At 44.1% G+C, this 48229-nt stretch carries 43 protein-coding genes and 1 tRNA gene; 23 read left to right on the top strand and 21 right to left on the bottom strand.

What is annotated here, in order from left to right; genetic code table 11:
- Positions 1–275: 275 nt before the first annotated feature.
- The 4 genes from BCU12_RS14465 to BCU12_RS14480 all read right to left on the bottom strand — a co-directional run bounded on the left by BCU12_RS14465 (position 276) and on the right by BCU12_RS14480 (position 3516).
- Complete coding sequence (locus BCU12_RS14465) at positions 276–1529, bottom strand: HD-GYP domain-containing protein (RefSeq protein WP_102404964.1); 1254 nt, start codon at positions 1527–1529, stop codon at positions 276–278.
- 104 nt (positions 1530–1633) lie between these two features.
- The gene (locus tag BCU12_RS14470; RefSeq protein ID WP_102404965.1) at positions 1634–2041 is read right to left on the bottom strand and encodes a VOC family protein; all 408 of its coding nucleotides are present in this window, start codon (positions 2039–2041) and stop codon (positions 1634–1636) included.
- 313 nt (positions 2042–2354) lie between these two features.
- Positions 2355–3050, bottom strand: coding sequence for a VC0807 family protein (locus BCU12_RS14475; RefSeq protein WP_102404966.1), 696 nt, complete (start codon positions 3048–3050; stop codon positions 2355–2357).
- Between the two features lie 381 nt (positions 3051–3431).
- Positions 3432–3516, bottom strand: a tRNA-Leu gene (locus tag BCU12_RS14480).
- 195 nt (positions 3517–3711) lie between these two features.
- Here BCU12_RS14480 and BCU12_RS14485 point away from each other — a divergent pair.
- Positions 3712–4188, top strand: a complete 477-nt coding sequence (locus BCU12_RS14485; protein WP_102404967.1) for an RDD family protein — start codon at positions 3712–3714, stop codon at positions 4186–4188.
- Positions 4189–4258: 70 nt separating this feature from the next.
- Here BCU12_RS14485 and BCU12_RS14490 read toward each other — a convergent pair whose 3' ends face one another.
- From BCU12_RS14490 to lptF, 5 genes are all read right to left on the bottom strand, one after another.
- Positions 4259–4819, bottom strand: coding sequence for a cytochrome P460 family protein (locus tag BCU12_RS14490; RefSeq protein ID WP_102404968.1), 561 nt, complete (start codon positions 4817–4819; stop codon positions 4259–4261).
- A gap of 136 nt (positions 4820–4955) precedes the next feature.
- On the bottom strand, positions 4956–6089 hold the full coding sequence (locus BCU12_RS14495; RefSeq protein WP_102404969.1) for a BamA/TamA family outer membrane protein: 1134 nt from the start codon (positions 6087–6089) through the stop codon (positions 4956–4958).
- A gap of 307 nt (positions 6090–6396) precedes the next feature.
- Positions 6397–7140, bottom strand: coding sequence for a hypothetical protein (locus tag BCU12_RS14500; RefSeq protein ID WP_102404970.1), 744 nt, complete (start codon positions 7138–7140; stop codon positions 6397–6399).
- A 187-nt stretch (positions 7141–7327) separates the two neighbouring features.
- Complete coding sequence (lptG, locus tag BCU12_RS14505) at positions 7328–8398, bottom strand: LPS export ABC transporter permease LptG (protein ID WP_102404971.1); 1071 nt, start codon at positions 8396–8398, stop codon at positions 7328–7330.
- Positions 8391–9503, bottom strand: a complete 1113-nt coding sequence (gene lptF / locus BCU12_RS14510) for an LPS export ABC transporter permease LptF (protein ID WP_102404972.1) — start codon at positions 9501–9503, stop codon at positions 8391–8393. Before lptF ends, lptG begins: the two co-directional genes overlap by 8 nt.
- Before the next feature lie 191 nt (positions 9504–9694).
- Between lptF and pepA the strand changes: the two genes are divergently transcribed.
- The 4 genes from pepA to BCU12_RS14530 all read left to right on the top strand — a co-directional run bounded on the left by pepA (position 9695) and on the right by BCU12_RS14530 (position 15588).
- On the top strand, positions 9695–11203 hold the full coding sequence (pepA, locus tag BCU12_RS14515) for a leucyl aminopeptidase (RefSeq protein WP_102404973.1): 1509 nt from the start codon (positions 9695–9697) through the stop codon (positions 11201–11203).
- Between the two features lie 81 nt (positions 11204–11284).
- Entirely contained in the window at positions 11285–11734 is a 450-nt protein-coding gene (locus BCU12_RS14520; protein WP_102404974.1) for a DNA polymerase III subunit chi, read from the top strand.
- A 102-nt stretch (positions 11735–11836) separates the two neighbouring features.
- On the top strand, positions 11837–14710 hold the full coding sequence (locus BCU12_RS14525; protein ID WP_102404975.1) for a valine--tRNA ligase: 2874 nt from the start codon (positions 11837–11839) through the stop codon (positions 14708–14710).
- Positions 14711–14862: 152 nt separating this feature from the next.
- Positions 14863–15588 carry a transporter substrate-binding domain-containing protein gene (locus tag BCU12_RS14530; protein WP_102404976.1) on the top strand — a complete coding sequence of 242 codons (726 nt, stop codon included), beginning with the start codon at positions 14863–14865 and terminating at the stop codon, positions 15586–15588.
- Between the two features lie 67 nt (positions 15589–15655).
- On the opposite strand, the gene BCU12_RS14535 is transcribed toward BCU12_RS14530, so the two are convergent.
- The gene (locus BCU12_RS14535; RefSeq protein WP_102404977.1) at positions 15656–16633 is read right to left on the bottom strand and encodes a D-2-hydroxyacid dehydrogenase; all 978 of its coding nucleotides are present in this window, start codon (positions 16631–16633) and stop codon (positions 15656–15658) included.
- A 75-nt stretch (positions 16634–16708) separates the two neighbouring features.
- Positions 16709–17446: a bifunctional tRNA pseudouridine(32) synthase/23S rRNA pseudouridine(746) synthase RluA gene (rluA, locus tag BCU12_RS14540; protein WP_102404978.1), complete on the bottom strand. Its 738-nt coding sequence runs from the start codon at positions 17444–17446 to the stop codon at positions 16709–16711.
- A gap of 188 nt (positions 17447–17634) precedes the next feature.
- Between rluA and BCU12_RS14545 the strand changes: the two genes are divergently transcribed.
- Positions 17635–18912: a divalent metal cation transporter gene (locus BCU12_RS14545; RefSeq protein ID WP_102404979.1), complete on the top strand. Its 1278-nt coding sequence runs from the start codon at positions 17635–17637 to the stop codon at positions 18910–18912.
- Positions 18913–19054: 142 nt separating this feature from the next.
- Here BCU12_RS14545 and rapA read toward each other — a convergent pair whose 3' ends face one another.
- A complete protein-coding gene (gene rapA / locus BCU12_RS14550) occupies positions 19055–21961 on the bottom strand; it encodes an RNA polymerase-associated protein RapA (protein ID WP_102404980.1) in 2907 nt (968 codons plus the stop codon).
- Between the two features lie 447 nt (positions 21962–22408).
- Here rapA and BCU12_RS14555 point away from each other — a divergent pair, with 447 nt between their 5' ends.
- From BCU12_RS14555 to BCU12_RS14575, 5 genes are all read left to right on the top strand, one after another.
- On the top strand, positions 22409–23785 hold the full coding sequence (locus tag BCU12_RS14555; RefSeq protein ID WP_102404981.1) for a PhoH family protein: 1377 nt from the start codon (positions 22409–22411) through the stop codon (positions 23783–23785).
- A gap of 144 nt (positions 23786–23929) precedes the next feature.
- Complete coding sequence (gene argF, locus BCU12_RS14560; protein WP_102404982.1) at positions 23930–24934, top strand: ornithine carbamoyltransferase; 1005 nt, start codon at positions 23930–23932, stop codon at positions 24932–24934.
- Between the two features lie 257 nt (positions 24935–25191).
- The gene (pyrB, locus tag BCU12_RS14565; protein WP_102404983.1) at positions 25192–26121 is read left to right on the top strand and encodes an aspartate carbamoyltransferase; all 930 of its coding nucleotides are present in this window, start codon (positions 25192–25194) and stop codon (positions 26119–26121) included.
- A gap of 12 nt (positions 26122–26133) precedes the next feature.
- Positions 26134–26595: an aspartate carbamoyltransferase regulatory subunit gene (pyrI, locus tag BCU12_RS14570; RefSeq protein ID WP_102404984.1), complete on the top strand. Its 462-nt coding sequence runs from the start codon at positions 26134–26136 to the stop codon at positions 26593–26595.
- A 165-nt stretch (positions 26596–26760) separates the two neighbouring features.
- On the top strand, positions 26761–27150 hold the full coding sequence (locus BCU12_RS14575) for a Rid family detoxifying hydrolase (protein WP_102404985.1): 390 nt from the start codon (positions 26761–26763) through the stop codon (positions 27148–27150).
- Positions 27151–27256: 106 nt separating this feature from the next.
- Here the strand turns inward: BCU12_RS14575 and djlA are convergent, their stop codons facing one another.
- Entirely contained in the window at positions 27257–28102 is an 846-nt protein-coding gene (gene djlA, locus BCU12_RS14580; RefSeq protein WP_102404986.1) for a co-chaperone DjlA, read from the bottom strand.
- Positions 28103–28246: 144 nt separating this feature from the next.
- Between djlA and lptD the strand changes: the two genes are divergently transcribed.
- The 6 genes from lptD to BCU12_RS14610 all read left to right on the top strand — a co-directional run bounded on the left by lptD (position 28247) and on the right by BCU12_RS14610 (position 35071).
- On the top strand, positions 28247–30610 hold the full coding sequence (gene lptD / locus BCU12_RS14585; RefSeq protein WP_102404987.1) for an LPS assembly protein LptD: 2364 nt from the start codon (positions 28247–28249) through the stop codon (positions 30608–30610).
- 62 nt (positions 30611–30672) lie between these two features.
- A complete protein-coding gene (gene surA / locus BCU12_RS14590) occupies positions 30673–31968 on the top strand; it encodes a peptidylprolyl isomerase SurA (RefSeq protein WP_102404988.1) in 1296 nt (431 codons plus the stop codon).
- On the top strand, positions 31958–32950 hold the full coding sequence (gene pdxA, locus BCU12_RS14595; protein ID WP_102404989.1) for a 4-hydroxythreonine-4-phosphate dehydrogenase PdxA: 993 nt from the start codon (positions 31958–31960) through the stop codon (positions 32948–32950). Before surA ends, pdxA begins: the two co-directional genes overlap by 11 nt.
- A gap of 28 nt (positions 32951–32978) precedes the next feature.
- A complete protein-coding gene (rsmA, locus tag BCU12_RS14600; protein ID WP_102404990.1) occupies positions 32979–33782 on the top strand; it encodes a 16S rRNA (adenine(1518)-N(6)/adenine(1519)-N(6))-dimethyltransferase RsmA in 804 nt (267 codons plus the stop codon).
- Positions 33783–33862: 80 nt separating this feature from the next.
- Positions 33863–34243, top strand: coding sequence for a Co2+/Mg2+ efflux protein ApaG (gene apaG, locus BCU12_RS14605; protein ID WP_102404991.1), 381 nt, complete (start codon positions 33863–33865; stop codon positions 34241–34243).
- A 9-nt stretch (positions 34244–34252) separates the two neighbouring features.
- Positions 34253–35071, top strand: coding sequence for a symmetrical bis(5'-nucleosyl)-tetraphosphatase (locus BCU12_RS14610; RefSeq protein ID WP_102404992.1), 819 nt, complete (start codon positions 34253–34255; stop codon positions 35069–35071).
- Positions 35072–35124: 53 nt separating this feature from the next.
- Here the strand turns inward: BCU12_RS14610 and folA are convergent, their stop codons facing one another.
- From folA to rplU, 6 genes are all read right to left on the bottom strand, one after another.
- The gene (gene folA / locus BCU12_RS14615; RefSeq protein ID WP_102404993.1) at positions 35125–35604 is read right to left on the bottom strand and encodes a type 3 dihydrofolate reductase; all 480 of its coding nucleotides are present in this window, start codon (positions 35602–35604) and stop codon (positions 35125–35127) included.
- A 20-nt stretch (positions 35605–35624) separates the two neighbouring features.
- Entirely contained in the window at positions 35625–36092 is a 468-nt protein-coding gene (locus BCU12_RS14620) for a threonine/serine exporter family protein (RefSeq protein ID WP_198599339.1), read from the bottom strand.
- Positions 36089–36856 (bottom strand): threonine/serine exporter family protein, encoded by a 768-nt coding sequence (locus BCU12_RS14625; protein WP_102404995.1) that lies wholly within the window; start codon positions 36854–36856, stop codon positions 36089–36091. The genes BCU12_RS14620 and BCU12_RS14625 overlap by 4 nt, the downstream gene beginning before the upstream one ends.
- A gap of 144 nt (positions 36857–37000) precedes the next feature.
- Positions 37001–38176, bottom strand: a complete 1176-nt coding sequence (gene cgtA / locus BCU12_RS14630) for an Obg family GTPase CgtA (protein WP_102404996.1) — start codon at positions 38174–38176, stop codon at positions 37001–37003.
- A 171-nt stretch (positions 38177–38347) separates the two neighbouring features.
- Positions 38348–38605, bottom strand: coding sequence for a 50S ribosomal protein L27 (gene rpmA / locus BCU12_RS14635; RefSeq protein ID WP_102404997.1), 258 nt, complete (start codon positions 38603–38605; stop codon positions 38348–38350).
- Positions 38606–38624: 19 nt separating this feature from the next.
- Positions 38625–38936 (bottom strand): 50S ribosomal protein L21, encoded by a 312-nt coding sequence (gene rplU, locus BCU12_RS14640; protein ID WP_102404998.1) that lies wholly within the window; start codon positions 38934–38936, stop codon positions 38625–38627.
- A gap of 268 nt (positions 38937–39204) precedes the next feature.
- Here rplU and ispB point away from each other — a divergent pair, with 268 nt between their 5' ends.
- Positions 39205–40176, top strand: coding sequence for an octaprenyl diphosphate synthase (gene ispB / locus BCU12_RS14645; protein WP_102404999.1), 972 nt, complete (start codon positions 39205–39207; stop codon positions 40174–40176).
- A 142-nt stretch (positions 40177–40318) separates the two neighbouring features.
- On the opposite strand, the gene mdh is transcribed toward ispB, so the two are convergent.
- Positions 40319–41254, bottom strand: a complete 936-nt coding sequence (gene mdh, locus BCU12_RS14650) for a malate dehydrogenase (RefSeq protein ID WP_102405000.1) — start codon at positions 41252–41254, stop codon at positions 40319–40321.
- A gap of 324 nt (positions 41255–41578) precedes the next feature.
- On the opposite strand from mdh, the gene argR reads away from it, so the two are divergent.
- The 5 genes from argR to BCU12_RS14680 all read left to right on the top strand — a co-directional run bounded on the left by argR (position 41579) and on the right by BCU12_RS14680 (position 47276).
- Positions 41579–42049 (top strand): transcriptional regulator ArgR, encoded by a 471-nt coding sequence (argR, locus tag BCU12_RS14655; protein WP_102405001.1) that lies wholly within the window; start codon positions 41579–41581, stop codon positions 42047–42049.
- A 329-nt stretch (positions 42050–42378) separates the two neighbouring features.
- Positions 42379–43347 carry a TAXI family TRAP transporter solute-binding subunit gene (locus BCU12_RS14665; RefSeq protein WP_102405002.1) on the top strand — a complete coding sequence of 323 codons (969 nt, stop codon included), beginning with the start codon at positions 42379–42381 and terminating at the stop codon, positions 43345–43347.
- Positions 43348–43559: 212 nt separating this feature from the next.
- Positions 43560–46136 carry a TRAP transporter permease gene (locus BCU12_RS14670; protein ID WP_102405003.1) on the top strand — a complete coding sequence of 859 codons (2577 nt, stop codon included), beginning with the start codon at positions 43560–43562 and terminating at the stop codon, positions 46134–46136.
- Positions 46137–46227: 91 nt separating this feature from the next.
- Positions 46228–46665: a universal stress protein gene (locus tag BCU12_RS14675; RefSeq protein WP_102405004.1), complete on the top strand. Its 438-nt coding sequence runs from the start codon at positions 46228–46230 to the stop codon at positions 46663–46665.
- Between the two features lie 227 nt (positions 46666–46892).
- The gene (locus BCU12_RS14680; protein ID WP_102405005.1) at positions 46893–47276 is read left to right on the top strand and encodes a DUF2061 domain-containing protein; all 384 of its coding nucleotides are present in this window, start codon (positions 46893–46895) and stop codon (positions 47274–47276) included.
- A 12-nt stretch (positions 47277–47288) separates the two neighbouring features.
- On the opposite strand, the gene BCU12_RS14685 is transcribed toward BCU12_RS14680, so the two are convergent.
- Positions 47289–48134, bottom strand: a complete 846-nt coding sequence (locus BCU12_RS14685; protein ID WP_102405006.1) for a hypothetical protein — start codon at positions 48132–48134, stop codon at positions 47289–47291.
- Positions 48135–48229 lie beyond the last annotated feature (95 nt).

Consider the following 48229-nt stretch of genomic DNA (forward strand, 5'->3'; position numbering starts at 1 on the left):
AGTGTCAAACACTTTTTAAAATTACTTTCGAAAGACATTCCGTCTTACTGAACATTGCTGAAGCCCTGTGGCGTCTGCCGTGTCAGTGGATGCGCATTATAGATAGTTCGTTGTTGTTGGCAAGCGTTAAATCACGTTTTATTCAAGAAAAAAGCCTAAGTGAACAGTTATCACTCACCCTCTGGTTTACGCACCAGTTAATCAACCCCAAAACACAGCTTTCACACACAACCCTGTGGATAACTATCATTTCTAATGCAGCATTCTACGAGAGGCTAATCATCACTATCAAAAAAATAGGAGACTCTGGAGCGAGGATTCAAATACTCTTTTACTTTGTCTGGCAGTTTATTTGGAAGAATGGCATTCACTATCTTTATCTCTTTTTCAGCGAGATCAATAATTGGCGCCTGAGTTCTTGGAACAGAAGGATCATAGATAAGGACATTTGGAAAAAGAATATGCTTAGCGTTTACTGAAATCACCAACCCAACCATCTCATTAGACAATTGAACCACCGTTCCCGGCGGGTAAACCCCCATAAACTTTATCAGTATGTTTAGGTTGTCATTGCAGTATAGGTGCTTACATTTCTTATATAGATGTGAAAGCGCGACATAAGGGATTTTCTGATCGGCAGGATTCATCGGATGGCATAGGTTGTCATAGGCATTAGCAACAGACACCACCTTAGTCAGTTCATCGATATCTTTCTCTTTTAACTTGTCAGGGTAACCAGACCCATCATTCAACTCATGATGCTGCGCTATGACTGTTTTTGCGGCCTCAGGAAATGCTTCCATATTAGCGGCTAAATCCAATCCATATTTAGTATGCAACTTAAGGTAGTTGATTTCAGGCGTAGTGAGCGGCGTTTGCTTTCTAATTATAGCGGCAGGTACTTTTATCTTTCCCATGTCGTGGAAAAGTGACGCAAAGGCGATATCTTTTATCTGTTGAACATCCATCCCTTTCGCTTTGGCTATCATCATTGCAATGACAGACACATTCAATGAATGAAAATAGATATCTTCTACTTCACTTTTACTGTTCATTAAATGCAAAGTGACGCCTTCGTTACTTAAAAGCTTATCAACAATACCATCAACTAACGAAAGTGCTTCATCGACGGCCTTTTCAGGACGATTGCGAATTTTGTTCATCACTGCTCTCATTTGAGCAAGAGAACGTTCAAATTCCTTCTCACACTTGATCACCTTACGACGATAGGCGCCCAGTTCTTCAATTCGGTTTTGCTTCTCTTCCCAAAGTTTCTTTGCTTCTAAATCAACTTGGCCGTCTTCAGGAGTCGGATCTTTCGCAGGTTGATTTGCAGGTAAAGGCTGTGTGTCACTTTGGGCTGGATTGATAAATACGTGTTGAATACCCAGATGTTTGATCATTCGTATCTGGTCTTCGCTTTTTATTTTAAAGCTATTGAATAAGAAGGGATGATCATTCCACTTTACAGGAAGTCGGACATGCAACCCTGGTTGAAGTCTATCAACCGAAATTTTAATACTTGCCACAAATATACATTTTAGTTATTAATCTCCGCTCGGATATTAACGAAATTAATTTTAAAACGCACCTATTACATTGTTGAAAAATAAGGCACTACTATAAATATAACTTAACGCACGAGTTCACAATATAGCTGCCAGCGAACACCAAACATATCTTCTATCTTGCCAAATTTGGCACCTGAATAGATGTCCGATAGAGGCATCATTATATGCCCTCCCTCTGTCAGCTTTCCGAAGATTCTCTCTTGCTGATCTATGTCATCCAATACTAGAGACAGTGCAATGTTATTCCCTGTCATCTCTCTGGCAACAACACCATCGGACATCATTAACTTCATTCCAAGTGCTTCAAACTCGGCGTGCATCACCCAGTCAGGTTGCGCTCCTGGAATTTGCATGGGTGCATCTCGAAAGTACTGCTTTGACGTTGTTTCACCACCAAAGCATTGGCTATAGAACTCTAGTGCTTCTTCACAACGACCAGAAAAAAACAGATACGGGGTAAGTTGAAACATAGCTATCTCCTTATAAGCATTAATAAAAGATAGTTGAAACAGCACGCCTTTCACACCCTAAAAATGCATTTCTTTTGTTTTCTTTGGCATGTGTTAATTGAGTCACCTTGTCGTTATACAATAGCCCACTATTCCGTGACCTTTTAACAGAACACTATTTAGTATGGCACAGCGACTCAACGATAACTTCTTTTCACATCTTTAGAGAGCAAGGTTCCTACTGGGTACCCTAATATTTAAATACAAAAAAGCCCCAACAAGAATTGAGGCTTCCGTATACGAATATATGAGCTAGAGGGGTACACCCTTTAATTTAGTTCGCATGGAAAATCTGTTCTGTATCAAGAGAAGTCATTGAACGAATTTGACGCCACAGGTAATAGAAAATACCAAACATCATTATCATGCTTGGTATGGCGATAACCGGGTAGCTATACAGTGTTAATTTTCCCAGCTCTTCGTTAAATGCGGTCGTACCAGCTGGGCTCGTCACAATCCAAGTAGTGAGGAAGTAGTTCATGATAGAAGAGAACGCAAAGGTACTCGCAAACAGGTAGTTCGAAGTAATAAGGCAACGTTCAAACGCCTCTTCTTTTCCCGCCTGCGCCAGTTTCTCTTTAATCAACGGCAGATTCAGCACGGTATCATTAAAAATGACTTTTTTGACGATTGGATAACGAGTGAAGGTGGAACCTAATACAACCAGGCCAATAATGCCTGGAATCAAGGCTTCTTTGAGCGCTAGCCAACGAGTATCAAGCTCTAACAAGCCAATGCCCCCCGTCAATAACACACTGACAAAACCTAGAGCAGCAATGAAGTTAAACTTTTTATTGCGTATTAGATCCATACCGCCATAAGCAACAGGAAACGCCAAAGCAACAACCAAAGCCATCACCGTACCAAGGTGTTCTTCCCCGCTAAACTTCATCAAAATAAAAGAAGGAAGAAAAACATTGAAGATGACTTCGAACAAAGGGTTCGATTTTTTGTTTTCACTATTACTCATAATTGTCCATTGGTTAATATCGTGTTCGATCTAAGTGCTTGGTGATTGTTCATTGTCCTGCGCCATATGTAAAGCCCCTTTAAAAATGTCAGTGTAACGACTTATGATTTAGCGATTTTTTAAGATCTCTTTCAACTATACAGTTATTGATTCAATACAAAGGGTTCAGAACAGAAAGCAAGGAGGAATATAAGTAAGCGGACGAAATAAAAAGCAGGCTCTAAAACGACGAAAGGCCGCTATAAAAGCGACCTTTCTATATATGGTACCGGTAGGCGGACTGATTGGACAGGCATTCCTGCCGCCACCGCGAAGGCAACGCTTCCCACGCCCTAGATACAACAAAGCCCCGACTTTCATCGAGGCTTTATCATTTAAATATGGTACCGGTAGGCGGACTTGAACCGCCACGCCCGAAGGCAACGGATTTTGAATCCGTCGTGTATACCAATTTCACCATACCGGCAGTATCTTGGGGCATTGCCCTTTCGATGATTGGCATTATACGTAAGAAGCTTTAGCGTGCAAGAGCAAAAGATTGAAAACTCTTTTGTTTGCCGATAATTTAGCCAGTAATTAAAAAGCTGTGCGTTGGGTCTCTTTCAACACGCGTGGTAAGCTATATCCTGACGCGCAAATTGATTAGGTAAGTTTTCTATTTATGAGCAATTCAAACTCTCTTCCTCCAGCAGGTTTACTGCGCCGACTTGGTGCCCTGCTTTATGATTCATTAATCATCATGGCCATTGAAATGATGGCAGCGGGTGTGGTCATTGCCGTTATCTTTGCCCTTAATGCAGCGGGGATTCTAAGTTATGGCGAATACAGCGATGCAGCGGACTTAGTCGGCAAACACCCGATAATAAGCCCTCTCTTCACATTCTACCTGGCTGCAGTATGGATTTACTTCTTTGTTTTCTTTTGGACACGAGCTGGTCAAACGTTGGGAATGCGAGCGTGGAAGCTTCAGATCCGCAATAGCGATCGTTCGCCAATTTCGGTCACACAAGCCTTGATTCGAGTCGCGACATCAGGATTTGGACTTGCCAATTTCTGTGTGCCGTTTGACCCTAAAAAACGTGGCTTCCACGATATTTGGGCAAAAACTGAAGTAGTGGTACTGAAAAACGCTCAATAAGTGACGATATAACTAACGATAAAATAGGCAACCTTCCTAGGTTGTCTATTTTATTCACCGGATCTCATCCTTAAAAAAATTCTTTTACAATGCTTGGGTATTGCTCGGTATACAGCCAGTCATTACTTTGTCTCGGAGCATGGCACCCCTGACAAAATTCTTTGTTTGGGCTCACATTCTGTTTTGGCTCTGCATCAAACATTGCCCAACCCCAGCCGTCTCCCCAGTTTACGTTATCAGTAAAACGACCTTCCGTATCTTTAATCATGACAAAGAAAACATCGTTGCCACGTTGATGAAACACCGCGCCAGTGGTCAAACGTTCACCTTTCGTCAATTTCACGTCTTTGACAAACAGAGTGCCATCTGGCCATTGACCCGTTTTATTGTAAGCGTCGATGGCCTCTTTTTGCGTGTAAATACCATTGATATTTTGTGGGGTTACCTTTTCTTCGGATAACACAACCGTCGTGCCCACATGGACGAGCTGAGTCTGAAAATCTGCTGGAAACGTAATGGCTCCCGTTTTATCCACTAACTCTTTATATGTGTCAGTAGGTTTTGAAATATCTGCTAATACAAAAGAAGAAGTCAGTAAAGTAATAGTAAGAAATGTATATTTAGATAACATGTTAAGATCCTATAAGGTTTTAATAGAGCTCATTCTCTATCACCTTCTATTCAGGGGACAGTTAGCGCCTTACAGTTGAACTAACAGGTAGGCTTACAAGGGAAATGGTACTTTCCCTCATTCTGTTGCGCTGCCATTAAAATGCTTCACCGAATCGGATGTAGTAACTAGTATGGCCATCTTTAGATACAGCTACGTCGGCTCCAACACTGAATCTTTCTGTTGGATCGAGCATGTAGCGAATACCGACACCGGTTGATGGAATGATTTCAGATGCCCCCTTTGGTTGCACTGAGGATTTCTTACTCTGGACATAAGCAGCTCCTGCGAACGCAACGCCACTCCATTTCTCAGTAATTTGATGGCGGTATTCAACCTCGGCTTGATACACCGATTGACCACGTGCCTTATTCCAATCAACACCTCGAAGCTCTGGAGCCACCATTTCGTAATCAGGTACATTCCCAATTAGATGCTCTGTTATTAAACGGTAAGCAAATACGTTATTGTCAGCGACAGGGAAGAACTGGCTAAAATCAGCATCTATACGATGGTAAGGTTTACCCGAATTTCGATCTTCGTAATGCATTGTGCTAACGTCCAGCTTCACACCTTCGGTTGCCCCCATCATTTTATCCCGAGTATCGTAAGTCATTAGAAAGCCAGCAGCCGTACTGCTACCGCTCATTCTTTGTTCAAATTCATTTTTCATCTCTGGGCTCAAAGGTGGATCGTTGGCTACTTTCGCAGAGCCACCACTCCAAACACCATGAAGACCTACATATAGGTCTTCCACGATTTGCTTTTTCACTGTTCCATAAGTAAACGAAGACCCGTTTGTATATTTGATCGGCTTAGGCAATACAAAACCGATGGATCCGTAATGATTTAAATTTAGCTCGAAGTGGCCTCCATAAATGCCCGCGCGCCATTCGTCGTGGGAAAAAATGTGCTCATGCCCCAGCACTAACATGCCACTCTGGGTATCCGTATATTGGCCATAGGCGAATGAAATCGATGGATTTTCAGTTCCTGCTGCTCGGTCATGAATGTACATGGCCGTTAAACTCAAGCCATTGCCGAGTGCATCGTCTGTTACAGGTGCAGGTAAAATCGCAAATTTACGCCCCCAAAGACTGCTATCTTCCGTATTTGTATCTATGTTTTGTTGTTCTGATACAGAAGCAGCATCAGTTTCGGGCTCACTTTCATTAGCGAACGTGAAAGGTGTAGCAAGCAAGAACGCGAGCGATAAATAATTTGGTTTCATGATGAGGCACCTATCTAGACAAGAGAAAATTGTTGAGCATCAAACGAATTCAAGTAATCGCGCTCATCCCTTGAAAATCTGCAGGTGCTTCCCTTATCGCACTCAGTAAACAATATGTAGAAACACTGTTTCGAATGTATTCTATCTATAGACTAATTGCCCCTCAAAATAGGAACCATTCACATTTTGAATAGATACAATAAAGCCCTGTATTAGACAGCGCTTTATTGCTCAAACATTGCGATGCTGACAATCAACTCAATCAACTCAATCAACTCAATCAACTGATTTAGGGTGAGTCATCTGATTAGAATATGTAGGCGTAGCGCAGTTTCACTGTGGATTCAGTACCGGAAACATAGCCACCTATTGGCGAGTTTTCACCGATGTAGCGAGTTTTCATTCCCGTACCTCGATTATTAGCAGCAAAACGTTCATGCACTAGCATCAACTTATGACGCTTATCTTCAGTCAAATTAGCGGTCACATTAAATTCTGCTTTCAATGTTGAACCCAATGCGTCCGAGTTCCAGTATGCGTATTGCGGATGGAAAGTCGCGGAGATGCGATCATTAAATTGATAGTCCATTTTCACATTAAGCTGAACACCATTATCAGTAATACGCCCGCTTGTTGTTTTATTATCAATTGTCGCAAGTGTTGGGTTTACTCTTAAGCTAAAGCCATCCCATGTATTTTTGTAGGCGATACCCAACGCACCAACTTGAGGGCCTTGCCCTGACCAATCACCCTTAATTAAGTCCACAGATAGGCCGTAGTTGTCGTCCCAATAGCCATACCCCCAGTTACGTGCGACTGATATTTTTCCTTCACGATTCCACTTTGCAGCAAGCGTGTTGTCCCAATTAAGACCTAGAAAATCAAAACCTACGGCTCTAAAAAGCGTCTCGACTTGTTGTCGTTCTTTTTTAGTCGCTTGCTTATCTACTGTTTGAGCTGACTCATACCCTACGACACCTATCAACGTCGTCGCCTGAGCGCTGCCTATAAAAAGAGACAAGCCTAATGCTGTCAATATAAATTTGTTCATCGTCTTTCTCATGTTTTAGCGGTCAAGACGATTCCATGTCTTCGATTAAATTAAGGGAGAGAATAGAACGAACGGCTAAAGGATAGTAATTAGATACTATTCAATTTACTAATATTAGGCAGGATATAAAAAGCCCCCGAACGGTGTCGAGGGCTTAAAGTATGCACACTTTTTAGGATCGTTTGCTTTAGAGTTTTCTTCTCATTAACGCTATAGCAACCGTTAAGAACACAATGCTCGGAGCAATGGCACCGAATGCAGGAGGGAAACCATACACCAAGCTTAATGGTCCAAAGAACTCACTCGATATATAGAAGGTGAAACCCGCTACAACGCCAGAAAGTATTCTTGCGCCCATGGTAACGGTTCGTAGTGGGCCAAAAATAAACGATAACGCCATCAACATCATTACGGCAATGGAAAATGGCTGAATCACCTTACGCCATAAGGCCAATTCATACCGCGAAGAATCCAACTCAGACGCATTTAAGTAACCAACATAGTCAAATAACCCAGAAAGAGAGAGTTCTTCAGGTTTTACCGTGACTACCGCCAATTTATCTGGTTCTAGTGAGGTCGTCCAACGATACTCAGGTAGCTTATCTTTAGACAACTCAATCCCATCGCGCATATCGGTTACTTCAACGTTTTTCAGCAACCACTCATTATCTTGAAGGTAATCGGCAGATTTTGCGTATACCACCGTTTCAAGCTCTTTATTGGCATCAAAACGCCACATATTAAGCGACAGTAATTCGTCATCATCGACTTTTCCAATAAAGATAAAATCATTGGCATCACGAGCCCAAACCCCAGTTCTCACAGATAGAAGCTGACCACCCGATGTCGCAAAAGCTCTTAAGTCTCGCGCCATCTTCTGTGCTTGAGGTGCACCCCATTGACCAAGCAAGGTCACAACGATCATCAGAGGAACAGCGGTTTTTAATACCGACATACCAATATCAAGTTTTGAAAACCCTGACGCCTGCATGACCACTAGCTCAGAGCTTGACGCCAACATGCCTAAGCCGATCAACGCACCGAGTAGCGCAGCCATAGGGAAAAACATCTCGATATCCCGAGGAATACTCAAGACAACAAATAACAACGCTTGAATCAAATCGTAGGTACCGTCTCCGACTTTTCTCAGTTGCTCTACGTACTTAATGATCGCAGATAACCCAACAAACGTCGTTAACACCAAAGAGGTCGTCGCAATGATCGTTTTACCGATATATAAATCTAGAATCTTAAACACTGGCTTTGGCTACCTTTTTTTGTCTAATACGATCTTTGAATTGTCTTACTGGGATACTGTCCATCATGTTCGCACCAATCGCAGCAAGCAACAGAGCCGTATTAATCGGCCACATACCCACCATAATAGGGATTGACCCATCTTCTATCGCAGATTTAGTCGCACTGATTGATAAAAAGTAGGCAAGATAAATCAATATAGCCGGGCCCATTTTGGCAAATCGCCCCTGACGAGGGTTAACCGCAGACAGTGGCACCACCAACATGGTAAGCAATGGAATACAAAGCACGAGGGATATTCGCCACTGCAGTTCTGCGTGCGCACTTTTATCGCCACTTCGGATCAAATCAATCGTTGATTTTGCTTCCCAGTCACGCCATTTGGGTTTGACATCTCGCTGTCCAATCAGGCCATCATACTCATCGAAGTTGGTATTTCGATAATCAAGTCGAGTCGGAATCCCTTCATAACGAATACCGTCATACATGGTGATGACTTGTCGACCGTCGCTCGTCTCTTTTACATCACCAGTATCAGAAAACATCACACTTGGCAGAATCGTACCGCTTGGACGCAGTTGCGCGACAAACACGTTGTACATCTTCTTATCTTGAATATCATCGATAAATACAACAGAAGAGCCATCTGGCGTACGTTGAAAGGTACCTTTTTGCAGTAAATCGACCGTATTCTCAGATTCGAGCTGCTCCATTAACTGCGTCTCTTTTTCTTGACTCCAAGGGGCAAGCCAAAAAGAGTTAAACGCTGCAATTGCACCTGTGATCAACGCCAAATACAAGGCGGCCTGAATCAAAAATTTATTCCCGATCCCTGTCGCGTTCATCACCGTTATCTCACTTTCTGCGTATAAGCGGCCAAAAGTGAGCAAAATACCGATGAAAAGACTTAACGGAAGCATCAACAAACCCATCGTCGGCATGTTCAAACTTACAATCGATAAAATCATACGTGCAGGTATTTCACCGTCAGATGCCTCTGCCAGTACACGGATAAACTTTTGGCTCAGAAACACAAGAAAAAGCACGAAAAATATCGCTAATTGGCTTTTGAGTGTCTCGCGGATCAAATATCTAACAATAATCACGCTGAAAGTACCTATAGAAAACTTGTTTTTTTGGTTGAATCACTATAATTTCCCGATGAACCTTTTATTTTTAAAATTTTCACTAACTGTTAGTTCGCTTAATTAAAACGTAGTTCCAAGTATGGATTCAACAAGTAAGCTCGCATTATCTAACATTTAGTTCTATTTGTCTTCAGGATGTAGGAGTACGCATGGAGTTCAACGTAAAAAGTGGCAGTCCAGAGAAGCAACGCAGCGCTTGTATCGTTGTTGGAGTGTTCGAACCAAGACGCCTTTCTCCGGTCGCAGAACAGCTGGATAAAATCAGTGATGGCTACATAAGCTCATTACTTCGCCGTGGTGATCTTGAAGGAAAGCCTGGTCAGATGCTACTTCTGCATCAAGTACCCGGTGTTCTATCTGAACGTGTTTTGTTAGTCGGTTGTGGTAAAGAGCGTGAGCTTGGTGAGCGCCAATACAAAGAAATCATTCAAAAAACCATCAGCACTCTAAACGAAACAGGTTCTATGGAAGCAGTGTGCTTCTTAACTGAATTACACGTTAAAGGCCGCGATACTTACTGGAAAGTGCGTCAAGCAGTAGAAGCCACCAAAGATGGCCTTTACACGTTTGATCAATTCAAGAGCAACAAGCCTGAAACACGTCGTCCACTGCGTAAATTGGTCTTTAACGTACCAACACGTCGTGAACTTAGCCAAGGCGAAAAAGCGATTGCTCATGGCCTTGCTATCTCATCGGGTGTTAAAGCGTCTAAAGATCTTGGCAACATGCCGCCAAACATTGCTAACCCTGCCTACCTTGCCTCTCAAGCTCGCCGTTTAGCGGATGATTACGAAACCGTCTCTACAAAGATCATCGGTGAAGAAGAGATGGCGAAGTTAGGCATGACGTCTTACCTAGCTGTTGGCCGTGGTTCTAAGAATGAATCTATGATGTCTATCATGGAGTACAAAGGTCATGCCGATCCTGATGCGAAACCGATTGTACTTGTGGGTAAAGGCCTAACATTCGATTCAGGTGGTATTTCTCTTAAACCAGGCGAAGCCATGGATGAGATGAAGTACGACATGTGTGGTGCCGCATCTGTATTTGGCACGATGAAAGCACTAGCAAAACTGAACCTGCCTATTAACGTAACTGCTGTTCTTGCGGGTTGTGAAAACATGCCTGGCAGCAATGCTTACCGTCCAGGTGACATTCTAACCACCATGTCAGGTCAAACCGTTGAAGTATTGAATACCGATGCGGAAGGCCGTCTCGTTCTTTGTGATGCTTTAACGTACGTTGAGCGTTTTGAACCAGAGTGTGTCATTGACGTGGCTACATTGACCGGTGCTTGTGTTATGGCGCTAGGTCACCACATCAGTGCGGTTCTATCAAATCACAACCCACTGTCACATGAACTCGTTAACGCTTCAGAGCAAGCAAGTGACCGCGCATGGCGCATGCCAATGGCTGACGAGTATCACGAACAGCTAAAGAGCCCGTTTGCTGATATGGCAAACATTGGTGGCCGCCCAGCCGGTACCATTACCGCTGGCTGTTTCTTATCTAAATTTGCTAAGAAATACCACTGGGCGCACCTAGATATCGCAGGAACAGCTTGGAAATCAGGTGCAGCGAAAGGCTCTACTGGTCGTCCAGTCTCAATGCTTGTCCAGTTCTTGCTCAACAGAAGTGGCCAAGAAGGCGAAGAGTAATCTTCCAAAGGGCCGAAAGGCCCTTTTTTATTATCCGTAATAAACACGACAGCAACTTCCAACACAAATCACTGAGAGAACATGGCCAACGCAACCTTCTACATTGTGAGCGAACAAAGCCCTCAAGCTAAAGAAGCGGGCTTTGATACTTATGTACTTTTCCTCAGCCAACACTTTGCGAATCAAGGCGCTAAAGTATATTTAAACTGCCACGATCAAACGCATGCAGAGCGACTGGCGGAGCTATTTTGGCAAACAGATTCGGACGATTACATCGCTCATAATTTGGTTGGGGAAGGTCCCAAGTATGGGACGAATATAGAGGTAGGTCATCAGAATGCCAAGCCAAATTGGAATCGCCAAATCGTAATTAATTTGGCGGATAATAATACAACCTTTGCGCAGCAGTTCTCCGAGGTGGTAGACTTCGTCCCTTGCGAAGAAAATGCTAAGCAACAGGCTCGAAATCGGTATAAAATCTACCGACAAGCAGGCTTTAATCTGCAAACAATCGAGATCCAACATCCGTAGTTAAACCTCATAGTTAAAGCTATCTTTGAATTTATCGTCAAGAAGCTTCACTTATGAAGTTTGACCAAGATTAACCATTCACAGTATCCGTTTAAGAGCACTATGGAAAAGACATACAACCCAACATCAATCGAACAAGCTCTGTATCAGACTTGGGAAGAGAAAGGCTACTTTAAGCCACACGGTGACACATCAAAAGAAGCGTACAGCATCATGATACCGCCACCGAACGTCACTGGTAGCCTGCACATGGGTCACGCGTTCCAAGATACCATCATGGATACGCTTATCCGTGCCCAGCGTATGAAAGGCAAGAATACACTTTGGCAGGTGGGTACTGACCACGCGGGCATCGCCACTCAAATGGTTGTTGAGCGTAAGATTGCTGCTGAAGAAGGCAAAACAAAACACGACTACGGCCGTGACGCTTTCATCGACAAGATCTGGGAATGGAAAGGCGAATCAGGTGGCACGATCACTCAGCAACTTCGTCGTCTTGGTGCCTCTGTAGATTGGGATCGTGAGCGATTCACTATGGATGACGGCCTATCGGCTGCGACGCAAGAAGTGTTTGTTCGTCTATACGAAGAAGACCTCATCTACCGTGGTAAGCGTCTAGTAAACTGGGATCCGAAACTGCACACTGCGATTTCTGATCTTGAAGTTGAAAACAAAGACAAAAAAGGGTTCATGTGGCACTTCCGCTACCCGCTAGCGAACGGTGTAAAAACAGCTGATGGCAAAGACTACATTGTTGTAGCAACGACGCGTCCAGAAACTATGCTTGGTGATACTGGCGTAGCCGTAAACCCAGAAGATCCACGTTACAAAGATCTTATCGGTAAAGAAATCCTACTTCCTGTTGTTAACCGTCTCATCCCTATCGTAGGCGATGAGCACGCTGACATGGAAAAAGGCACAGGTTGTGTAAAAATCACCCCTGCTCATGACTTTAACGATTACGAAGTGGGTAAGCGCCACAGCCTACCAATGATCAACATCCTAACGTTCAACGCTGATATCCGTGATGCTGCTGAAGTATTCACAACCAACGGCGAAGAAAGTGATGTTTACTCTACAGACATCCCTGCTAAGTACCAAGGCATGGAGCGCTTTGCTGCTCGTAAAGCTATCGTTGCTGAATTCGAAGAACTTGGTCTACTAGACGAGATAAAAGATCACGACCTAACCGTACCTTACGGCGACCGTGGTGGTGTGGTTATCGAACCGATGCTGACTGACCAATGGTATGTGCGCACTGCACCTCTTGCAGAACCTGCAGTGAAAGCCGTTGAAGATGGTCAAATCCAGTTCGTACCTAAGCAGTACGAAAACATGTATTTCGCGTGGATGCGTGACGTGCAAGACTGGTGTATCTCTCGTCAACTTTGGTGGGGCCACCGTATCCCAGCATGGTACGACAACGATGGTAAAGTTTACGTAGGTCGCACTGAAGAAGAAGTTCGTGAAAAGAACAACCTAGCACCAGTTGTTGTGCTTAAGCAAGACGACGACGTACTGGATACTTGGTTCTCTTCTGCACTTTGGACGTTCGGCACGCAAGGCTGGCCTGAAGATACTGAAGCACTAAAAACATTCCACCCATCTGAAGTCCTAGTATCTGGTTTTGATATTATCTTCTTCTGGGTTGCTCGTATGATCATGATGACCATGCACTTCGTGAAAGACGAAGATGGCAAGGCTCAAGTCCCTTTCAAGACGGTTTACATGACGGGTCTTATCCGTGATGAAAACGGCGACAAGATGTCTAAGTCAAAAGGTAACGTACTTGACCCAATCGACATGATTGACGGCATCGGCCTTGAAGAGCTAGTAGAGAAGCGTTGTGGCAACATGATGCAACCTAAACTGGCTGCTAAGATCGAAAAAGCAACACGTAAAACTTTCGAAAACGGTATCGAACCATACGGTACTGACGCACTGCGTTTCACTCTTGCTGCTATGGCTTCAACTGGCCGTGACATCAACTGGGACATGAAGCGTCTTGAAGGTTACCGTAACTTCTGTAACAAGCTATGGAACGCAAGCCGTTACGTACTGATGAACACAGAAGAGCACGATTGTGGCATGTCACTGTCTGTTGAAGACCGTGCAAACATGGAATTCTCTCTAGCAGACAAGTGGATTGAATCTCAGTTTGAAGTGGCAGCGAAAGAATTTAACGCTCACCTAGACAACTACCGTCTAGACATGGCAGCCAACACGCTTTACGAATTCATCTGGAACCAATTCTGTGACTGGTACCTAGAACTAACGAAACCTGTTCTTTGGAAAGGCACTGAAGCTCAACAGCAAGCAACTCGTTACACGCTGATCACGGTTCTAGAGAAGACACTGCGTCTGGCTCACTCTGTTCTTCCTTACATCACTGAATCTATCTGGCAAAGCGTTAAGCCGCTAGTAGACGGCGTTGAAGGTGAGACAATCATGACGCAAGCGCTTCCTCAGTTTAACGAAGATAACTTCAATGCTGAGATCGTAGAAGACATCGAATGGGTTAAGACTTTCATCACTGCTATCCGTAACCTACGTGCGGAATACGACATTGCCCCAAGCAAAGGCTTAGAGGTAATGATTAAAGTAGCGGATGAAAAAGATGCGGCTCGTATCGAAGCAAACAAGATCGTTCTTACTTCTCTAGCGAAACTAGATGACATCAAAGTACTGGCTGATGGCGAAGTGACGCCAGCTTGTGCAACGAAGCTTGTTGGTAAATCTGAATTGATGATCCCAATGGCGGGTCTTATCGACAAAGATGCAGAACTTGCTCGTCTAGATAAAGAAGTGGCTAAGACTCAAGGCGAAATCAAGCGTATCGAAGGTAAGCTAGGTAACGAAGGTTTCGTTGCGAAAGCCCCAGAAGCGGTTATCGCGAAAGAGCGTGAAAAGCTTGAAAGCTACCAAGAAACGCTTGTGAAGCTTGAAGAGCAAAAAGCGACCATTGCAGCTTTGTAAATCACATAACTGATTGATCAAAGGCCGGCTTTTTAGTCGGCCTTTTTTTATTTTCAACGATATGAGCTAACTTTTCTCACCATAATTGATTGGATAACTTGAGGTTTATATTCTAATTTTATAAGAGAACATAAAATTAGTAGGGTTTATAAATGCGACCACTTTTTTCCATCATGGGAACAATAATTCTGTTGCTTAACTCCTCATTTCTTCTAGCTCAGGAAGATAACAAGGTGATTAAAATCGCGGCAGGAGAATGGCCTCCGTTCATTGGGCAAGAGTTGGAAAACTTTGGACAAGTAGGGAAAACGATTCAGGAAGTGTTCGCCCAGCAAGGCTATCAAGTTGAGTTCCATTTCTTGCCTTGGAAACGCGCCTTTAGTAAGACAAATGATGGGGAGTTTGTCGCCACGGCGGTATGGATGTATACAGAAGAAAGGGCCGAATTATTTCACTACAGTGATCCGGTGGCGCAAGAGCAGTTTGTCTTTTTTCACCTAAAAGATAGCCCTTTCGAGTGGCAAACTCTCTCTGATATTCAAGGCTCTCATTTAGGCGGTGGACTGGGGTATAGTTATGGAGGGCAACTAGACAGCATGATAGAAAAAGAACAAGTCACAATCCATAGAGTCGAAGGCGTTCAAAAGGCGTTCCAACTGCTTGAATACCAAAGAGTTGACCTCTTTCCGGAAGAGAAGCACATAGGGCTATTCTATCTAGATAAAATGCCCGTTGAAACTCAAGAAAAAATCACCTATCACCCAACACCTTTCCTCGCCAACGACAGCTATCTCATGTTTTCGAAGAATCATCCGGAAGCTGACAAACTCCTCAACATATTCAATCAAGGACTCGCGGCACTTAAAGAGGCACATTAGTGAAAGTGCACTGTATCTCCCCTTTTCTCCAGTTCCTGTTTAAATGGCTTTATTTAAAGGAACTGGCTTAAACGACCCTGTTCTGCGCCCTTCCTTGTTGAAAGGCAACAATGTTGTCTATCAAAATATCGGACAGCTTCTGAATCGAAGAGTCGCTTCCCCATGCGACATGAGGTGTTAACAACAAATTCGGTAGGTGCATATTCTGAATGAGTGGATTGCTGTCATCCGCAGGCTCTTGAGTAAATACATCAACGCCGGCTGCGCCTATTTCTCCTGATTTTAAAGCATCAACCAGCGCTTGTTCATCAACAAGGCCGCCTCGACCCGTGTTAATTAAAATTGCGTTCGACTTCATTTTCTTAAGTTCCGGGCCCGCAATTAAATTCGTTGTTTGATCACTCAAAGGACAATGAAGAGTGATGGCATCCGACAACTGCAACACCAACTCGAAAGGCAAATAGCCCTCGCGACAAGTGGACATATCGTTTGCATCACCACCTTTTCTCTCTGCAAACAGCACGTTCATACCTAGCGCTTTCGCTAAAGTAGCCGTTGCCTGCCCCAAAGCACCGCTGCCAATCACGCCCAATGTTGATCCCGCAATATCGCCAATTGGATGAGTAAAGAAGCAAAACTGTTTATCTCGCTGCCACTCTCCGGCCGCAATATCTTGATGGTACCCAACAAGGTTGCGTCTTAATGCGAATAGCATTGCCATCACGTGTTCGGGTACCGATTGAGTCGCGTATCCCTGAACGTTGGTCACCGCAATGTTCGCTTGCTGACAATAGGCAACATCAACATTGTTGTATCCCGTTGCCGATACGGCAATGAGTTTGAGTTTTGGAAGCTGAGACAATACAGACGCGGTGAGCACAACCTTGTTGGTGATCACGATGTCAGCATTGTTCAATCGCTCGATAATCTGGCTGTCAGAAGTGAAGTCATACTCAATCCACTCGTGTTCAAACGGCAATGTCGTCAATGAGATATGGCGTGGAATTGTCGCTCGATCTAAAAAAACCACTACAGGGCTGTTCATATGTATTCCTTTATTGGCTAATACCTAATTCTTCACTTCCCACATTACCAATGTCGACGATTTATCCGTTTGTTATTAGCAGCGCGGAAGCGTTTTATAGTCTGGCAGTGTTTCAGGGCAATCATAATGCTGTAAAACTTCAGCTTTCGCTTCTGGATAGAAATCACATGGCACAAATATGGTTTGTCTTTCATTGGTCGATGGATGGTAAAAACTCAGCTCTGCTGCATGCAGATCCAATCGCGAACTGAAAGCAAGCGCTTCTGGCGTCGCATAGAACTCATCACCAACAATAGGGTGACCCAGTGCCTGCATATGAACCCTCAGTTGATGAGACCGACCAGTAATAGGCAAAAGGCGAACAACCGATGTTTGCTCTTCTAGTTTGACGGATTGGTAGCCCGTTTGAGAGGGTTTTCCATCATCAAAACAGACTTTCTGTCTTGGCCTATTTGGCCAATCGCATATGAGTGGCAGATCGACTTCACCTTGTTCAGGATTGAGATGCCCCCATACGCGAGCGTAATATATTTTGTGGGTTAGTCGATATTGAAACTGCTTTTTCAATGACCGTTCTGCGTCTTTATTTTTAGCAAGCAGCATCAACCCTGACGTCGACATATCCAACCGGTGTACTACTTGAATCTCAGGGTACTCCTCAACCAAACGACTCCACATACTGTCGTAATGCTCTGGCAACCGTCCAGGAACGGAAAGAAGCCCCGGTGGTTTGTTTACCGCAAGAATATCATCATCTTCATAGACGGTTTCAATCCAAGGGTCGGTTGGCGGTATGTATTCAAGCATGGCCATAAAAACGAGATCTCTGATGAAAAAAACGAATGAAATTATAGCAGCTATCCCCACTCCCTCGAACGATTAGATTTGGATGCACTAATTCGTAAATTTTTATTGACGAGACTGTGAGTTATGATATCAATGTAAGATATTGACAAGTGATTTTATTATAAAAACAAATAGATATAGGAATAACAATTAACATGGATGATACGCTAAACACTCCCGAAAAAGCTAAGGCTCCCCTTTCAGCCTTACTGCAGTCACTCGGCCCAGGAATCATGATGGCCGCAGCTGCAGTTGGTGGTTCACACTTAGTTGCATCAACAAAAGCGGGGGCGATTTATGGCTGGCAACTCGCGGGTCTCATCCTCCTAGTCAATCTATTAAAATACCCCTTTTTCCGCTCTGGTGTTCAGTACACTATGGGAACAGGCGAAAGCTTAGTCGAAGGCTACTCAAAGCTTGGTCGACCTTATCTGTGGGCATTTGTGACCCTTAGCGCCGTGTCGGCTGTCGTCAATACGGCTGCTTTATTATTATTTAGTGCAAGTTTATTGGGCTACTTTATCCCTGTCGATCTCCCTATCAACGTGCTCTGCGGCATTGTACTGCTTACCTGCTTAATGATTTTACTGGCGGGACACTATAAAGCGCTTGATGCACTATCCAAATTGATCATGGCGACATTAACCATAGCCACATTGATTGCAGTGAGTATCGCTTTTACCAACGCCGAACCGACCGTTGCTACAACGGCTGCTGAGTCGCCTTCCCCTTGGACACTTGCAGCGATCGGCTTTATTGTCGTCACGATGGGCTGGATGCCGGCCCCAATTGAAATATCCAGCATCACGTCGATGTGGTTGAAGAGCCAAAAGAAGCACCAAGACGTGACGCCTCAGTCTGCACTGTTTGATTTCAATGTGGGCTATATCGGCACAGCCGTGCTTGCCATGGTCTTTCTCGCGCTAGGGGCATTGGTTCTCAATGGTAGCGGTGTTGAATTGGCGCAATCGGGCGTGGGGTTCTCTCACCAACTGGTTGGTATGTATGCATCGACAATCGGTGAGTGGTCTCGCTACCTTATCGCAGTGATCGCTTTCTTCTGTATCTTTGGTAGTACGATTACTGTTATTGACGGCTACGCGCGCGTTATTTCTGAGTCACAGCGTTTATTCAAGAATCAAGCAGATATAAACCCGAAAGCAACCCAAGGGTGGATTCTTACTGTGTCCATTTGTGCGTTTGCCATCATTGTTTTTTGGACATCAGCACTTATGCCAATGCTGAACTTTGCTATGATCATGGCGTTTGTCACCACACCGTTCTTTGCGCTGCTTAACTTTATTCTCGTGACAAAAACACCACTACCAAAAGCACTCGCCGTCGGTAAGAAACTGAAAGCCCTTTCAATCGTTGGGCTAATTTACCTCTTTGGTTTCCTTGCTCTATTCATATGGTGGAAATGGCTAGCGTAATCCGCGCAACAAAGCGTCCCCGACAAAAAGAAAAAGGCCTTCACTGTCATAGTGAAGGCCTTTAAAATGGTCATTCTGCTTTATTGACTAATCAGCGAGCACACCCTTCGCTGCTTGTTAGCCGATCTTTTTCAAAACAAGGTTAGTTGTGAGAAACCACGATCAAGCGTAAAGAATCCAACTGCACCTGCGCCTTGCTAATGTATTGCGTTAATTCTTTAATTTGCGCATCAATCGCTTCTATCTCTTCTTCGCGAATGTTGGGGTTCACCGCTTTAAGCGCTTGTAAACGTTCTAATTCACCATTCAGACTCACTTGCATCTCTTGTTGTGCCTGCACTTTCACCGAGACGACCTTCTCATCAACCATGTTCTCACCGGCTTCAATCAGCTTATGAATCTCACTCTGTACAGAAGAGACAAGCTTACTGGCTAGATGACGGTTCACAGGGCTAAGTTGACGGTTAAAGCTATCAAACTCAACCTGAGCAGAAAGATCATTCCCACGGCCATCCATCATCAGACGAATTGGGGTTTGTGGTAGGAATCGAGTAATACCACTGCGTTTAGGCGCTTGAGCATCAACTACATAAATCAGCTCTAACAACAAGGTACCCACTGGCAATGCCTTGTTTTTCAAAAGAGACACAGCTGACGCACCCACACCTTCACTCATCAGCAGATCGATACCACCTTGGATCATTGGGTGCTCCCAACTGATGAAGTTCATGTCTTCGCGAGACAGCGCCGTTTCACGATCAAAGGTGATCGTCGCCCCTTCATAAGGCAGACCAGGGTAACTTGGTACCATCATGTGTTCCGATGGCGTAACCACCAGCGCATTCTCGCCTTTATCATCTTGGTTTAAACCAATGGTGTCGAACAGGCTAAGAGCAAAAGTCACTAGGTTCGTATCGCCATCGGTCGAAGAAATCGTATCCACGATCGCTTGTGCTTTGTCGCCACCATTGGAGTGCATTTCTAACAGTCGATCTCGGCCATGCTCTAACTGAGATTTCAGCTCTTTATTTAGCTGAGCCGACTCTGAAATCACCTCATCAAGTTGCTCGATGTCACCCGATGCCAGCATACCAACCAATGTATCAGAGTATTTGTCATACACTGCACGTCCTGTAGGGCAAGTTTCTCTAAAGGCGTTTAAGCCCTCATCAAACCAACGCGCTAAGATCGCTTGCGAAGTGCCTTTGAGGTATGGAACGTGAATATCAATATCACGCTGCTGGCCAATTCGGTCCAAGCGCCCAATACGCTGCTCTAGCAGGTCTGGGTTAAACGGTAAATCAAACATCACCAATTGGTTAGCGAATTGGAAGTTTCGGCCTTCTGAGCCGATTTCACTACACAATAGAACCTGCGCACCGCCCTCTTCTTGAGCAAAGTAAGCGGCGGCTTTATCACGCTCTATGATAGACATGCCTTCATGGAAAACCGTTGCGCGAATGCCTTCACGCTCACGCAGTGCTTGCTCTAGTTGCAAGGCAGTACTTGCGCGCGAAGCGATAACTAGGATCTTCTCACTGCGCTTCTCTTGAACCTTCTCAATCAACCAGTTAACACGTGAATCGAACTGCCACCAGCTGGCTTCATCGCCTTCAAACTCTTGGAAGATCTCTTCTGGATAGAGGTTTTTCAACGCACGTGCTTCAGGGCTGATCTTACCGCCAATTAAACCAGAGACACGCATTGAGGTGGCGTACTGCGATGGAATCTCCATTGGCAATAGGTGCACATTTCGTTGCGGGAATCCTTTAATGGCGGCACGGGTATTTCGAAACAAGACGCGACCTGTTCCGTGACGATCCATCAAGTTATCAATCAACTCTTGTCGAGCCGCTGCTTTTGCTTCTTCGTGCTCGTCATTTTCAATAATGCGGAACAGAGGCTCTACGTCTTGCTCTGACAATAATTCAGTGATTTGATTCTTCGCGTCATTTTCTAATTTTTGACCAGAGAAAAGCGCCGCAACGGAATCAGCAACGGGGGCATATTGCTCTTCTTCCTGCACAAATGCTTCGTAATCATAGAAACGATCAGGATCAAGAAGACGCAGACGTGCAAAATGGCTTTCACGCCCTAGCTGCTCTGGTGTCGCGGTTAGCAGCAGCACACCTGGTGTTTTCTCAGCAAGCCCTTCAATCACTTGATATTCACGGCTTGGCTTTTCTTGGCTCCACTCTAAGTGATGCGCTTCATCAACCACCAGAAGATCCCAGTCCGCTTCTAATGCTTGCTCAAAACGGCGGCGACTCTTACGAATAAAGTCTAATGAACACAGTACATATTGCTGGGTATCAAAGGGGTTTTCCGCTTCAGCAAACGCTTCAATACAACGCTCTTCATCAAAGATAGAGAAATGCAGATTGAATCGGCGCATCATCTCAACTAGCCATTGATGTTGCAGTGTTTCTGGAACCACGATAAGAATGCGTTCAGCACTGCCTGAGAGAACTTGCTGATGAATGATCATGCCCGCTTCGATGGTTTTCCCTAGGCCAACTTCGTCTGCCAGCAAAACACGTGGTGCATGACGACGACCCACTTCGTGCGCGATGTACAACTGATGAGGAATCAAGCCTGCACGCATGCCACATAAACCGCGCATTGGGCTCTTGTGCTGTTCAAACTGGTTGGTCAGCGCTTTATAACGAAGAACAAAGTTATCCATACGGTCGACTTGACCCGCGAACAACTTGTCTTGCGGTTTGTTAAAACGAATATTATTGCTAAGCATTATTTCACGAAGAATCACCTCTTCGCCATTGTCGCTTCGGGCACCGAGATAAAACAAAACGCCTTTTTTTTCTTCTACTTGCTCAACCTTGATTGACCACCCTTCTTGACTTTCAACGACATCACCGACGTTAAACGTCACTCGGGTTACGGGAGCATCACTGCGTGCATAAACACGATTTTCTTCTGCAGCAGCAAACATTAGTGTGACTGTACGAGCATCCATTGCTACGACGGTACCTAAACCTAAATCGCTTTCCGTATCGCTGATCCAGCGCTGGCCCAAAGCAAATGTCATGAAACGACTACCTCATTAATTCAAAGTGTAAATTGTTCTTTGTTATTTTAGTTTGTATTTCAGTGCAAATATGAAAAGGATCATCAAATGACAATAATAGTGAAAATTTTGCACCAAAAAAGGTCGCTAATCTTACTCGAAGCTGTGATGTAGGTCACGAGGTATCCTTCGATTTTTTAATAGAAATTGGTTCGCCATCAAACTGTAAGAAAAGCATGGCAATTGTGTATTTGAGTGTTGCTATACTCGTAAAGGAAGACGCATAATTTTGAGTCCGAATCGGAACTTCTGGCACAAAACATGCTGTTCTCAGGTATAGAAATTGATCAACACGGGTTTGCAGTTGTTAGTGTACAGAGCGACACATCTTCTAAGCGCGTAATCACTCTGTCCCCTTCTGCAAGCAATGATTGCTAAGCAATGCCGACTCTCGGCAAGGAGACGCTTATGACTGATACCGATCGGAAACTGTTTGTCCTCGATACCAATATCCTTCTTCACGAACCTTTCGCCATTTACTCCTTTCAAGAACACGATGTTCTCATTCCCATGACCGTCCTCGAAGAGCTCGACCGCATCAAAGACAGCAAGCGTGATGTCGCACGAGATGCGAGGGTGGCGATTCGTGCTCTAGAAGACCTTTTTCGCGATGCGACCCCCGATGAGATTTCAGAAGGTATTCACTTTTCTAACGATATCTCGGCCACGGGTACGATCTCTATCGTTGCAGACTTTGAACTGCAAGAAACCGTTAAAGCGTTCGCCGATAAAGCGGGTGATAACCGAATTCTCAATGCGGTTTTAGATTTGCAAATCAAGCATGCTCCTAGAGAAGTGGTGTTAATCACCAAAGACATCAACATGCGTCTTCGAGCAAAGGGCGCAGGCGTACAGTTTGTTGAAGACTACAGAACCGATCAATTGATTGACGATGTTCAATACTTAACGAAAGGCTTCCAATTACGAGAAGGCGCTTTCTGGGACGAAGTCGATGAGGTTGAAAGCAAATCTTTAGGGGGTAAAACTTTCCACACGCTAAGCAGAAAACCGTTTGAACCCACCTTTATCAATCAGTATGTCATTGACGAAGAGAGCGACTTTGCCGCCAGAGTCACTGAGATTTGCGATGAGAGTATTACGCTACAAGATCTCAGCCGTGAGCGCATGATGCACAAACGCGCTTGGGACATCACGCCTAAGAACATCTACCAAGGCATGGCAATGGATGCCCTACTCGATCCTGATATTGATCTTGTCATTTTGACCGGCGCGGCTGGTAGTGGTAAAACCCTGCTCGCCATGGCTGCTGCGCTTGAGCAAACCATCGAAAAGAACATGTTCGACAAGATCATCGTAACCCGAAACACACCAGACATTGGTGAGTCGATTGGGTTCTTGCCTGGCAGTGAGGAAGAAAAGATGATGCCTTGGCTAGCGGCGGTCACCGATACGTTAGAAGCCTTGCATAAAAATGATCATTGCACGGAAGGCTCGATGAAGTACATCTGTGACAAAGCAAACATTCAATTCAAGTCGATTAACTTTATGCGTGGTCGCTCGATTCAAAATGCGTTTGTTCTTCTCGACGAATGTCAGAACCTAACGGCCTCTCAGATAAAGACCATCATTACTCGATGCGGCGAGGGAACTAAAATTGTCTGCTCTGGAAACCTTGCACAAATTGATTCCCATTACTTAACCCCTGTTACATCAGGTCTCACCTATATGGTCGAGCGCTTTAAAAACTTTGAGGGCAGCGCCAATATCCACTTAAATGGCGTGGTACGTAGCCGACTGGCTGAATTTGCCGAGGAGAATATGTAGAGCTAGGCAAAGACCTGTCATTCTATCCACCAATAAAGCGAGCTATCTAAGATATCTCGCTTTATTTTTAAAATAATTATTCACAAATGATGCATTTTTATGTTTTACTAATCGATAATAAATCGATACCCCAAGGACTCCATCATGGCTTTTAATCTCCGCAATCGTAATTTTCTAAAACTGCTCGACTTTACGCCGAAAGAGATCCAGTTTTTGATCGATCTTTCCGCTGATCTAAAAAAAGCAAAATATTCAGGCACTGAGCAAAAGAAGCTGGTTGGGAAAAACATTGCGTTGATCTTTGAAAAAGCCTCAACTCGAACTCGCTGTGCCTTTGAAGTGGCTGCGTTTGATCAAGGTGCTCAAGTCTCTTACCTAGGCCCATCGGGATCTCAAATTGGGCAAAAAGAATCCATGAAAGACACGGCACGCGTCTTAGGCCGTATGTACGACGGCATTGAATATCGCGGATTTGGTCAAGAGATTGTTGAAGAGCTTGGTGCTCATGCTGGCGTTCCTGTCTGGAATGGCCTGACAGATGAGTTTCATCCAACTCAAATCCTGGCGGATTTCCTGACTATGCTTGAACATGGCAAAGGTAAGCTACTGCATCAAATCAGTTTTGCGTATCTTGGCGATGCACGCAACAACATGGGCAATTCACTGATGGTGGGTGCGGCGAAAATGGGCATGGACATTCGACTGGTAGCGCCAAAAGAGTTTTGGCCAGAAGAGCCACTTGTCGCGACTTGCCAAGAGATTGCGACTCAAACAGGTGCAAAGATCACTTTGACTGAGAACGTTGAAGAAGGCGTAAAGGGGTGTGATTTCCTCTATACCGACGTTTGGGTTTCTATGGGTGAAGCCGCTGAAGCCTGGGATGAACGCGTCGCTAAAATGACCCCTTATCAAGTAAATAGAGAAACTCTCAACCTAACGGGTAACTCGGACATTAAATTTATGCACTGCTTGCCAGCATTTCACAACGATGAAACCGTCATCGGCAAAGAAGTGGCCGATAAATATGGCATGAAAGGCCTAGAAGTCACTGAAGAAGTGTTTGAGTCAGAGCACTCTATTGTGTTCGATGAGGCCGAAAACCGCATGCATACTATTAAGGCGATCATGGTTGCGACACTAGGCAGCTAATAGAGAAAGGAAGCTTGACGTAATCGCTTGCGCTCACTTTGCGAAGGCGTATAATGCTCGGCAATTTGTCAGAGGATTATGAAATGATGACACTGGTATCGTGTAATACACAGCGATATAAAAACCACAAGCTACGATGGATTTCTAAGCCTAGCTTTGCTGTCATTGGTTTCTGTTATTCTCTCGATTTTTAAAGCCTCCCATTATTGGGGGGCTTTTTTGTGGCTTTAAGAACATTCAAGATAGGGAAGAAGAACATGACAAACTCGCTTTTTAAAAAGCACATTATCTCTATTCCAGAGCTTTCGCGCGAAGAGTTGGAACTGATAGTTGATACGGCAGGTCAGTTGAAATCTCATCCTCAACCTGAACTGATTAAAAACAAAGTAATCGCTAGTTGCTTCTTCGAGCCTTCTACTCGTACTCGCCTTTCATTTGAAACGGCAATCCAGCGCATTGGTGGCGATGTCATCGGCTTTGATAGCGGCGGTAACACCTCTTTGGCTAAAAAAGGCGAAACCTTGGCAGACTCAGTACAAGTCATCTCATCTTACGTCGATGCCTTTGTCATGCGTCATCCTCAAGAGGGCGCAGCTCGTTTAGCGTCTGAATTCTCCAACGGTGTGCCTGTAATAAATGCAGGCGATGGCGCGAACCAACACCCAACGCAGACTCTGCTTGATCTGTTTAGTATCGCAGAAACCCAAGGGCGATTAGACAACCTAAACGTTGCTTTCGTTGGCGACCTAAAATATGGGCGCACCGTTCATTCGTTGACTCAAGCTCTGGCTAAATTTAACAATGTGCGTTTTTATTTTGTCGCGCCAGAAGCACTAGCAATGCCAGACTACATCTGTGAAGAACTTGACGAAGCCAACATCGAATACAGCTTGCATACCGATATGGAAGAAGTGATTCCTGAGTTGGATATCCTCTACATGACACGTGTTCAGAAAGAGCGCTTTGATGAATCTGAATACGCACACATTAAGTCGGCTTATATTCTGAGAGCGAACATGCTTGAAAATGCACGTGAGAATATGAAGGTGCTACACCCGTTGCCGCGCGTAGATGAAATCACAACTGACGTTGATAAAACCAAGCACGCCTACTTCTTTGAGCAAGCTGAAAATGGTGTTTATGCACGTGAAGCGTTGCTTGCCTTAGTTCTCAATAAAAGCCTGTAGAGAGGAAAAAATATGTCTAAAGAAACTCAATTGCAGGTTGAAGCAATTAAAAATGGTACGGTCATTGACCACATCCCTGCCCAAATTGGTATTAAAGTACTGCGCTTGTTTGATATGCACAACTCACATCAGCGCGTGACCATCGGCTTAAATCTTCCGTCGTCGGCACTTGGCGCGAAAGATCTGCTCAAGATAGAGAACGTGTTTATCAATGAAGAGCAAGCGAGCAAATTAGCTTTGTACGCTCCTCATGCGACCGTTAATCAAATTGAAGAGTACGAAGTGGCGAAGAAACTCGTTCTCGAACTTCCTAAGCAGGTTAATGATGTTTTTACCTGCCCAAACAGCAACTGCATCACACACAACGAGCCGGTTGAAAGTAGCTTCAGTGTCATTGAAAAAAATGATGATATTCGCCTTAAGTGCAAATACTGTGAAAAGGTATTCTCACGCGAAGTGGTTACCGAAAGATAACGGATTTCACTATTGCTGTTAATTAAATGACAATGCTCTGCTTGTTCTTAGATCCCTTATCCGTCGATAGGGGATTTTTTCTATACGCCATTTTCTTTCTTTACGTCATTAGAATTTCACGGCAAACTGAGCAATTACTTCCACTCTATTGACGGAATCAATAACATGACAAAAGTTCTTCATACTGAATCAGCTCCTGCAGCTATTGGCCCATATGTTCAAGGTGTCGACCTAGGCAGCATGGTTTTAACTTCAGGCCAAATCCCTGTAAACCCAGTAACGGGTGAAGTTTCTCCAGAAATCACAGTGCAAGCACGTCAGTCTCTTGAGAACGTAAAAGCCGTTGTTGAAGCATCAGGCTTAACCGTTGGTGACATTGTAAAACTGACGGTTTTTGTCAAAGACTTAAACGACTTCGTTGCAGTCAATGAAGTGTACGGCGCCTTCTTTGATGAGCACAATGTTGCTCACTACCCTGCACGTTCATGTGTTGAGGTCGCTCGTTTACCAAAAGATGTGGGTATCGAAATTGAAGCCATTGCGGTGCGAAAGTAGTCGTAATTTTTTATGAGTAGCTAGCATCGAGACTAATTGCGTAACAAAAAAGGCGAGCCCTATCTTATGTAGAAGGCTCGCCTTTTCAATTATTACCACAGACTATTTATTTGAAGCCTTTGACCTTTTTTATTAGATCATAGGCATTCTGAATCTCCTGCGATTTCTCTTTCGCAACGTTCATCATCTCTGGCGGCAGCCCTTTCGCCATTAGCTTGTCAGGGTGGTGCTCATTCATTAATTTGCGGTACGCACGCTTAATTTCTTTAGATTCAGCCTTTTCACTGACATCCAGTACATCGTATGCAGCTGTAAGTTGATCAGCCTGGCTCTCTTGCTGCCACGAACCTGATTGACTGTGCCCATGGTGAGCTCCACCACCTTGCTGAAAGCGAAACGCGGCTTCTTGCATCCGCAGGCGCTGTTCAAGCTGAGCAGAAGAAAAACCTAGCCCTTTGGCTATTTTATGCAGGACGTTACGCTCGCTTGGATGAATCGATCCATCAGCAAACGCTGCTGATATCTGAAGCTCTAGAAAGAACTGCATTAAGTCAAAACGACCCGCTGCCGAAATCTTCACTCGCTCTAGAATACTATCAAGCGGAAAGTTAGATTCTTTCCCTTCTCGAAATGCATTCTGCGCGGCAACGCGTTGCTCACCATGAAGATTCATTCTCTCCATCATTGTGCTAGCAAGTTGGATTTCCTGAGCCGTTACTTGGCCTTTTGCCTTTGCAACATGTCCCATAACCGCAAACGCGGCTTTAAAAAACTCGTCTTGACGTTCAGTTTGGCTTGGGCCCGAACCAAAAGCACCGTTTCTAAAACCCGCTTGATTTAATCGGCGTGCTTTGTCAAATTGGTGGCCGATAAATAAACCAAAGACCAATCCAAATGGCCCTCCAAACAGGAAGCCAAAAAAAGCGCCCAACATTTTGCCAAAAATATGCATTATGTGCTCTCAATCTGTGAATTTTTCTACCACAAAGTGGTCTGATAGTGTCGTCAGCAGGAAATTCCTTTATGATAGAACCGTATTTTTACATTCGGTACTCATTCACCGGATAAATCAAGTTCAACAGGACAGTAAAACTCGATGCCATTTTTTTCCCGCACTTTATTAGCCACTTCCATCAGTACCGCCTTGTTAGTGCCTCAGACTAATGCCGAAACGGTACAAAAAGATGACGTGCAAGAAATGCCTGCTTTCGGACAATGCCAAATATTAGACCCTATTGACCAATGCCTGGTCAATCGACCTGATGCAGAAAACCCAAATGAGCTCCCAATCGATGTGGAAGCCAATAGCCTAGAGGCTCTCAATAATGAGAAGTCCACCTATAAAGGCGATGTCATCATCACGCAGGGCAAAAAACGCATGACCGCCGATGAGGTAACCCTTCATCAGCAAGACAATGTGGTTGTGGCGAAAGGCAATGTTCATTTTAGTGATGGTGAAATTAAAACCATTTCGGATCGCGCGACCAATGATCTTAATACGGATGAACTGACCGCGGAAAATACTCAGTATAACTTCCTTTGTGAACCAGGCCGTGGCGACGCGGTCTTTATGGCCAAAACAGGCAAGGCCGTGTACGAAATAGAAGATGGCAGCATAACTTCTTGCCCAGAAGGTAATAATGCTTGGCGTATGCGCGCGAGTAGCATCGACATTGATCAAAATAAAGATGAAGCGACATTTTATAACCCACGCTTTGAAATACAGAGTGTCCCCGTCTTTTATCTGCCCTATTTAACTGTACCTATTGGTGACACGCGAAAAACAGGGTTTCTTTACCCTACTGTGGGCTATGGTTCGAGTGATGGTTTTGAAATGGAGGTGCCTGTCTATTGGAACCTCGCGCCAAACTACGACCTAGAAACAACATTCAAGTATATGCAAGAGCGTGGTACCCAGCTCAACAGTGAATTTCGTTACTTGTCGGATTTAGGCTTTGGAACAATAAAAACCGAATACCTACAAGATGATAAAAAGTACACTGATTACGGAGATCGTTGGGGCTTTCAATACGAACATGATGGTATTTTCCAAGAGGCTTGGAAGTTTGAAATAGACTACTCTAAAGTCAGTGATATTGCATACTTTAGTCATGTTGATTCAAGCATTGGTAATCGAGAAGACGGACAGCTTCTTCAAGAGGGGAAAGCTACTTATCGTAGTGAAGACTGGGATGCATCTGTACTTGTCCGAGATTTTCAAGTCCTAACCACCAGTGGTAATCTCCCTTACCGATTGATGCCACAAGTTGAATTTAACTATTATGCGCCAGAGGTAATGAAGTACGTTGATTTTGATTTCATCAGCCATATTTCTCGATTTGAAACAGACGCTGATGATATGCCTTCTGCTACTCGAACACATATTGAGCCAGGGATTACTATTCCGCTAGCCAACACCTGGGGAAGTTGGACTACAGAGGCGCGGCTTCTTGGTACCTATTATCAACAAGATCTAGATGATGTGTCGAACCCACTCCTCGAAGAGACAGTTTCTCGACTAATTCCAGAATTTCGCACTCATGCCGGCGTGGTGCTAGAGCGAGATACCGCGATTTTGGATAGCTACACGCAAACACTAGAGCCTCAGGTTCAATACTTGTATGTACCGAAACAAGATCAAACTGCGATAGGCGATTACGATACTACCTTGCTCCAAACCGATTACTATGGTCTATTTCGCAGCAGAAAATACAGTGGTGTCGATAAGATCGCAGCTGCAAACCAATTCAGTTATGGCGCGTCATCAAGATTTTTTGATGATGCCTATAAAGAAAGACTCAACATTTCCTTTGGGCAAATTTTTTATTTAGACAAAGAGACAAAAAATTCCTTAGTGAGTAATTCTGACAGTGAGCCTGAATCAACCAACTACTCTGCATGGGCCGTTGAGATGGACTTCAATTATGCCGATTACCTCTTCTATCATGGCGGTATTCAGTACGACATTGACTCCAGTGAGGTACAACTCGGGAATAGTACGCTTGAATATCGATTCAATGGTGGTTACATACAAACAAACTATCGTTACGTAACTAAAGAGTATCTAGAGGAAACCGTAGATTTCAGCGTAGATTCCATCACTAAAGATGGTATATCCCAAGCAGGCCTCTTAGGCGGTTATCAGATTAATCGACACTGGAACACCAGTGCGCAATATTTTTACGACCTAACTACCGATCAAAACCTTGAGTGGCTAGCCACATTGCAATACCGCTCAGATTGCTGGTATATCGGCTTCACATACAGTAATAGAATCATCAGTTGGGACGGAGACTTTGTTACCAACCCTAACGCGGCACCTATTTACGAAAAAAACCTCGGTATTAACTTTGGTATCGTCGGGTTTGGGACCACCATCGGTTCAGACTCAAGTGCCGCTGGTGTTGCTAGTGCGGGTAATGCTCTCGGTTATGGCAGACCATTTTTCTTAAACAACTAATTATTTTTGAATACGGGTTAACGACGAATGACGTTATCCCATAATGACTTATAGGATTTCAAATGAAACTGTGGAAACAGATCCTGCTTGGAAGTATCACAAGCTTATCGGTGACAGCTATCAGTGCGGAGCCAGTTGCACTGGACAAAATAGCAGTTATCGTAAACGAAGGCGTGGTGTTACAAAGCGATCTCGATACTGCGTTTAAGACACTTCGAGCCAACGCAAAAGAGAGTGGTCAAGCCCTTCCGGATGAATCCGTTTTGCGTGAGCAAGTATTAGAAAAATTGATTGTCGATACGATTCAACAACAAGAAGCTGAACGACTTGGGGTACGAATTGATGATAATCGCCTAAATCAAGCTATCGCAGATATTGCAAAAAATAACAAGCAGACGATCGAGCAACTGACGGCCGCTGTTGAGGCAGAAGGCCTAACATACGCCGCGTTTCGAGAGCAGGTACGTAAAGAAATCGCAGCCAGTGAAGCTCGCAATGCTTTAGTACGTCGTCGAATCAATATTCTTCCTGCTGAAGTAGAAAACCTTGCCGACATTTTGGCTCAAGAAACCAACGCATCGGTTCAGTACAACATTAGCCATATTCAGTTACGCTTTAATGATGGGCAAGAGAAATCTGAAGTAGAAGAGTTGGCGAATGAGCTCGTACAAAAACTCGATGATGGTGAAAGTTTCGAGACCATGGCTTACACCTACTCCAAAGGACCAAAAGCTTTAGAGGGTGGTGACTGGGGTTGGATGCGTAAAGAAGAGATGCCAACCATCTTTGCTGATCAAATCAAACTCCAGAATAAAGGCAGCATTATTGGTCCATTTCGAAGTGGCATTGGCTTTCACATTCTCAAGATTGACGATGTGAAAGGGCTAGAAGTCGTCGCAGTAACAGAAGTCAACGCTCGCCATATCTTGATCAAACCAACCGTGATTTTAAGTGACGAAGGCGTTCAGCGAGATCTTCTGGAGATCACTCGCCAAGTGCTTAGCGGTGAAGCAACCTTTGGTGACCTTGCACAGCAATATAGTCAAGACCCAGGCTCTGCGGTCCAAGATGGGGAATTAGGCTATCAAACTCCGGATCTTTACGTTCCTGAATTTAAACACCAGGTGGAAACTCTTGCTGTTGGGCAAATCAGTGAGCCATTTAAAACCGTTCATGGCTGGCACATCGTGGAAGTACTGGATCGTCGTGAAGTCGATAGAACAGATTCCGCATTGAAAAACCGTGCTTACGGCATTTTGTTCAATAGAAAGTTCAATGAAGAAGCCAGTGCATGGCTGCAAGAATTACGCGCGAGCGCCTTCGTAGAAATCATCGAGGAAGATCAAGATGACAATTAAGCGCATCGTGGTCACCGCAGGTGAACCTGCTGGAATAGGCCCCGATCTCGTTTTAGCTCTATCTCAAGAGAATTGGAGTCATCAAATTGTTGTTTGCGCAGATAAGCACTTGATAAAACAACGCGCAGAACAGTTAAACATCGATGTGGATATTATTGACTATCAAGAGTCTCTCGATATCACTCCACAGCAATCGGGGTCACTGGTCATTGATCACATCGCTCTTGATGCTCCGTGTGAAGTCGGCAACCTTGACGAAGCTAATGGCCATTATGTATTAAAAACATTAGAAAGAGCCGCATTAGGCTGTATGAATAATGAATTTGATGCTATTGTCACCGGCCCTGTTCACAAGGGGGTGATCAATCGAGCTGGTGTTGCTTTTAGTGGCCACACTGAGTTCTTCGCTGAGAAATCGAATACACCACTGGTTGTTATGATGCTTGCGACAGAAGGATTAAGAGTGGCTCTAGTGACCACACATATTCCTTTGGCTTATGTTTCACAAGCCGTCACCGAAGAAAGATTGACAAAAATTGTACACATCCTTCACCAAGATCTAGTGACCAAGTTTGCTATTGAAAACCCATCTATCTATGTGTGTGGTTTAAATCCACATGCGGGTGAAGATGGTTGCTTAGGCCGAGAAGAGATTGACACAATCTCACCGACACTAGAAAAAATTCGCCAAGAAGATGGTATTAATTTAATTGGTCCTCTACCGGCCGATACCATTTTCAATGAGAAGTACTTACAAGAAGCTGATGCAGTATTAGGAATGTATCATGATCAAGTCCTACCCGTATTGAAATACAAAGGATTTGGTCGTTCCGTAAACATTACTCTTGGTCTACCCTTTATAAGAACATCGGTCGACCATGGTACCGCACTCGATCTTGCCGGGACTGGCAATGCGGACACAGGAAGCTTTAAAACAGCACTGGCTCACGCGATTGAATTGGTAGATAAACAACCTAATTAATGCGATAAGCACGAAACTTGAGAAAAATATGAGAAATGATGTCCACTTAGGGCACAAAGCGCGTAAACGTTTTGGTCAAAACTTCCTAAATGATCCGTATATTATTGACGGTATTGTCTCTGGAATTAACCCTCTTCCGGGTCAAAATCTGGTTGAAATCGGCCCAGGGCTTGGGGCGATTACTGAGCCTGTAGGCAAACTCGTCGATAAGTTCACTGTCATTGAGCTTGATAGAGATCTTGCTGAGCGTCTGCGTAACCATCCAGACCTTGCAGACAAGTTGACGATTCACGAAGGCGATGCAATGAAGTTCGACTTCGAGCAACTGGTTAAACCAAACAATAAGTTACGTATTTTTGGTAACCTGCCTTACAACATCTCGACGCCTTTGATGTTCCATCTATTTGAGTTCCATAAAGACATTCAAGATATGCACTTTATGCTGCAAAAAGAAGTGGTCAATCGTCTCGCAGCAGGCCCTGGCAGCAAAGCCTATGGTCGATTAACGGTCATGGCACAGTATTACTGTAAAGTAACGCCGGTTCTTGAAGTTCCGCCAACCGCTTTTGTTCCACCACCAAAGGTCGACTCTGCGGTCGTCCGTTTGATGCCATATGAAGAGCTGCCATACCCGGCTACGAATCTAAAATGGTTAGATCGTGTTTGTCGTGAAGGCTTTAACCAACGTCGTAAGACAGTGCGAAATTGTTATAAAAGCCTCATTAGCAAAGAGCAATTGGAAGAGCTTGGTGTTAATCCAGGAATGCGACCTGAGAATCTAACGCTTGAGCAATTTGTCGATATGGCAAATTGGCTAGACGCGAACCACTAGACTTCTTTATTCAGCCCTTATATCTTGTTCAAGAAATAAGGGCTGAACTTTATGAAAGCCACGACTGATCGGGAGTGATCATGCTTGAGCCTATTCCAGAAATCCAAATACAAGTCCAAACTAAGTATGTAGAAGAGCAGTCAACGCCTGACGACAACCACTACATTTTTGCCTACCTCATTACCATCAAAAACCTCAGTGAAGATACCGTTCAGTTAATCAGTCGCCGCTGGCTAATCACCGATGCAGATGGAAAACAAATGTCGATTGAGGGAGAGGGAGTGGTTGGACAACAGCCTCATATCGAGAGTAATAAAGAGTACAGCTACACCAGTGCTACCGCCATTGAAACCCCTATCGGTGTAATGCAAGGGCAGTATATTTTCCATGATCATGACGGCACTGAATTTACCACTGAGATAACCCCATTTCGGCTTGCTATTCCAAATATCCTCAACTAAGGAACACTCTTGTCTACGTATATTGTTGGTGACATACAAGGCTGCTTAGATGAGCTTCAATGCCTACTAAAACAAGCTCAATTTGATCCTAAAATGGATCAGTTATGGATTACCGGTGACTTAGTTGCACGGGGCCCCAAATCATTAGAAACCTTACGATTTATAAAAGGATTAGGATCTGCTGCGCAAATTATACTGGGCAATCACGATCTGCATCTGCTTGGGGTATCACTTGGTATCCATAAAGTAAAAAGCAAAGATAAAACAGCGCCTATTTTCTCAGCCCCTGACAAAGACGAACTGCTCACGTGGTTGAGGCACCAGCCACTGCTCGCTGAACACCCTGATTTCGTCATGACACATGCAGGAATTTCACCTCAGTGGAGCTTAAAGCAAGCACGCAAGGCTGCTGAAGAGATTGAACTCATTCTAAAAAGTGATCAATGGGCATGGCTAATCGAAAACATGTACAGCAACAGTCCAACCTTATGGAAGAAAAGTCTAAAAGGTATTGAACGCTATCGCTACAGCATCAATGCGCTCACTAGAATGCGATACTGCTTTGAAGATTCAAGTTTAGACATGGCTTGTAAACTACCACCCAGCAAACTTGATACTCAATCAAGTCACGGGCTCATCCCATGGTTTAAAGCACCATTGAGAAAAAAACTCACTAAAACAGTGATCTTTGGTCACTGGGCAGCACTTCAAGGCTATGACAAAGAAGATGTGATTGGGCTCGACACCGGATGTGTTTGGGGGGGAAGCTTAACCATGCTGCGCTGGGAAGATAAGCAGTATTTCAGTCAAGACTCACTAACCGCGTAATCTGAGCAACCACGACGAGTGATTGCTCAACTGACACGACTCGTCGTCCAGGCTCATCGCTCTAAAATAGTAAATCTTAGGTTATAAGCATTTTTCTCATCCGCCGGATATTTCTCTGAGTAAGTCTCCGTAAATTCATCGCCCCAACTAGGGAATTGAGTATCCCCATCAATGTCGGCTTCAATATGAGTCACATACAACTTATTTGCTATCGGTAAACACGCCTTATAGATAGCGCCACCCCCAATGATCATGACCTCTTCAACATCTCCAGATACTTTTATAGCCTCCTCAATGGAAGTGACGGTTGTCACACCTTCAATGGAAAGGTTCTCATCTCGGCTAATAACAATGTTTAAACGGCCAGGTAATGGACGACCTATAGAATCATACGTTTTTCTACCCATGACGACAGGCTTACCCATGGTGCAGCGTTTAAACCATGAAAAATCGGCTGGCAAGTGCCACGGCATTTGATTGTCTTTACCAATAATACGATTGTCTGCCATCGCGGCAACCATGCTGATGATCATTTTTTATCCTAGTTTCAATTCTATACTATGGGTTTACGGCGGTAGAATAACAGTCCCGGCATTGCTAATCCAATCGCAAGCCCAGAGATGATAAACATCGATTTCAAAAAGTTACTAAACAGCACTGCCATCAGTTCCGCCGAATAACCCAGCTGATTCATTTCAACCATGGCAATCATCGCTTTAAAAGCGAAAACGCCCGGCACCATGGGGATCATCGCTGCCACGGTAAAGACTTTAGGGTGAGCTAAAAATCGGTGCGACCATCGAACACCTATCATGCCAACACTCGTTGCAGCAAAAAACGTCGCCCACTCTATTGGAATACCAAAGTGCATCATTAAATAACGTGAACCATGGCCAATAGCCCCACCCAATGCGCAATAGACAAGCGCTTTTTGAGGAACATTAAACACAAGGGCAAACCCGACAGCAGGAATAGCAGAAAAAGCCATATCGTGCACAAGACCCAGGAGAAGATCAATCATACTCCCCACCCCCAAACATTCATTAAGTTCATAGCACCAACAATACCTAAGCACGTTGATAGCGTCAGTAAGCTCGCCATGACAAATCGAGCAATTCCCATGTTGATGTAACCTTTGAGCATATCTGCGACAGAGTTAATGAGAGGAAAGCCAGGAACGAGCATTAACACAGATGACGCCATCACGATGGTGGGTTGATTACCAATGGAAAAGATCACGGCTTGTGCAGATACGATCGTTGTGACGAACGCCGTCACTGAAAAATTGACCATAGGATTAAAGTGGCGATGACCAAACTCTTGACGAACGATCATCCCTATAGAAGAGACGATGAACGTCATAAGAAAGACATTGAAATCACCGCCAGCAAGGCGACTAAAAGAAGCGCAAGATAGGCCAATCATAAACACGACTAACCAGCGATTATAGCGTTCAGGCGTTATTTTGTTTAGTTTCTGCTGTGCAAGGCGACTATCTAAAATACCTTTTTCGAGCATTATGCAAATTCGTTGAATCTGTGTAATAACACGCATGTTGATACCACGGTCAGGGCTGTGCCTAGCGGTCGTTATACAGTGATCCTGATAAACCGTAGTCACAACTAAAGAACTCGCGGATAAAGAAACCTCTACTTCATCTAATCCACATGCGATACCAATACGGTGAGTAATACTTCCAACCAGCGTACTTTCAGCCCCATGGGCCAGCAACATTTGCCCAGCTTGAGCAATAAATCTAGAGATTGCTCTTTGATTCAATTCCATGAGCCCTTTCCTGCTTCCTTTCAAAAATTTATAGTGCCAAATTTATCGTTGCGACAAAATGATATAGACAATAAAAAACCGTAAAGCCTTTCGACTTTACGGTTTCAATGATTGCAGATTTGTTCAACTAACTGTCAAGATGACTTAGTCACGAACGTAGATAACATGACCGTCATCTTCTTCGTCATCCCAGTCTTCATCATCCCAATCATCATCTTCAGTCACAACATTGTCGCCACTCATCGCATCTTTATGGTAATCGTCCCACATAAAGTCGACTTTATCTTCTTCGTCTATCTCTTCTTCTTCACGTGGCAACTGCTCCATAAAGTCAGCGAGTTTGTAGCATAATTCCTGAGTACCACGTTTATTGATAGCCGACACTTGGTAGTAATCACCTTCCCAAGCGAGCGCTTCTAAGATCTCTTGGATCTTTTCATTCGCTTCTTCCTCAGGCATGAGATCAACTTTGTTGAAGACTAACCATCTTGGTTTGTCTGCGAGCTTTTCACTGTATTGCTCGAGTTCGTCAATGATCGTTAATGCATTTCGTGCAGGATCACTTTCGTCAATTGGCATAATGTCGATCATGTGAAGTAAAACACGACAACGCTCTAAGTGCTTCAAGAATCGAATACCTAGACCAGCACCATCAGCAGCACCTTCGATCAAACCCGGAATATCCGCAACCACAAAGCTCTTGCCAGGAACCACACTCACCACACCTAGGCTTGGAATAAGAGTCGTAAACGGATAATCTGCCACCTTTGGTTTCGCAGCCGATACAGAGCGAATAAAAGTCGATTTACCGGCATTAGGCAAACCAAGCATGCCGACATCAGCCAATAGCAAAAGCTCAAGACGAAGTTCACGAACTTCCCCTTTTGTGCCCATTGTCTTCTGACGCGGAGCACGGTTTACCGATGACTTAAAGCGTGTGTTACCGAGACCGTGCCAGCCACCTTTAGCGACCATGATCTTCTTACCATGCTCAGCAACTTCACCGACGATCTCATTTGTATGGATATCAACAGCACGAGTTCCAACAGGCACTCGCATGATTTTATCTTTACCGCGCTTACCCGTACAGTTACCACCGCGGCCATTCTCACCACGTTCTGCGTCATAAAAACGCTGGAAACGATAATCAATCAAGGTGTTTAGGTTTTCATCCGCCAGTAGATAAACGTCACCGCCATCACCGCCGTCACCACCATCAGGGCCACCTTTGGTGATGAACTTTTCTCGCCAAAAACTTACGGTTCCATTACCGCCATCACCGGCTTCAACCTTTACCGTTGCTTCATCAACAAATTTCATTTTACACTCCACTCATGCACGTGGGAAATCACTACTAGTCTAGTAGACGTTAGACCATAAATCCCAGTGACCTAGGGTTTGTGGTATAGCGTCTATAAATAAAAAACCCCGCCAAATCGGCAGGGCTTTTGAATTCAGCTTAAAAGCTAAGGATAACTAAGCCAGGCTTAATTACTCGCTTTCGATGCTAACAAATTTACGGTTTTTAGGACCTTTCACTGCAAATTTCACTTTACCTTCAGTAAGAGCGAAAAGAGTGTGGTCTTTACCGATACCAACGTTAGTGCCAGCGTGGAATTTAGTACCACGTTGACGAACGATGATGTTACCTGCAAGAACAGATTCACCACCGAAACGCTTAACACCAAGACGTTTGCTTTCTGAATCGCGGCCGTTATTAGTAGAACCACCAGCTTTTTTATGTGCCATTGTTAAACTCTCCTAATACTTAAGCGTTAATGCCAGTAATTTTCACTTCCGTGAACCACTGACGGTGACCCTGCTCTTTACGAGAGTGCTTACGACGACGGAACTTAACGATTTTTACTTTATCGCCACGACCGTGTTGTACTACTTCCGCAGTAACCTTGCCACCATTTACAAGAGGTGCACCAACAGTGATTTCTTCACCGTTAGCAACTAGAAGAACTTTATCAAACTCTACAGTTGCACCAGTTTCAACGTCTAATTTCTCTAAACGAAGGGTTTGACCTTCGCTAACTCGGTGTTGTTTGCCACCAGATTGGAAAACAGCGTACATATTTTACTCCGCTTTTTCCGCACAGCCTTTGGTTGTTATTTGTACAACTCGGGTGTGCGCTAAACTAATCAATAGGGCGCAGATTCTACGGGAATCATACGACTATGACAAGCCATATTTTTAAAAAATTGGCGAAAACCTGTTCGCCAAAGAAAAGTGCGGCAATCATGCCTTTAAGTAATGTATTTTTCAACGTTTTTTAGTGTATTATTCAGCTATTAAAGAAGATAAGAACACCTTACAGGGTCTAACCTCAGCCGGATTTATAATGGATTTTAAAGCTATCCAAGCGCTTACTGCCGACGACATGGCAAAAGTGAATGAAACTATTCAAGCTCAACTCAACTCTGACGTATCTTTAATCAATCAACTGGGATACTACATTGTAAGTGGCGGTGGCAAACGCCTACGCCCACTGCTCGCGATTCTTTCAGCGCGTGCACTCGATTACAAAGGCGAGGCGCATATCACTGCGGCTGCTTTTATTGAGTTTATCCACACTGCTACTCTGTTGCACGATGATGTCGTCGACGAGTCAGACATGCGTCGTGGAAAAGAAACAGCTAACGCTGCCTTTGGAAATGCAGCCAGTGTTCTAGTCGGTGATTTCATTTATACCCGCTCTTTCCAAATGATGACCACGCTTGGATCATTAAGGATCCTTGAGCTCATGAGTGATTCTGTGAACGTGATTGCGGAAGGTGAAGTTCAACAGCTAATGAACTGTAACGACCCAAACACCACAGAAGAAAGCTACATGCAGGTCATCTACTCTAAAACCGCTCGCTTGTTTGAGGCAGCCACTCAAATTGGGGCTATTTTAAGTAATGCATCAAATGACATTGAGATCGCACTGCAAAACTACGGTAAATACCTAGGCACCGCTTTTCAGTTGATTGATGATGTGATGGATTACACTTCTGACGGCAAAGAGATGGGTAAAAATGTCGGGGATGACCTTGCAGAAGGAAAACCGACCCTTCCTCTCCTTCACGCTATGCGTAATGGGAATGAGCAACAGGCTCTAATGATTAGAGATGCGATTGAGCACTCTAACGGAATGGAGCGATTGGATGACATCCTGGCGGCTATGAAAGAACATGGCTCTTTGGAATATACTACTGAGCGCGCTCTTGCTGAAGCTGACAAGGCTATTTCCGAATTAGAACCATTACCAGAATCTGAATATAAACAGGCTTTGGTTGCCATAGCGCACTTAGCGGTTAATCGAACCAAGTAACTATTTTCTCTCCCCCACCTCTAACCCAAAGAGAGTTTTGAGAGAAATCCTGGTCTTTTGTTATTAGCCAAGAGCTTGCAGAATTAAAAAAGCTGATCCAAAGATCAGCTTTTTTTAGCGATACGGTTTTTAGCTACAAAGCTTACTTAGCAAACTCGATACCGATCTCAATGTCACCATTAAGTGTTTCTAGCATGCCATCCAGCGCTGCTTTTTCGTAGTCGCTAAGCTCGCCGTAGCTCAAGATAGCCTCTGCACCATCTTTACCAAGTTTAACTGGCTGAGCAAAGAATGGAGCATGCTCACCGTCACCCTCAACGTAAGCGCACTCAATAACTGAATCATCGCCCTGTAGAGCTTTAACTAGCGCTAAACCAAAACGACACGCTGCTTGACCCATTGATAAAGTCGCACTACCGCCACCCGCTTTAGCTTCAACAACTTCCGTACCTGCATTCTGAATGCGCTTCGTTAATGCTTCAACTTCATCCGCAGTAAACTCAACACCTTCAACTTGAGACAGTAAAGGAAGAATAGTCACACCTGAGTGTCCACCAATAACAGGAACGCGAATGTCACCTGGATCTTTATCTTTCAGTGCCGCAACAAATGTCTCGCTACGAATAACATCAAGTGTTGTCACACCAAATAGCTTGCGTTTATCGTAAACACCCGCTTTCTTAAGTACTTCTGCTGCGATTGGAACCGTAGTATTTACTGGGTTAGTAATGATACCTACGCAAGCTGTCGGGCAAACAACCGCTATCTTTTCTGCTAGAGATTTAACAATCCCTGCATTCACATTGAAAAGATCAGCACGATCCATTCCTGGCTTACGAGCAACACCCGCTGAAATTAGAACAACATCCGCACCTTCTAGTGCCGGTGTTGGATCTTCACCGGAGTATCCTTTGATCGATACCGGCGTTGGGATATGACTTAAGTCTGCTGCAACACCTGGTGTTACTGGAGCGATGTCATATAGGGCTAAATCTGAACCCGCTGGAAGGCGGTTTTTAAGAAGAAGGGCTAAAGCTTGGCCGATGCCACCAGCGGCACCAATCACGGCTACTTTCATTGTAGTCTCCTTGAGAGTGGATCTCTTATATTATGTATGTAGGAATTTTATAATCACTTAACGTTAAAAATATATTATTCATATATTGATTACAATCGATTAACGCCCGCTTTGCGACCTAGCGCAACTCAATAAAAATGTGCCACAAGACTGATGGATAAAGTCTATCAATATTGTTTATTGACAATAACTTAAGTAACGAAACCAACCTATTTTCACAATAGTTTACAGTGACCAGTTAGACATAATTCGAGCCTATCGTTTGGATAAATGTGCATAGCTATGCGAATATATGCACTATCAACCATCCAAAGAATCTGAATCATGCGTAATACAGAGAAACAAGACAATCTAGTCCGAGCCTTCAAATCATTACTAAAAGAAGAAAGGTTTGGTTCTCAAGGCGATATTGTCGATGCATTAAAAAATGAAGGTTTCGAAAACATCAACCAATCGAAAGTATCTCGGATGCTGACCAAGTTTGGTGCAGTCAGAACCCGCAATGCTAAGATGGAAATGGTCTACTGTTTACCTGCTGAACTTGGCGTGCCAACCGTTTCTAGCTCACTGAGAGAACTCGTTCTTGATATTGACCGAAACTCAGCCATTGTCGTGATCCATACAGGCCCAGGAGCAGCGCAGTTGATCGCGCGACTTTTAGACTCTTTGGGTAAGTCAGAAGGCATACTTGGCGTTGTCGCGGGAGATGACACAATCTTTATCACCCCAACTCTATCAGTCACCACTGAGCAGCTGTTTGAATCTGTTTGTGAACTGTTCGAATACGCGGGGTAAACAAATTCAACCGCCCTATTGGTCATGAATTCGTTATTACATTCGTGACCAACTTCACATCTGAGAGATGTTCTAACACACCCAAAAAACTAACGTAAGAGTTTGAAAAATAAATAATTACCAACCTAGCACACTTTTAACCCACCCGTTACATGTCAGCGTAATCAACTACATTTCTTAACATTGATATAATTATTCTCCGTTTTTTTGCTATTATTCAGCCACTTTTTCAATGTATGGATTGAAAAAGATGCCGTTTCCAAACGAGGAAACTCTCAAAACGACTACACTTGTTTTGGGGCTAATAATGAATTAAGGAAGGAATATTCATGGCATTTAATAAACTTATTAAGATCGGTGTTATCGCCGCTGCTGTAATGGGTGCTGGCGCTGCTAATGCTCAAGAGTTCATCACGATTGGTACAGGTTCAGTAACAGGTGTTTACTACCCAACAGGTGGTGCCATTTGTAAACTTGTAAACAAAGGCCGTAAAGACCACAACATTCGTTGTTCAGTAGAATCTACTGGCGGCTCTATTTATAACGTTAATACTATTCGTGCTGGCGAATTGGATTTTGGTGTTGTTCAGTCTGACTGGCAATATCACGGTTACAACGGTACTAGTAAGTTTGAAGAGCAAGGTCCGTACAACAAACTACGCGCAATGTTCTCTCTACATACAGAACCATTCAACATTATTGCTCGTTCGGATGCTGGCATTAACGGTGTTGAAGACCTAAAAGGTAAACGCGTTAACATCGGTAACCCAGGTTCTGGTGACCGTGCAACAATGGGCGTAGTAATGGACGCACTAGGTTGGACAAACGATAGCTTCAAACTGGCTTCTGAGCTGAAAGGCTCTGAGCGTTCACAAGCGCTTTGTGATAACAAGATTGATGCATTCATCTACATGGTTGGTCACCCGAACGGATCAATTAAAGAAGCGACAACATCATGTGATGCAAAACTCGTTTCAGCGACGGGTCCTCAGATCGATAAAATCGTAGCGGACAACCCATACTACGCGTACAGCACGGTTCCTGCCGGTATGTACCGTGGCACAGAGGGTGATGTAAACAGTTTCGGTGTTGCTGCAACAATGGTAACGACAACTGACGTTTCTGATGAAATTGCATACAATGTAGCAAAAGCGGTATTTGAAAACTTCGCTACGTTTAAGCGTCTACACCCTGCGTTTGCGAACCTTAAAAAAGAAGACATGGTGAAAGCTGGTCTTTCTATTCCTCTACACCCAGGTGCTGAGAAATACTACAAAGAAGTTGGCTTGCTAAAATAAGCGAACGTTCTTTAACACTAAGGAGGCTATGTGCCTCCTTAGTAGTTGCACACCTATTTAGATTTACATCGCAAGCAATTAGACCCCGTATTACATCTATAATAACTACCATCAATGTCATGTAATCCATCTTCTAACAATGAAGGCGTTTATACATTTCATACAAAATGCACTATAGATATACCAGACCATCGATAATAAGGACAAAGTACATGACGCAGACAACAACACCGTCTCAAGATGTGCAAGAAATGGTGGCACAAGCCGATACCGGAGCTAGAAATCCAAAAGGAATTCCAGGCCGTATTCTTTGGTTTGTCCCTCTATGTTGGTCGCTGTTCCAACTTTGGTACGCATCCCCATTACCGTTCATTTTTAATTTTGCCGTACTTAATGACACTCAAGCTCGTGCAATTCATCTCACGTTCGCTATATTCTTAGCTTTTACGGCTTATCCAGCTTCAAAGAATTCATCACGTAACTACATCCCTATCATTGATTGGGTGCTGGCTTTAGCGGGAAGCTTCTCCGCTGCATACATTTATCTCTTTTATACGGAACTCGCTGGCCGTTCTGGAGCGCCAACAACCTTAGATATAGTCGCTGCCGCGACGGGTATGGTGCTACTACTTGAAGCGACAAGACGTGCATTAGGTCCACCACTGATGGTTGTGGCGGCCGTATTCTTACTGTACACATTTGGCGGCCCGCACATGCCAGATGTCATCGCCCACAAAGGGGCAAGCTTAAATAAAGCCATGTCTCACCTTTGGTTAACCACCGAAGGGGTATTTGGTGTTGCACTCGGTGTCTCTACATCTTTTGTATTCCTATTTGTGTTATTCGGCGCAATGCTTGAACGAGCAGGTGCAGGTGCCTACTTCATTAAAGTGGCTTTCTCGCTACTTGGCCACATGAAAGGCGGCCCGGCAAAAGCTGCAGTTGTTGCGTCTGGTTTGTCTGGTCTAGTGTCGGGCTCTTCTATTGCGAACGTTGTTACAACAGGGACATTCACCATTCCGCTGATGAAACGAGTAGGTTTCCCAGGAACAAAAGCAGGAGCAGTCGAAGTTGCCGCATCCACCAATGGTCAGCTAACACCGCCAATTATGGGTGCAGCAGCCTTTTTAATGGTTGAATACGTTGGGATTTCTTACGTTGAAGTCATCAAAGCCGCGCTTCTTCCGGCTCTTATCTCCTACATAGCGCTTATTTACATTGTTCACCTAGAAGCCTGTAAAGCTGGAATGACAGGTCTCCCACGACGTCATACTCCAACTTGGATTCAAAGTATTCTCTCATTCAGTGGCACGATCATCGGCTTAGGTGTGATGAGTGCAATTGTTTACTATGGCGTAGGCTGGACCAAAGATGTCTTTGGCGACGCAGCAACACCAATAGTGACTATTGTACTGTTACTGGCTTATGTTGGACTCGTCCGCATCTCTTCGAGGTATTCAGAAGGCGGAATGGATCTTGATGCTGACCTAACCGAAGTGCCGGATCCAGGACCAACCATTAAATCAGGCCTACACTTCTTATTGCCTATTGTTGTTCTTGTTTGGTGTCTGACCGTCGAACGGTTCTCACCTGGCCTATCTGCATTTTGGGCGACAGTGTTCATGATCTTTATTTTGATCACGCAGCGTCCACTTATGGCCATCATGTCCCAAACTGGTGATGTGTCTGAACAAGTAAAAGCTGGTTTTATTGATCTTGCTGAGAGCCTTGTTTCTGGTGCTCGTAACATGATCGGTATCGGTGTGGCCACAGCTGCTGCAGGTACTGTCGTTGGCGTGGTCACCTTAACGGGTATCGGTCTCGTCATGACCGACTTCGTTGAGTTTATATCGGGTGGTAGTATCATTCTAATGCTGCTATTCACGGCCATCATTAGTTTGATACTGGGCATGGGCTTGCCAACAACGGCCAACTATATTGTGGTATCCACATTGATGGCACCGGTTATCGTGACGCTAGGTGCTGCGCATGGTCTTATCATTCCACTTATCGCCGTTCACCTGTTTGTGTTCTATTTTGGTATCTTGGCAGATGACACCCCACCCGTTGGTCTTGCCGCATTTGCTGCTGCCGCCATCGCGAAATCAGACCCAATAAGAACGGGTATCCAAGGTTTCACCTACGATATTCGAACCGCTATTTTGCCATTTATGTTCGTATTTAATACGCAACTTCTGTTAATGGGCATTGATAGTTGGTGGCACTTAGCGCTGACAATATTCTCATCAGTCGTTGCGATGTTGATCTTCTCCGCAGCAACCCAAGGTTGGTGGTTAACTAAGAGTAAATGGTGGGAAACCGTCCTATTACTTGTGCTAACTTTCACGTTCTTCAGGCCTGGTTTCTGGTGGGATATGGTATACCCGGCTAAGGTATATTCTCCTGGCGTTGAAATTGCTCAAATCACCGAGAAACTAAACGTTGGCGAGCAGATTGAACTTCAAGTTGCAGGGGAAAATCTAGAGGGTCGCTATCTAGAAAGAACCGTTCGCCTGCCTTTCGAAGATCGCGCAGTGAGTGCTGAAGATCGCATTGCCTCTATGGGACTGATGCTGACTCAAAACGACGACCAAATGATCGTCGATATGGTTGAGTTCGGAAGCCCAGCAGAAGCAGCAGGTATTGATTTTGATTGGGAAATTAAAACCATTGTTCAAGACGCTGAACGGCCAATGAAAGAGTGGGTATTCTTGCCAGCAATGTTGATATTAATCATACTTGGATTAAATCAAAGAAGGCGCGCTAAAAAGGAACAATTGAGCGCGTAATGAGAAGGGCCTTATTGCTCATTTCGAGTAATAAGGCCTAATTTTTAAAGGATTGAGTTAGACGTATCGCTTAATAATAAAGAGAAAAATAATGTATAAACAAATCCTTGTTCCCGTTGATCTAAATGACAAAGGCTTTTCTGACAAAGCCGTTGAGCTTGCTGTTTGGCACGCAAAGCATTCTAAAGCTCAGGTGCACCTTCTCAACGTCTTACCGGGAATACACATGTCGATGGTATCGACATACTTCCCAAAAGATGCTGCGCAAAAGATGAAAGAAGACGTGAAAGAGCAGCTGAGACAATTTTCTGACCAACATATTGACGAGAAAATTGTCTATAAAATTCATGTTGCTGAAGGTAAGCCATACTCGACAATTTTAGAGTACGCAACAAAGTTGGGTGCCGATCTTATTGTAATGCCAAGCCACAAACGCTCTAAGCTTGATAACGTTGTGCTTGGCTCTGTCGCCAGTAAGGTTGTTCAGAACTCACCAATCAATGTATTAGTGGTTAAGCCTCAGGGCTAATATAAATTTCTACCTTTGCATTGAATTCAACAGAACCAAACGTAAAAACGCAGCTTTCACCTGGAAGCTGCGTTTTATTTTTACAGTCACAAATTCGATTGATCAAAAGATGATGCTTTGGATCATTGAGAATGACTATTGGATCAATAGATACATCCCATTATCTTTAATGCGAACAATTCTCAATAATACACATATCAAAACAACAACCGATGTGAGTATTAATCATGAAAAAGACACTAAACTTCGCTGCTATCCACTTCACCATTGCTTTTAGCATTGCTTATATACTCACTGGTGACATCTTAATTGGAAGCTTAATCGCGATGATTGAGCCAACCGTTAATACCGTTGCATTTTACTTCCATGAAAAAGCATGGAACCAATGGCTAGTTCTGAAGCGTTTCGCACAGTCAACGAACGTCAAAACGTTAAGCTTTGCTATCGTCCATTTCAGTGTAGCGTTCGGTGTGATTTATCTTCTGACGGGGAATGCGCTAGTAGGAGGAATTATGGCCATCATCGAACCAACATTTAATACCGGTGCCTATTACTTTCATGAAAAAGTATGGCAAAGAAAACACACTTCTAGCTGGCAGTGCGCTCACTAAAATGGACGCGGCTTAGGTAAACGACTCAATGAGACCATGAACCTCTCTCATCGGTTGGGGAACTAAGGAATCATTCTCACCATTATTCACTAAAGCGACCTGATAAACTCGATGGCTTTGTTCTAACTGAACATCTAAAGAGTAATATTGAGAGAAATGCGGGGTATTTTCATTAACAAAGATAGGCGCATCTAACTGGAACAATGCACTTGTCCTCGATGCTCTCACATCAATGGGAAGGCGATAAGTCATGCCATTGAACTTAATGAGTGCGGAAATGAGACCTGGCTTAAAAACGGAGTAATTGAGATGTACTAATACCTCACAGCCCCCTACCGGATGATTAATCAATTCAGTCTCAACCGACTGAATCCGAGCTGTTGGCAACATTTCTAAATAGGGCGTACACCAAATACCGATAGAGTGATCTTCTGCTTCCAAAGGGCGCAATGAAGCAGGGTTAGTGTCCGATAACTCTTCATCATCGAGCAGCCAATCTTCTTCTTGCTCTAAGAACAGAATCTCAAATCGATTCCTTCCCAATTGAAGGTAAGGCAAAATATCCTTTCGATTGCATTCATAAAAATCATCACAATCAAATACAGCTTCGCCATTCACTCTCACTTCGGCATGGTGACCGACTCCAGAGATAACTAAATCAATAGCGGAATGGGCCAGCATCGATTCATCTACTTCAATGTCATGCATCAAATGCCACTCTTGCTGTGTAATCTCTTCTTCAGACAAACCACTAGGTAAGGCCGCACTTAGAGCAGCAGGAAAAGTAATGTCATCTTGGGGAATAGACAAGTCAGTTAATGGCGAAAGTTGCCATAAACCACCTAAAGAGATTTGCATAGTAGAATTGCGCTAGATCAAGTTTGCTAGAGTATAAGTAATATCATTCTTGAAAGATACAGAGAAAATAGTGGGGAATAAAAAAGGTTCATCGC

Source organism: Vibrio sp. 10N.261.55.A7, from assembly GCF_002877365.1.
Taxonomy (GTDB): domain Bacteria; phylum Pseudomonadota; class Gammaproteobacteria; order Enterobacterales; family Vibrionaceae; genus Vibrio.

Bases quoted from the DNA above. Each gene is read 5' to 3' on its own strand.
- rpmA (WP_102404997.1), bottom strand. From the start codon at position 38,605: ATGGCACATAAAAAAGCTGGTGGTTCTACTAATAACGGCCGCGATTCA.
- apaG (WP_102404991.1), top strand. From the start codon at position 33,863: ATGCTTGAGCCTATTCCAGAAATCCAAATACAAGTCCAAACTAAGTAT.
- BCU12_RS14665 (WP_102405002.1), top strand. From the start codon at position 42,379: ATGGCATTTAATAAACTTATTAAGATCGGTGTTATCGCCGCTGCTGTA.
- djlA (WP_102404986.1), bottom strand. From the start codon at position 28,102: ATGCATATTTTTGGCAAAATGTTGGGCGCTTTTTTTGGCTTCCTGTTT.
- BCU12_RS14555 (WP_102404981.1), top strand. From the start codon at position 22,409: ATGACTGATACCGATCGGAAACTGTTTGTCCTCGATACCAATATCCTT.
- BCU12_RS14685 (WP_102405006.1), bottom strand. From the start codon at position 48,134: ATGCAAATCTCTTTAGGTGGTTTATGGCAACTTTCGCCATTAACTGAC.
- BCU12_RS14680 (WP_102405005.1), top strand. From the start codon at position 46,893: ATGAAAAAGACACTAAACTTCGCTGCTATCCACTTCACCATTGCTTTT.
- BCU12_RS14525 (WP_102404975.1), top strand. From the start codon at position 11,837: ATGGAAAAGACATACAACCCAACATCAATCGAACAAGCTCTGTATCAG.
- rluA (WP_102404978.1), bottom strand. From the start codon at position 17,446: ATGGCCATGCTTGAATACATACCGCCAACCGACCCTTGGATTGAAACC.
- BCU12_RS14520 (WP_102404974.1), top strand. From the start codon at position 11,285: ATGGCCAACGCAACCTTCTACATTGTGAGCGAACAAAGCCCTCAAGCT.
- BCU12_RS14475 (WP_102404966.1), bottom strand. From the start codon at position 3,050: ATGAGTAATAGTGAAAACAAAAAATCGAACCCTTTGTTCGAAGTCATC.
- BCU12_RS14620 (WP_198599339.1), bottom strand. From the start codon at position 36,092: ATGATTGATCTTCTCCTGGGTCTTGTGCACGATATGGCTTTTTCTGCT.
- BCU12_RS14490 (WP_102404968.1), bottom strand. From the start codon at position 4,819: ATGTTATCTAAATATACATTTCTTACTATTACTTTACTGACTTCTTCT.
- BCU12_RS14575 (WP_102404985.1), top strand. From the start codon at position 26,761: ATGACAAAAGTTCTTCATACTGAATCAGCTCCTGCAGCTATTGGCCCA.
- rapA (WP_102404980.1), bottom strand. From the start codon at position 21,961: ATGACATTTGCTTTGGGCCAGCGCTGGATCAGCGATACGGAAAGCGAT.
- pyrI (WP_102404984.1), top strand. From the start codon at position 26,134: ATGTCTAAAGAAACTCAATTGCAGGTTGAAGCAATTAAAAATGGTACG.
- BCU12_RS14470 (WP_102404965.1), bottom strand. From the start codon at position 2,041: ATGTTTCAACTTACCCCGTATCTGTTTTTTTCTGGTCGTTGTGAAGAA.
- ispB (WP_102404999.1), top strand. From the start codon at position 39,205: ATGGATTTTAAAGCTATCCAAGCGCTTACTGCCGACGACATGGCAAAA.
- BCU12_RS14500 (WP_102404970.1), bottom strand. From the start codon at position 7,140: ATGAACAAATTTATATTGACAGCATTAGGCTTGTCTCTTTTTATAGGC.
- lptD (WP_102404987.1), top strand. From the start codon at position 28,247: ATGCCATTTTTTTCCCGCACTTTATTAGCCACTTCCATCAGTACCGCC.
- argR (WP_102405001.1), top strand. From the start codon at position 41,579: ATGCGTAATACAGAGAAACAAGACAATCTAGTCCGAGCCTTCAAATCA.
- BCU12_RS14675 (WP_102405004.1), top strand. From the start codon at position 46,228: ATGTATAAACAAATCCTTGTTCCCGTTGATCTAAATGACAAAGGCTTT.
- cgtA (WP_102404996.1), bottom strand. From the start codon at position 38,176: ATGAAATTTGTTGATGAAGCAACGGTAAAGGTTGAAGCCGGTGATGGC.
- pyrB (WP_102404983.1), top strand. From the start codon at position 25,192: ATGACAAACTCGCTTTTTAAAAAGCACATTATCTCTATTCCAGAGCTT.
- argF (WP_102404982.1), top strand. From the start codon at position 23,930: ATGGCTTTTAATCTCCGCAATCGTAATTTTCTAAAACTGCTCGACTTT.
- rplU (WP_102404998.1), bottom strand. From the start codon at position 38,936: ATGTACGCTGTTTTCCAATCTGGTGGCAAACAACACCGAGTTAGCGAA.
- folA (WP_102404993.1), bottom strand. From the start codon at position 35,604: ATGATCATCAGCATGGTTGCCGCGATGGCAGACAATCGTATTATTGGT.
- BCU12_RS14530 (WP_102404976.1), top strand. From the start codon at position 14,863: ATGCGACCACTTTTTTCCATCATGGGAACAATAATTCTGTTGCTTAAC.
- BCU12_RS14485 (WP_102404967.1), top strand. From the start codon at position 3,712: ATGAGCAATTCAAACTCTCTTCCTCCAGCAGGTTTACTGCGCCGACTT.
- pepA (WP_102404973.1), top strand. From the start codon at position 9,695: ATGGAGTTCAACGTAAAAAGTGGCAGTCCAGAGAAGCAACGCAGCGCT.
- mdh (WP_102405000.1), bottom strand. From the start codon at position 41,254: ATGAAAGTAGCCGTGATTGGTGCCGCTGGTGGCATCGGCCAAGCTTTA.
- BCU12_RS14670 (WP_102405003.1), top strand. From the start codon at position 43,560: ATGACGCAGACAACAACACCGTCTCAAGATGTGCAAGAAATGGTGGCA.
- BCU12_RS14495 (WP_102404969.1), bottom strand. From the start codon at position 6,089: ATGAAACCAAATTATTTATCGCTCGCGTTCTTGCTTGCTACACCTTTC.
- pdxA (WP_102404989.1), top strand. From the start codon at position 31,958: ATGACAATTAAGCGCATCGTGGTCACCGCAGGTGAACCTGCTGGAATA.
- BCU12_RS14545 (WP_102404979.1), top strand. From the start codon at position 17,635: ATGGATGATACGCTAAACACTCCCGAAAAAGCTAAGGCTCCCCTTTCA.
- BCU12_RS14625 (WP_102404995.1), bottom strand. From the start codon at position 36,856: ATGGAATTGAATCAAAGAGCAATCTCTAGATTTATTGCTCAAGCTGGG.
- surA (WP_102404988.1), top strand. From the start codon at position 30,673: ATGAAACTGTGGAAACAGATCCTGCTTGGAAGTATCACAAGCTTATCG.
- rsmA (WP_102404990.1), top strand. From the start codon at position 32,979: ATGAGAAATGATGTCCACTTAGGGCACAAAGCGCGTAAACGTTTTGGT.
- BCU12_RS14535 (WP_102404977.1), bottom strand. From the start codon at position 16,633: ATGAACAGCCCTGTAGTGGTTTTTTTAGATCGAGCGACAATTCCACGC.